The organism is Kitasatospora sp. NPDC058406 (genome assembly GCF_042722765.1).
Classification (GTDB): Bacteria; Actinomycetota; Actinomycetes; order Streptomycetales; family Streptomycetaceae; genus Kitasatospora.
This window is the reverse complement of record NZ_JBHXKE010000054.1, coordinates 1-41,782: the sequence shown is the minus strand read 5'-3', so window position 1 is coordinate 41,782 and position 41,782 is coordinate 1. Positions and strand designations below refer to the sequence as shown.

33 protein-coding genes are annotated in these 41,782 nt (G+C 73.4%); 22 read left to right on the top strand and 11 right to left on the bottom strand.

Annotated elements, in window-relative coordinates; all coding sequences use genetic code 11:
• Positions 1–120 precede the first annotated feature (120 nt).
• Both ACFWOG_RS13400 and ACFWOG_RS13395 read right to left on the bottom strand, forming a co-directional pair.
• Positions 121–732, bottom strand: a complete 612-nt coding sequence (locus tag ACFWOG_RS13400) for a hypothetical protein (RefSeq protein WP_380357872.1) — start codon at positions 730–732, stop codon at positions 121–123.
• 118 nt (positions 733–850) lie between these two features.
• Positions 851–4,447: a hypothetical protein gene (locus ACFWOG_RS13395; RefSeq protein ID WP_380357870.1), complete on the bottom strand. Its 3,597-nt coding sequence runs from the start codon at positions 4,445–4,447 to the stop codon at positions 851–853.
• A 374-nt stretch (positions 4,448–4,821) separates the two neighbouring features.
• On the opposite strand from ACFWOG_RS13395, the gene ACFWOG_RS13390 reads away from it, so the two are divergent.
• The 4 genes from ACFWOG_RS13390 (at position 4,822) to ACFWOG_RS13375 (ending at position 9,319) form a co-directional block, all read left to right on the top strand.
• Complete coding sequence (locus ACFWOG_RS13390; protein WP_380357867.1) at positions 4,822–6,357, top strand: trypsin-like serine protease; 1,536 nt, start codon at positions 4,822–4,824, stop codon at positions 6,355–6,357.
• A gap of 371 nt (positions 6,358–6,728) precedes the next feature.
• The gene (locus ACFWOG_RS13385; RefSeq protein ID WP_380357864.1) at positions 6,729–7,130 is read left to right on the top strand and encodes a hypothetical protein; all 402 of its coding nucleotides are present in this window, start codon (positions 6,729–6,731) and stop codon (positions 7,128–7,130) included.
• 110 nt (positions 7,131–7,240) lie between these two features.
• The gene (locus ACFWOG_RS13380) at positions 7,241–7,492 is read left to right on the top strand and encodes a hypothetical protein (RefSeq protein WP_380357860.1); all 252 of its coding nucleotides are present in this window, start codon (positions 7,241–7,243) and stop codon (positions 7,490–7,492) included.
• Positions 7,493–8,275: 783 nt separating this feature from the next.
• Positions 8,276–9,319, top strand: coding sequence for a hypothetical protein (locus tag ACFWOG_RS13375; RefSeq protein WP_380357857.1), 1,044 nt, complete (start codon positions 8,276–8,278; stop codon positions 9,317–9,319).
• A 159-nt stretch (positions 9,320–9,478) separates the two neighbouring features.
• Here the strand turns inward: ACFWOG_RS13375 and ACFWOG_RS13370 are convergent, their stop codons facing one another.
• Both ACFWOG_RS13370 and ACFWOG_RS13365 read right to left on the bottom strand, forming a co-directional pair.
• Positions 9,479–10,003 (bottom strand): GNAT family N-acetyltransferase, encoded by a 525-nt coding sequence (locus ACFWOG_RS13370; RefSeq protein WP_380357854.1) that lies wholly within the window; start codon positions 10,001–10,003, stop codon positions 9,479–9,481.
• Between the two features lie 86 nt (positions 10,004–10,089).
• The gene (locus ACFWOG_RS13365; protein WP_380357851.1) at positions 10,090–11,028 is read right to left on the bottom strand and encodes a GlxA family transcriptional regulator; all 939 of its coding nucleotides are present in this window, start codon (positions 11,026–11,028) and stop codon (positions 10,090–10,092) included.
• A gap of 114 nt (positions 11,029–11,142) precedes the next feature.
• Between ACFWOG_RS13365 and ACFWOG_RS13360 the strand changes: the two genes are divergently transcribed.
• Complete coding sequence (locus ACFWOG_RS13360; protein ID WP_380357847.1) at positions 11,143–12,072, top strand: NAD-dependent epimerase/dehydratase family protein; 930 nt, start codon at positions 11,143–11,145, stop codon at positions 12,070–12,072.
• Positions 12,073–12,256: 184 nt separating this feature from the next.
• Here ACFWOG_RS13360 and ACFWOG_RS13355 read toward each other — a convergent pair whose 3' ends face one another.
• On the bottom strand, positions 12,257–12,979 hold the full coding sequence (locus ACFWOG_RS13355; protein WP_380357844.1) for an SDR family oxidoreductase: 723 nt from the start codon (positions 12,977–12,979) through the stop codon (positions 12,257–12,259).
• A 96-nt stretch (positions 12,980–13,075) separates the two neighbouring features.
• Between ACFWOG_RS13355 and ACFWOG_RS13350 the strand changes: the two genes are divergently transcribed.
• Complete coding sequence (locus ACFWOG_RS13350) at positions 13,076–14,023, top strand: AraC family transcriptional regulator (protein WP_380357841.1); 948 nt, start codon at positions 13,076–13,078, stop codon at positions 14,021–14,023.
• Positions 14,024–14,071: 48 nt separating this feature from the next.
• On the opposite strand, the gene ACFWOG_RS13345 is transcribed toward ACFWOG_RS13350, so the two are convergent.
• Positions 14,072–14,950, bottom strand: coding sequence for a LysR family transcriptional regulator (locus ACFWOG_RS13345; RefSeq protein ID WP_329949937.1), 879 nt, complete (start codon positions 14,948–14,950; stop codon positions 14,072–14,074).
• Between the two features lie 123 nt (positions 14,951–15,073).
• Here ACFWOG_RS13345 and ACFWOG_RS13340 point away from each other — a divergent pair, with 123 nt between their 5' ends.
• A complete protein-coding gene (locus tag ACFWOG_RS13340; RefSeq protein WP_329949938.1) occupies positions 15,074–15,937 on the top strand; it encodes an oxidoreductase in 864 nt (287 codons plus the stop codon).
• Positions 15,938–16,266: 329 nt separating this feature from the next.
• Positions 16,267–16,800 carry an EF-hand domain-containing protein gene (locus ACFWOG_RS13335; protein WP_380357836.1) on the top strand — a complete coding sequence of 178 codons (534 nt, stop codon included), beginning with the start codon at positions 16,267–16,269 and terminating at the stop codon, positions 16,798–16,800.
• Positions 16,801–17,228: 428 nt separating this feature from the next.
• On the opposite strand, the gene ACFWOG_RS13330 is transcribed toward ACFWOG_RS13335, so the two are convergent.
• Positions 17,229–18,221: a LacI family DNA-binding transcriptional regulator gene (locus ACFWOG_RS13330; protein ID WP_329949939.1), complete on the bottom strand. Its 993-nt coding sequence runs from the start codon at positions 18,219–18,221 to the stop codon at positions 17,229–17,231.
• A gap of 130 nt (positions 18,222–18,351) precedes the next feature.
• Between ACFWOG_RS13330 and ACFWOG_RS13325 the strand changes: the two genes are divergently transcribed.
• The 7 genes from ACFWOG_RS13325 (at position 18,352) to ACFWOG_RS13295 (ending at position 23,317) form a co-directional block, all read left to right on the top strand.
• Positions 18,352–19,263 carry a ribokinase gene (locus ACFWOG_RS13325; RefSeq protein ID WP_380357832.1) on the top strand — a complete coding sequence of 304 codons (912 nt, stop codon included), beginning with the start codon at positions 18,352–18,354 and terminating at the stop codon, positions 19,261–19,263.
• 60 nt (positions 19,264–19,323) lie between these two features.
• A complete protein-coding gene (locus ACFWOG_RS13320) occupies positions 19,324–20,670 on the top strand; it encodes an NtaA/DmoA family FMN-dependent monooxygenase (protein WP_380357830.1) in 1,347 nt (448 codons plus the stop codon).
• A 31-nt stretch (positions 20,671–20,701) separates the two neighbouring features.
• Positions 20,702–21,286, top strand: coding sequence for a flavin reductase family protein (locus ACFWOG_RS13315; RefSeq protein WP_380357827.1), 585 nt, complete (start codon positions 20,702–20,704; stop codon positions 21,284–21,286).
• On the top strand, positions 21,279–21,704 hold the full coding sequence (locus ACFWOG_RS13310; RefSeq protein ID WP_329949940.1) for a riboflavin kinase: 426 nt from the start codon (positions 21,279–21,281) through the stop codon (positions 21,702–21,704). Before ACFWOG_RS13315 ends, ACFWOG_RS13310 begins: the two co-directional genes overlap by 8 nt.
• A gap of 153 nt (positions 21,705–21,857) precedes the next feature.
• Positions 21,858–22,583, top strand: a complete 726-nt coding sequence (locus ACFWOG_RS13305) for a nicotinamide riboside transporter PnuC (RefSeq protein WP_380357823.1) — start codon at positions 21,858–21,860, stop codon at positions 22,581–22,583.
• A gap of 123 nt (positions 22,584–22,706) precedes the next feature.
• Positions 22,707–22,949 (top strand): plasmid mobilization protein, encoded by a 243-nt coding sequence (locus ACFWOG_RS13300; protein ID WP_329875918.1) that lies wholly within the window; start codon positions 22,707–22,709, stop codon positions 22,947–22,949.
• Complete coding sequence (locus ACFWOG_RS13295; protein ID WP_329875919.1) at positions 22,946–23,317, top strand: fic family toxin-antitoxin system, toxin component; 372 nt, start codon at positions 22,946–22,948, stop codon at positions 23,315–23,317. The genes ACFWOG_RS13300 and ACFWOG_RS13295 overlap by 4 nt, the downstream gene beginning before the upstream one ends.
• A 273-nt stretch (positions 23,318–23,590) precedes the next feature.
• Here the strand turns inward: ACFWOG_RS13295 and ACFWOG_RS13290 are convergent, their stop codons facing one another.
• A complete protein-coding gene (locus tag ACFWOG_RS13290; protein WP_329875920.1) occupies positions 23,591–24,172 on the bottom strand; it encodes a TetR/AcrR family transcriptional regulator in 582 nt (193 codons plus the stop codon).
• A 612-nt stretch (positions 24,173–24,784) separates the two neighbouring features.
• On the opposite strand from ACFWOG_RS13290, the gene ACFWOG_RS13285 reads away from it, so the two are divergent.
• Complete coding sequence (locus ACFWOG_RS13285; protein WP_380357817.1) at positions 24,785–27,487, top strand: AAA family ATPase; 2,703 nt, start codon at positions 24,785–24,787, stop codon at positions 27,485–27,487.
• A 68-nt stretch (positions 27,488–27,555) separates the two neighbouring features.
• Here ACFWOG_RS13285 and ACFWOG_RS13280 read toward each other — a convergent pair whose 3' ends face one another.
• The 3 genes from ACFWOG_RS13280 to ACFWOG_RS13270 form a co-directional block, all read right to left on the bottom strand.
• On the bottom strand, positions 27,556–27,921 hold the full coding sequence (locus ACFWOG_RS13280; protein WP_329875923.1) for a hypothetical protein: 366 nt from the start codon (positions 27,919–27,921) through the stop codon (positions 27,556–27,558).
• A gap of 180 nt (positions 27,922–28,101) precedes the next feature.
• On the bottom strand, positions 28,102–29,163 hold the full coding sequence (locus tag ACFWOG_RS13275) for an LLM class flavin-dependent oxidoreductase (protein WP_380357812.1): 1,062 nt from the start codon (positions 29,161–29,163) through the stop codon (positions 28,102–28,104).
• Positions 29,164–29,274: 111 nt separating this feature from the next.
• Positions 29,275–30,012 carry a VOC family protein gene (locus ACFWOG_RS13270; RefSeq protein ID WP_380357809.1) on the bottom strand — a complete coding sequence of 246 codons (738 nt, stop codon included), beginning with the start codon at positions 30,010–30,012 and terminating at the stop codon, positions 29,275–29,277.
• Positions 30,013–30,667: 655 nt separating this feature from the next.
• On the opposite strand from ACFWOG_RS13270, the gene ACFWOG_RS13265 reads away from it, so the two are divergent.
• From ACFWOG_RS13265 to ACFWOG_RS13240, 6 genes are all read left to right on the top strand, one after another.
• Positions 30,668–32,068: an extracellular solute-binding protein gene (locus ACFWOG_RS13265; RefSeq protein WP_380357806.1), complete on the top strand. Its 1,401-nt coding sequence runs from the start codon at positions 30,668–30,670 to the stop codon at positions 32,066–32,068.
• Between the two features lie 176 nt (positions 32,069–32,244).
• Complete coding sequence (locus ACFWOG_RS13260) at positions 32,245–33,219, top strand: carbohydrate ABC transporter permease (RefSeq protein WP_380357798.1); 975 nt, start codon at positions 32,245–32,247, stop codon at positions 33,217–33,219.
• 14 nt (positions 33,220–33,233) lie between these two features.
• Positions 33,234–34,124 (top strand): carbohydrate ABC transporter permease, encoded by an 891-nt coding sequence (locus ACFWOG_RS13255; protein ID WP_355405596.1) that lies wholly within the window; start codon positions 33,234–33,236, stop codon positions 34,122–34,124.
• Positions 34,125–34,188: 64 nt separating this feature from the next.
• Positions 34,189–35,826 (top strand): glycoside hydrolase family 13 protein, encoded by a 1,638-nt coding sequence (locus ACFWOG_RS13250; RefSeq protein WP_329875945.1) that lies wholly within the window; start codon positions 34,189–34,191, stop codon positions 35,824–35,826.
• A 393-nt stretch (positions 35,827–36,219) separates the two neighbouring features.
• Positions 36,220–40,485: a discoidin domain-containing protein gene (locus ACFWOG_RS13245; protein WP_380357793.1), complete on the top strand. Its 4,266-nt coding sequence runs from the start codon at positions 36,220–36,222 to the stop codon at positions 40,483–40,485.
• Between the two features lie 221 nt (positions 40,486–40,706).
• Positions 40,707–41,720: a LacI family DNA-binding transcriptional regulator gene (locus ACFWOG_RS13240; protein ID WP_329875947.1), complete on the top strand. Its 1,014-nt coding sequence runs from the start codon at positions 40,707–40,709 to the stop codon at positions 41,718–41,720.
• Positions 41,721–41,782: the final 62 nt, after the last annotated feature.

The window sequence follows — 41,782 nt, the reverse complement described above, 5'->3', positions numbered from 1 at the left end:
CGGGGTGGGCCGGTCCGGCGGGTGGCGGGGGCGGGGGTGGTTCTCGCGCCCGGCCGCCTGCCCTCGCGGGTCAGGGCCGTGGCGGTCAGGGGTGGGGGCACCTCGCGGGGCGGGCGGTACTCAGACGCTGCCCGCGGTGGCGACGTGCTCCGCGGCGGGTTCCTCGTCGACGGCCACCCGGTGGCCGGTGGCGCGCAGTTCGGCGCTCCGGAAGGGTTCGAGCTGCTCGCGGCCGTCCGGCATCACCTGGTGGTACCAGTGGCGCAGCAGCGGGTCGGGCTGGTCGGTGGCGTAGAAGGAGTTGTGGACGACGCCCCGGGCGCCTACCAGCGACTGCTCTCGGGCGGTGGGGCCGTCGAGGATGGTCACGACGTCGCCGTTGGCGAAGGGGGGCGCGGTGGCGGCCTCCTCCTCACCGACCTCCGCGCCGCGGACCGCAGGGTGGAGGAAGACGTCCCCGCGCGCCGTACGTTCCCAGCGGGGCCAGTCGCCGTGCTCGTCCGGGCGCAGTCCCAGGGCGAGGAGGCAGTGCGTGGTGGAGGCGGAGGGGGTGAGTTCCACGTCGAGGAGGAGCAGGGAGGGGGTGCGCCAGTGGGGTCCGCGCGAGGTGACGGTGACGCGGCCGAGGGGGGCGAGCGCGTCGGCGACGGCGCGGGTCAGCCGCGGGCCTTCCTCGGCGGGGGCCTCCAGCCGCAGGTTCATCCAGACGAGGCGGTGAGGGGCCAGGGGCATCGTTCGGTCGCTTTCCCGAGTCGGTGGTCGAATCGTGCGCGGATTCTACTGGGGTCGGTGGGTGCCGCCACCGGCCCGGCGGGGGTGCCGGGGCCGACGGCGGCGGGCGGGTTTCGTCTCAGTGCGTGACGTAGCCGTAAGGGGAGATGTTGGCGTGTTCGAAATCCTTGCCCTGGTTCTTACCGCTGGAGAAGATGGAGAACTTCGTTCCCTTCTTCACCTGGACATCCCATTCGTCCTTCCCGTCGTCCGCCTTCTTCCAGAGATTTCCGTAGGCGTCCCTGAAGCCGCCGCCCCTTTCGGGCTTTCCCATCCAGCCCTTCGGCGGAACGAAGGGCACGGGCCCTTCGAGGTCGGTGGGCAGGTTGTGCCTGATGGCGGCGGACCGGGAATTCGCGGTGTATCCCTTCTTGGCGTCGCGGGCGAGTGTGTTGAGCGTGGCCACGCCGTCGCCGAGCTTGGCCGGTGAGACGTGTTTGAGGCTCTGTGCGGCCCACTTCACCCATTCCAGGTCGGTGGCCCGCTTCGCGATGTGGCTGTTCTTCCCCAGGAGTTTCGCGATCTTGGCCGGCTTGGAGAGGTCACCGGCGAACGGGATGATCGCGACCGCGGACAGGCCGGCACCCGCGAGGTCGCCGCGGAAGAGGCTGAGGAGGCCCGAGGCGCCGTCACTGATCGGTGTGGGGTCGAAGATGCCGATGATGTCGAGGGCCAGGGTGGCGGCGTCGGCGGCGGACAGCCCGCCTTCGAGGTCCATCGGCTCTTCCGGGTGCGCCGGCTCGAACTCGTCGCCCGGGCCGGTGCCCGGGTCGCCGGGGGTGCCCGGTGAGGTGGGCGCGGTGGCGTTGGCCTTGGCCTCCTGCTGGGCGAGCGTGATGGCGTGGCCGAAGGCCTCGCCGGCCAGGGTCAGGGCCTCGCCGGCGCTCTTGCCCGCGGCCACGGCGGAGGCGTACGCGCGCGACGACGAGTCGTAGGCGGCGCGGGCGGAGGCCGCGGCGGTGGCGGCGGAGTTCGCGGCGCGGTGGGCGGACCGGGTCGCCTGGGCGGCCGAGCTGTTCGCCGACGCGGCCGCGTTCCTGGCCCGGGTGGCCGATTCGGCGGCCTGGCGCGCGGAGGCGTCGGCGGACCTGGCCGCGTCGGAGGCCTGGTCGGCCGCCTGCTGTGCGGTGTGCGCGGAGGCGGCGGCCTGGGCCGCGTAGCCGGTGGCCTCGGCGGCGGCGCCCCTGGCGGTGGCGGCGGCCTCGGCGGCCTGGGCCGCGTTCTGGGTGGCGGTGGCGGCGAGGGCCTTGCCCTCGGCGACCAGGCGCCGGATGCCGGCGACGTGGACGGCGTCGTCCTGGTCGCGGGTGGCGGCCTTGTGCTGGACCTCGGCGACGAAGTCGCGCAGGAGAGGGGCGGGTCCGGCGAGGGCGACCTGGGCCGCGGCCCTGACGCGCGGTCCGGCGGTGGCCGAGAGCCTGAGCGCCTCGACCTTGTCGTCCTCCTCGCGGGCCAGGTGCTGGCCGGTGGCGAGGAAGACGCGGAACGCCTCGGTGGAGTTGGCGTCCAGGGCGGCCGATCCGGCTTCCTTGACGGCCTTTCCGCCGCTGTTCATCAGGGCGAGGATCTGGACGCGGTAGTCGTCGGTCAGGACGGTGTGCCGGCCGGTCTCCAGGAAGGCCGCCTGCTCGCCGGGGCCGGTGTCCAGCGCGGCGAGGGCTGCCGTCTTGAGCGCGGGGGTGCCGCTCGCCGCGAGGGCGGCGATCTTGGTGTAGTCGTCCTGGGCGGCCGCGGTGCTCCGACCGCCGGCGAGCCACTGCCGGACGTCGGTCTCGGTGCCGGCCAGGGCCGCCTCGGCGGCACGCTCGGTCCACGGCGAGCCGGTCTCCAGCAGACGCAGGGCCGCCTTGCGGCCCTTGACGAGGACGGTCTCGGTGGGTGCCGCGGGGGCGGTGGCCTCGGCGAGGAGCTGCTTGGTCTCCTCGTCCTGGCGCAGTGACTCGGCGCGCTCGGTGGCCTGCGCGGACTGCTGCTCGACGTACTGCTGCTTCTGTTCCTCCGCGTACTGGACGGACAGGTCGCGGTCGCTCTCCAGGGCGACGGTCTCGGCCTGGCGGGCCGTCTGTTCGACCTGGTCGGCCTGGTTCGCGGCGGTGGTGGCCTTCTCGGCGGCCTGGACGGCGGCGTTGGCGTGCTCGGTGGCGAGGTTGGCCCAGTTGCCGGCCTGGCCGGCGTGGTCGGCCGCGTCCTGGGCGGCCCGGGCGGCGGCGTTGGCGTGCGCGGCGGACTCGTTGGCGGCGGTGCGGGCCTGCTGGGCGGCGGTCAGGGCCCGGCCGGCCATCGCCTTGGCGGTGTTGGAGGCCGCGGTTGCGGTGGCGGACAGGCGCCGGGCCTTGGCGGCGGCGGCGTTCGCGCGGTTCGCCTGGGCCTGGGCGACCGCGCTGTTGCCGCCGGCGGCGGTGGCGGCGGTGGCGGCGGCGGCAGCGTGGGAGCCGGCGTCGAGTGCTTCGCCGACGGCGGTCAGGGCCTCGTTGAGGGCGCCGATGGCCTGGAAGACGGACTGGGCCGCGTTGCCGGCGCCGACGGCGGCGTCGCGGGCGGTCTGCGCGGCCGCGCGGGCGGCGGCGGCCTGGTTCTGGTCCTGGGCCGCGGCGGACGCGGCCTGGTAGGCACGGGCGGCGGCCCGGCCCGCCGCGGCCGACGCGGCTGCGGCGGCGGAGGCCGCGGAGGCCGCGGTGCGGGCCGCACTGCTGGCCGCGTTGGCTGCGGTGATCGCGGTGCGGGCGGCGGTGGCCGCGCTCTCGGCGGCGTCCGCGGCCCGGCTCGCGGCCGCCGTCGCCTTCTGGGCCGATCCCTGGGCGGCGGCGGTTTCGGCGGCGGCCCGCTGGGCGGCCTCCTTGGCCAGGCGTGCGGAGTCCACGGCGCGGCCCGAGGCCTCCTTGGCCGACGCGGTCTCCTTGGCGGCCTCGGCGCCCGCCTGGCGGGCCGCCTCGACGAGCTGTCCGACCGTCATGGCCTCCTGGTCCTGGGCGCGGGCGGCGTTCTGGCCCTCGCGCAGGAACTCCCGGACCTCTGCGGGGCCGGCGTCCAGGGCGGCGCTGGCGGCCTTCCTCAGCTGGGGGCCGCCGACGTTCAGCAGCCGCAGGACGCGGACCCGGTCGTCCTCCTCCTGCGCCTTCTGCAGGTCGGTGGCGAAGAACCGGGCCGCCGCCTCCGGGGAGCCGTCGTCGAGCGCCAGCTGGCCGGCCTCCTTCACGGCGGTCCCGCCGGTGTTCATGGCCCGCAGGATGCCGACCTTGCGGTCCTCCGTGAACGGCGCCGTCCAGCCGGTCGTCAGGAAGGCACGCAGTTGCTGCGGCGTGCCGGCGAGCGCCGCCTGCGCGGCCTCCCGGACGCCGGGGCCGCTGACGTTGAGCAGGTGGAGGACGGCGAGCCGGTCGTCCTCCTCGGCCGCGATCGCGCGCCCGGTCTCCAGGAACGCGGCGATCTCGCCGTCCGATCCGGTGAGTGCCTGTCCGGCGGCGGCCCGGACCGCCTTTCCGCCCGACTTCCACTCGGCGACCGCCTGGGCCCGGGGGCCGGGGGCGGGTGATGCGGGCGTGTCCGCCGCCGCGGTGGCGGCGGCGGACAGCGATCCCGCCGCGAGGGCGAGCACGGCGATGCCCGCCAGAAGGCGGCGCGCCGGTCCGGCGTGCGGGGACTCCTTCCGACGCCCCCGCGGTATCTGCTGTTGCATAATCCCCTCGATCCCCTCGAAATCAGTCAGTTCGTCACGAAACCGATTGGGGTGAACGACTTCCCCCCGGGGCGAATGATTTCATGACGCGTTCGACGCGCGGCGGGTTTCCGTCGAATTTGTCAGAACAATGGACGCATCCGACCCATAATTTACTATCCATCACATTGCGGACAGTCGGGGTTCGTTCAGCGGCCGAGGTGATATCAATGACCCGTCATCCCGGCAGGTCGGCGGCCGGGACGTGGTGCCGGCGCATCCGCGCGGCACCGCCCGGGCCGCCGCCGGTCGCCGTGCCGATGACGGGGAAGTCGAATTCAAGCCAGAGGGATATGGGGGGTGAGGAGCCCGAAATGAGGGTTTCTTCTCGAATAGTGGCAGCCGGCGCGGCGATCGGGATGTCGCTGCTCTACGGGGCCTTCGGCATCACACCGGCCGGCGCGACGCCCACCGCCGCCGCGCCGTTCGTCGTCGAGGACGGTTCGTATCCGGACGCGGACCGGATCCTCGCCGAGAGGGGCGTGCGGTTGAAAGCCGGCAACGGCAACATCGTGCTGGCGCCCTGTGCGCCGGGGGGCGGCCTGCTGCGGATCATGGCGCGCGGCCGGGACGACCTCTGCTTCCGCATGACGGGCGCGACCGGGTACCTGAGCCTGGAGGTCCCGCGGGTCCACGGCATCCAGAGCGACGGCGTGCGCGACGTGAGCGTCGCCATGTCCGTCGACGGTGCCGGTACCTCCTTCACCGTCGACCGGCACCTGTGGACCGCGGTCGGGGAGGCGGCGGACCCCCAGGGGCGCGCCCACACCCTGCTGGAGATCACCGCCACCGGCCCCGCGTCGCCGGGCACCGGCGCCTCGGACCGGCCGTACCTGGCCAAGCTGGGCGTCGGCAACCGCACCTGCACCGGGACGCTGGTCGACCCGTACTGGGTGCTGACGACCGCGAGCTGCTTCGCCGAGAACCCGGCGCAGTCGCTCGCGGTGCCGGCGGGTGCGCCGCAGAAGAGGACCACGGCGATCGTCGGCCGCGGTGACCTGAACGGGGCGGGCGGGCACACCTCGGAGGTGACCGAGCTGGTCCCGCACGCCGACCGGGACCTCGTGATGGCCCGTCTGGCCTCGCCCGCCACCGCCGTCGTCCCGCTCGCGGTCGCCACCGCGGCGCCGGTCCCGGGCGAGGGACTGAAGGTCGCCGGCTACGGGCGCACCAGGACCGTGTGGGCCCCCACTGCGCCCCACACCGCCACCTTCGGCGTGGGCGCCGTCGAGGCGGCCGGCATCGACCTCGCCGCCACCGCGCCCGCCGACGCCACCGTCTGCCTCGGGGACACCGGCGCGCCCGTGATCCGCGAGACGGGGGGCCAGGGCGAGCTCGTCGCCGTCACCAGCCGCTCCTGGCAGGGTGGCTGCCTCGGCGTCCCGGCCACCGAGACCCGCACCGGCGCCCACGGCACCCGCGCCGACGTCCTCGCCGACTGGGTGCGGAGCGTGCGCTGGCGCACCGCCTCCATCAAGAACGTCCACAACGGCAACTGCCTCTACGTCCCGTGGCAGACGCCGGGCGACGGTGCGAACGCTCGCCAGAGCTTCTGCGACCCCCAGTACACCGACCAGCTCTGGCGGGTGGAGAAGGTCGCGCAGGGCTACCAGGTCCGCAACACCTACAGCAACCGCTGCCTCTACGTCCCGTGGCAGACGCCCGACAACGGAGCGGCCGCTCTTCAGACGTTCTGCGACGCCCAGTTCGCCGACCAGGTCTGGCAGCTCGACAAGGTCGACCAGGGTTACCAGATCCGCAACACCCACAACAACCGCTGCCTCGTCTTCTTCGCCTGGCAGGACAGCTCCGACCCCGCCCGCGTGTACGACTGCGTGCCGTCCTACAACGACCAGGTCTGGAGGCTGTGACCCCGCAGGACCCGGGTGGCCGCCGCTGAAGCACGCCACCCCGGCCGGGCCCGGCGGCGCTCTCGCTGCCGGGCCCGCGCGCGATGCGCCGGCGGGCCCGCGCGCGATGCGCCGGCGGTGCGGAGCCGCGGTCACGAACGGGCGGCCGGCACCCGGTCCGGGTCGTGCTCAGGCGCCGGGCTCCGCGCCGGCGACGAGAAGGCAGGCATGGCCTGAAGCGGGAGTGCTTTTACGGAGAGTGACCGGCAGACGTCCTCGACGTACGCCGTCAGGGTGAATCGGCTCCCCTGATGGGTGAGGCGGGTGCGCTTCGGCGGGTGGTCCAAGGCCCGTCCGGAGTTGGCTGGGAGCGGATTCCTGGAGGATGACCCATGGGGCGTACGACCCGGCTCGGCCATTCCACGGCCCGGTTCGCGGTCGTGGTGCTGATGGGTGTCGCACTCGCGCTCGCGCTGCTCGGCGGGGGAGCCGACAGCGGCTTCCCGGAGCGCGTGGCGAGCGGCCACTGCGCAGTCGGCCAGGAACGGCCCGCAGGTGAGGGTGGCCCTTCGACGCCGCCCGGCGCGCCCGATCCGGAGAACTGCTCCGAGCCCAGCGAACGACGCCGTGACCGGGTGGGTGTCTCGGCGGGCGTCGTCGTCCACCGGGCCGTCCGGACCGGGACGGCGGCGGCCCACGGCGACGGAGCGGAGCGGCGACCCGACGCGGGGGCGGCCCGGCCCAGGACCGGTGAAGGCGTCGGGCCCGTCCGCGAGGTGGTCCTGCGCTGCTGACGGTGCCCGGCCGGGAGGTGCCGGGACGCGTGGGCGGTGTCGCCGCCGATCGCACCGGCCCCGGCCTGCCGCGACCACCGTCCGACTCCGCACACCGCAGGAGATCCGTCATGCCGTTCGATGTCTATGCCGCGATGGGCGCGCTGGTGCGTGCCGAGGCCGTCCGCGTCCACGAACCCGTTCCCGCTCCGCCGTCCGCCGCCCGGCCCTGCGGAGCGCCCGCCGCCGCACCTGCGGGCGGGCCGTCGACCGACCCGGCGCCGGTGCCCGCGACGCCCCGGGCCGCCGAGGCCGGGCGGGCGGGCAGCCCCGACGTCCTGCCGGCCTCCGTGTGGCGCAGGCTCACCGGCCTGTTCGGCTGACCGCCGTGCGGCACGCACCGGAGGCCGGAGCCCGGCCGGGTCAGGCCGGAGGGGCGAGCCGTACCGACGGCAGTGACCCCGGCAGCTCCGCCTCCGGCGTGTCGTACCCCACCACCTGCGCGCCCCGGGGGATCCGGCAGCGGCGGAGCGCGATCCCGTAGCGGCAGTCGCCGCACCAGAAGGAGCCGCTGCCTCCTTCGCCGGGTCGGAGGTCAGGTCCAGCAGGTGCAGGCTCCCGGCCGCGCTCCCGCACCCCGGGCAGGTCGCTCGCACGGACCGCGGCAGCGCGCCGTACACCTCGTCGAACGTCTCCAACCACGCGTCCCACGAAGCCGTCGGCCCTCCCCGGTCGTCGTCGCCCACGCTGTCCGTGCCGTGATCGACCGCATGCCGCGCGGGTGCCCGCTGCTCGTCCCCGCGCTCCTCGGCCCGCGTCGACGGTAGCGCCGGAACGCGTCGTCGGGCAGGGTTCGGCATGACGGACGCGGGGGCGGCCACCGCGCGGGTCGCCCCCGTCCGGGCGGTGCCGTACGCGGACAGGGGACGGCGGCGGCCGGTGCCCCGGGTCCCGTCGGGCCGCCGGTGGCGGGCTGTTTCCCGGGACCCTGTATGTTGATCACCCGCCGGTGCTCCCGGTGTCCCACGACAGCCTCTGACGTGCGGTTCTGCCTACCCGGGTGACGGCCGTGCGGACGCCGGGCCGCTGCCGTCGCCGGATCGGGCCGGGCTTCGGCCCCGGAGCCGACAGGCGCTCCTCGTCTCCCCGTGCGTGAAGGATTTCGCATGACCGTTCCCGCCCCGCCCGACAGCCCGCCGCCCGTGGAGGACACGACCGGCCCGCGGCCCGTCGAGGACACGACCGGCGACGACCCGTGGACTCCGCCGGGTCCGGACCGGGGCGACGCCGCCGACCGCGGTGGGGCCCCGGCGTTCGCGGCGGCGGGTCCGCCGCCCTGGGCCCCGTACCCGATGCCGGTGCCGCCGCCCCGCAACTCTCTGGGGACCGCGGCCATGGTGCTCGGGATCGTCGGTTCCACGCTGAGCCTGGCCGTGATCCTGTTCTGGCTGTCCTGGCTGCCGGCCCTGCTCGCCGTGATCCTCGGGGCCGTCGGCCTGGGGCAGGTGCGCAAGGGCCTCGCGACCAACCGTGCGGCGGCGCTCGCGGGCGTGATCCTGGGCATCACCGGTCTGCTGGTCTCGACGGGTGCCGGCGTGTTCGTCGTGACACAGCTCCGGGCGGTCAACCAGGAGCGGAAGGCGGAGGAGGAGGCCGCGCGGGTCCGGGCCGAAGCCGCGATCGAGGCCGCCGAGACGAGGGCGGCGCAGGAGAAGGAACGGGCCGAGGCCGAGAAGCAGCGGATCGAGGCGGAGCGGCAGCGGATCGCGGCCGAGCGGGAGAAGGCGGCTGCGGACGAGAGGGCCAGGCGTCTGTCGTTCGGCCAGTCCTACACGTACCCGGACGGGCTGAAGGTCACCATGGCCGCGCCGGAGCGCTACGTCCCCAGCACGACCGTCTTCGAGGCCCCCAAGAACGCCAAGATCGTCCAGGTGACGATCACCGTCGTCAACACCGGGTCCCAGGGCGTCTCGCTCGAAGGGGCGGGGCTGCCCTCCGTCAGGGACGCCTACGGCGGTCCCGTCTTCACCCTGATCGACGGGAGCGCACGGATGAAGATCCTCCCCGGCTCCCTCGCGCCCGGCGAGCAGGCCACCGGCGTGTCCGCGTACGCGCTGCCGGCCGGCGCGGCCGACCCGTTCTCCGTCGGGATCGACCACGGCCTCGGGTCGCAGCGCAAGAACGTGATCTGGTCCGGCCCGCCCGCCTGACCGGGGCGGTCGGCTCCGCCCCAGTGAAGCACCCGTGGGCGAACCATAGGGGAAGGCGTCAGTGCCGTTCTGTCGTGACCTCCCGCGCGGTCGGGAGGTCACGGCCGCGCCGGGCCGTCGCCGCCGGGCGCAGCGCCTCACGGGCGAAGCGTCGGAGAGTCAGTCGAGGGCCACCTCGTGCCGCAGGATGCTGTAGTGGGCCATGTCGTGGAACCGCCCGTTCCGGAAGTGGGCGCCTCGCAGGATGCCCTCACGGGTGAAACCCGCCTTCTCCAGCGCACGTTGCTCGGCGGCGTTCGTCACATCGGTGCTGGCGTCGATCCGGTTCACCTGGGTGTGGGCGAAGAGGTACCGGACGAGCAGTCGTTGGGCCGTCGTCCCGACGCCGCGTCCGCGGGCCTCGGGCAGGATCCCGGCGCCGATGTTCCAGCTGTGGTTGAGCGGGCCCTGCTGGGAGCGGTGCCAGGAGACGTGACCGAGCACCTCGTCGCCCTCGGCCACCACGAGGTTCCCGGAGTCGGGCGTCAGCAGCCCGTTCTCCTCCCAGCGGCGCGTCAGACGCGCCGGATCGTTCCATCCGAACCACCCGAAGGCCGAGGCCGTTTCCGGACCGGAGTTGTTCAGGAGGTCCAGGACGGGAAGGTCTTCCCTCGTTGCGGGCCGAAGACGAATCTCAGTGGTCATGCCGGGCAGGGTACGTTCCCGGGCCCGGCCGTGGTACCGGCCGGGGGGAGGAGATCGGTGCCGGGCCGGTCCGTGCAGGCGGCCGGTCACCGCTGCGTGAACGCGGCCCGGTACGCGCTGGGAGCGAGCCCCGTTCGTCGCGCCAGGTGCCGGCGCAGGGAGTCCGTGGTGGCGAGGCCGCTGAGCCGGGCGACCTGGTCCATCGACAGGTCGGTCGTCTCCAGGAGTTCCTGCGCCCGGATCACCCGCTGGTGGAGGAGCCACTGCAGCGGGCTCAGACCCGTTTCGTCGTGGAACCTGCGGGCCAGCGTGCGCACACTGGTCCTCGCGTGAGCGGCGAGGTCGGCGCGGGTGAGCGGCTCGTCCAGGCGGTCGAGCGCCCAGGCCCGGGTCGCGGCCAGCGAGATGCCTGTCTCGGGCGGCAGCGGCGTCGCGATGAACTGCGCCTGCCCACCGGGCCGCACCGGTGCCGCCACCACCAGTCTGGCGACGGCGTTGGCCGCCGCGGCGCCGTAGTCGGAGCGGATCAGGTGCAGGCACAGGTCGATGCCGGCCGACAGTCCTGCGGACGTCAGCACGTTGCCGTCCTCGACGTAGAGCACGTCGGGCCGCAGTCGGACGGCGGGGAAGCGGGCGGAGAACTCCTCGGACTTGGCCCAGTAGGTGGTGGCGCTGCGGCCGTCGAGCAGCCCGGCCCGGGCGAGCACGAACGCCCCGGTGCAGATCGAGGCGATGCGTTTTCCCGCGGCCGACGCGTGGCGCAGCATCGCGAGGACGCGCGGGTCGATGTCGTCGCGGGCACCGGTGCCGGTCACGATGACGGTGTCGGCGTCGTCGACGGCCTCCAGCCCGTGGAGGACGGTGACCTGCATGCTGCCGGTGACGACGGGACCGGGGCGGGCGGTGCAGACGCGCACCCGGTAGCCGGGGCGGCCGTCGATGCTCGTCTCGCCGAGGACGAGTTCCGGGATCGACAGGTCGAAGGTGGTGGCAGGGGGGACGGCGACGACGGCAACGCGGTGCATGGCCCGAACCTCCGGATGTTTGGCATTCGGGCCACTACCTTACGGATCAACCGTGGCGGAGGGTGGGGGCGTTGGGGCGGGCCCGTCCCAACTCTTCGACCAGGGAGTGAACACGTGTCCTTGTACGTCATCGTCGGGGCCGGATCCACGGGATCGGCCGCCGCACGGCTGCTGGCGGACGCGGGCGAGCAGGTCCGGCTCGTCACCCGCCGGGGCGGCGGGCCGGTGGACGACCGGATCGAGCGGGTGGCCGCCGACGCCACCGACACCGCGCGGCTGAGCGGGCTGGCCCGCGGGGCGGCGGCCCTGTTCAACTGCGCGATGCCGGCCTACGACCGGTGGCCGGCCGAGTTCCCACCGCTGGCGACCTCGTTGCTGACCGCAGCGGAACGCGGCGGAGCGGACTACGTCATGCTCGGGAACACCTACGGCTACGGACCCGTCGACGGGCCGGTCACCGAGGACCTTCCCATGGCGCCCACCAGTGTCAAGGGCCGTGTCCGGGCCCGGATGTGGCAGGACGCGCTCTCGGCCCACGAGGCGGGCCGGGTGCGGGTGACCGAGGTCCGGGCCGGCGACTTCCTCGGCGCGGGCGCGTACTCGCCGTTCACGCTCATGGTGGGGGAGCGGGTGCTGAGCGGCGCGTCCGTCTCGTACCCGGGTGATCTCGACGCCCCGCACAGCTGGACCTACACCGGTGACGCGGCCCGGACGCTGATCGCCGCCGCCCGGAACGAGAGGTCCTGGGGCCGGGCCTGGCACGTGCCGTCCACCTCCCACGCCCCGGTCCGTGAGCTGGCCGCCCACCTGGCCCGGACGGCCGCCGTACCCGGCCCCGACCTGACCCACATGACGACGGCCGAGTTGGAGGAGATCGGACGGACCGATTCGGTCATGGCGGAGTTCCCGGAGACGCTGTACCTGTACGACCGCCCCAGCATCCTCGACGCGTCCTTCACCGCGGAGGTGCTGAACGTCGCGCCGGCCCCGCTCGACGCCGTCCTCGCGGAGATGGCGCAGGAGCACGGCCGACGCGACGTCTGACGTCCGACGTCCGCGGTGCGTCGGTGGGTGGCGGCCGGGCGGGTGGATCGTCCGGGGGGCCCTGTGGATTCCGCGCCCTGCCCCTGTCCGGGTGGCTCCCGTTTCTCCGGCGGACGACGTGCCGGGGGTGGCGCCCGAGGCTGTCGGACCGGGCTTGCCGGTCCGGTCCGACAGCAGCCCGGTGTCAGGCCAGGGCGGCGCCGCCGTCGAGGGTGAGGACCGTGCCGGTCGCGTAGCCGTTGCCCAGGAGGTAGAGGTAGGCCGCCGCAGCCTCCTCGGGGCTGCCGACGCGCTGCACCGGAAGGCCGCTGCCCTGCGCCCGGAGGAAGGCCTCCGGCTCGGGCACGGTGCTGTCCCAGAGCTCGGTGCGGATCGCGCCGAGGCGGACCGCGTTGACCCGCAGCGGGGCGAGTTCCAGGGCGAGGGCTCGCGTCAGGCCCTCGACGGCGGCGGTGATGCCGGCGCCGAGCGAGGCTCCGGGGACGGGCCGGGTGGCGAAGGCGCCGGAGGTGAGGGTGATCGAGCCGCCGGAACGGAGCTTCGGTGTGGCGTACTTCGCGGCGAGCACGGCGCCCCAGAAGCGGCGCTCGAAGAACGCTCGGGACTCCTCGGCGGTGAGGTCGGCGAGCGGCTTCAGCAGCAGGGGCTCGCCCGCCGTGTAGACGAGGTGGTCGAACTCGCCGATCCGGTCGAAGAAGGCGACGAGGGCGGCCTCGTCGGCGACGTCCAGCAGGACGCCCTCGGCCGGGTCGCCGAGCTTCCTCACCGCCAGGTCGACCCGGTCCCGGCTGCTGGAGGCGACGACCACGTTCGAGCCCTCAGCCGCCGCGGCCTGCGCGACGGCGAATCCGATGCCGGAGGTACCACCTATGACGACGACACGCCGGGTTTCTGATGTGTTGTTCATGGCGAGGACGCTACGTGTGGCGATCGAGACAGTGAATGACACGAAGTCTCGATTCTCTGTCCGATCGTCTCGATCGCAGCGCCTTAGGGTGAGCGCATGGACATACTCAGCGACACGCTCGCGGCCCTGCGCACCGGGCGTCCGTCCGTGGTCCGGACCGACGCGCAGGCGCCGTGGGGTGTGCGCTTCCAGCCCGTCGCGGGAGCCGGATTTCACGTCGTCGTCGAAGGGCGCTGCTACCTCCTGCCGGTCGGCGGCGATCCGACACCCCTGGGCCCCGGCGACGTCGTGTTCCTGCGGCGCGGCACCGGTCACGCCATCTGCGACGCGGTCACCAGCGAGCCGGTCGCCTTCGAACCCGAGCGCGTCGACACCTCCTCGCCGATCGGGCGTTTCACCGTCGAGGGCGACGGCGCTCGCAGCGTGCTGGTGTGCGGGGCCTACCACCTGGACATCGACCGGCCGCATCCGCTGCTCGGCGACCTCCCGGAGGTCGTCCACCTCCCGGCCGGCCCCGGTCGCCATCCGGCGCTGCGCTCGGCGGTCGACCAGCTCTGCGCCGAGATCCACCGGCCGCGGCCGGGTTCGGACGCGGTGGTCACGGCGCTCGTCGACCTGCTGCTCCTCTACATCCTGCGGTCCTGGTACGCCGAGTTGCCCGGGGAGCGGACGCGGGGCTGGGCCGCGGCACTGGACGACCCGTTGATCGCCCCGGCGCTGAGGGCGATTCACGACGACCCGGCGCATCCGTGGACCGTCGAATCGCTGGGGAGCCGGGCCGGGCTGTCGCGCGCCGCGTTCGCCCGGCGGTTCACCACGGTGGTCGGCGAGCCACCGCTCAGCTACCTGACGACGTGGCGGATGGCCGTCGCGGCACGCACGCTGCGCGAGACGGCCGACTCGCTGAGCGCCGTGGCCGGGAACGCCGGCTACACCTCGGAATTCGCGTTCGCGAAGGCCTTCAAGCGGCACTTCGGCGCCCCGCCCGGGGCCTACCGGCGCGAGCGGCGGACGGCGTCGGCCTCGCGGGCGGCGCCGGGCTGATCCTCCCGGGCGAGGGTCCGGGCTCTCGGCCCCGGGCGGTCGGCCGTTTCAGCCGGCCAGTTCGCGGACCACGGCGGCAAAGCCGTGGACGAGCGGGTTGTCCTCGCCCGCCGGCCAGGCGAGGGCGACCCGCAGCGGCTCGACGTCGGTCAGCGGGACCCAGGCGAGGTCCGGGCGGGTGTAGTAGCGGGCCAGGCTCGCCGGGGCGAAGCAGACGGCCGCGCCCTCCGCGACCTGCTCCAGCATCTCCTCGACGTTGTCGTTGGTCGGCCCCCAGCGCGGCGTCGAACCGTCCGGGCGGGGGTTGACCGCCCACCAGTCGACCCAGGCGCGGGGTGCGCGCTCGGTCCACATCAGCGGTTCGTCGTTGACCTCCAGGACGGATATGCCCGCGCGCCCGGCCAGCCGGTGGCCGGTGGGCAGCCCGACGATCCGCGGCTCGGTGTGGACGGTCTCGTGGTGAAGCCCCGTGAGGTCGGCGGGCAGCCAGACGAAGGCGACGTCCACTCGGCCGTCGCGCAGCGCGTCGGCCTCCTGGCCCCAGTCGAAGCGCTTCGGCTCGACCCGGACGCCCAGGTGCCGGCGGGCGAACTCGGCGCGTGCCCGGGTGGTCAACTCGCCTGCACCGCTGGCCTCGAAGCCGACCCGCAGCACCCCGCTCGCCGCCCGCCGGTGCCGCTCGGCGGCGGCGTTGATCCGCTCCGCCTGGGTGACGGTGCGGCGGGCCTCGGTGAGCACGTCGAGCCCGGCCGCGGTGGCGGTGACTCCGCCGGAGTGGCGGTCGAAGAGACGGACCCCCAGCTCGGTCTCCAGCCTGCGCAGGGCGTAGGAGAGGGCGGGCTGGCTCACGAACAGGCGGGCGGCGGCCCGGCCGAGGTTGCCCTCGTCGGCGATCGCGATCAGGTACCGCAGCTGGCGTAACTCCACTCGGTGATCATAAAGCGTCTTTATCGATCGACCAGGGTTCTGTCTTGGACGTCCTCGATCCCTGGCTGACATAAAAGAGTCCGTCAACTACCGAGTTCTGTCACGCCTTACGGAGGCACCCCCATGACCGGAACCACCCCCGAGACGACCGCGGCCGGTCGGGTCTGGCTGATCACCGGCGCCAACTCCGGCTTCGGCCAGGCGATCGCGGAGGCCGCGCTGGCCGCCGGCGACACCGTGGTGGCGGCCGCCCGCCGGCCCGAGACGCTGGACGCGCTGGTCGCCGCCCACCCCGACCGGGTCGTCCCGGTCCGGCTGGACGTCACCGACCCGGCCCGCATCGCCGCCGTGGTGGCGGACACCCTGCTCTGGTACGGGCGGATCGACGTCCTGGTCAACAACGCCGGGCGCGGGCTGATCGGCGCCGTGGAGGAGTACACCGACCGCGAGTTGCGCGACCTGATGGAGCTTCACTTCTTCGGACCGGCCGCGCTGACCCGTGCCGTCCTGCCGCACATGCGGGCCCAGGGCTCGGGCGCGGTCGTCCAGTTGAGCAGCATGGGCGGCCGGTTCACCTTCGCCGGGGTGGGTGCCTACTCGGCCACCAAGTTCGCGCTGGAGGGCCTCTCGGAGGCGCTGGCGCAGGAGGTCGCGCCGTTCGGCATCAAGGTGCTGATCGTGGAGCCCGGCTCCTTCCGCACCTCCTTCGCCGGAGCGGGCGCGCTGGCCCAGGCGGCCGCCATCCCCGCGTACGAGTCGGTGGTCGGCCCGCTGCGCACCGCACTGCCGGAGAGCGACGGCAAGCAGCCGGGCGACCCGGCCAAGGCCGCCGCCGCGATCCTGGCCGCCCTGGACGACGAGCGGACCCCGCTGCGGCTCGCCCTCGGGAACGACGCCGTCGACGCGATCCTCGGTCACCTGGACGCCGCGGAGAAGGAGGTCCGGGACTGGGAGGCGGTCGGCCGGGGGACCGACTTCGACGCCTGACGGGCACGGGCCTCGCCGGATCGTCGGGACACGGCGTCGCAGCGGCCGTGGCCGCCGGTCGGCGAGCACGCACCGACCCCGGAGCCCACCGCGGCTCCGGGGTCGGACCGCGCCCCTGCCGGTGGACGGCCTGCCGCTGCTCACCGTCGAGCGGCCCGTTCCTGCCGGCGCCCGATCGGTGGGAGCGGGTGCACTGCCGAAGACGTCGGCGCAGCCGCCGCGCGTTCACTCCTTCGCGTGAACGGTCCGTATCCGCAGGAGCCCGCCGGGCCCGCCCTGATGGAATCGCGAGGAAGACTTCCTTCGCGACTCCGGAAAGTGGGACATCGATGCGGGCAGAAGCGGTCGATCGAGTTCGGTGTGTTTTCACCCTGTTCGACGCAGACGGCAACGGATTCATCGAAGCCGACGACTTCGAGCTGATGGCCGGGCGGGTCATCGAGGCGGTGCCCGGGGCCGCCGACGCGAAGCACGGCGCGATGCTCAGTGCGTTCCGGGCCTTCTGGGGGAGCCTGGAGACGGAGCTCGACGCCAATCGCGACGGCAGGATCGACTTCGAGGAGTTCCAGGCCGTCGTGCTCGCGCCGGAGCGGTTCGACGAGGCGATCGGGGAGTTCTCCGAGGCACTCTCGACCCTGGCGGATCCGGACGGCGACGGGCTGATCGAGCGACCGGTCTTCGTGGGGGTCATGACGGCCATCGGCTTCGCCCTGCCGAACATCCACTCGCTGTTCGACGGCCTGGAACCCACGAGCACGGACCAGGTGGCGGTGTCGGACTGGGCCGAGTCGATCAGGGACTACTACCGCCCGGACCTGGCCGGCATCCTGGGCGACCGCCTGGTCGGGACTCCCACGGGCTGAGGGCCGCCGGGCGGTCGTCCGGGCGGCCGGGGGCGAGGTTCTGCCGCCCGGACGAGGACTGATCCCGCCCAGGCCCTCGGTGATCCGCGGGCCTGGGCTCCCGAGCGGCGCCCGCAGGCGGCTTCCGGGAGCCGCTGCCGCCGCGTTCGGTGACGAGCCGCGCCCCGGCCACGGCGTTCGGCCCGCGCGGGAGCGACCGGCTGCGCTCCTTGACCGTGGCGCGCCCGCGCCTCCCGGGCACCTGGACGGGCTGCCCTCCGCGGCCGAGGCCGCCGACGCGGCGCCCGTCCCCCCGACCCCGGCGTGTGCATCGGTGCCGACGGGGTCGGGACACCCGCCCCCGCCCCCACCGCGGTGGGGGCGGGCCCTGCCGCGCCGTGCCGCCGGCGCCCTGGTGCCCGCCGCCTCCGCCGTTTCCGCCTCCGCCGTCAGGCGTCCGCGTCCGTGGAGGCCCGCACCACCAGCTGCGGGGCGAAGCGTTCCACGCTCTCCTCCCTTTCGCCGGCCGGAGCCTGAAGGAGCGTCAGGGCGCGCTCGGCCATCGCGGTGAGCGGGTGGCGGATGGAGGTGATGGGCGGGTCGAGGAGTTCGAGGAGCTCGGTGTCGTCGAAGCCGGTGACGGCGATCTGCCCGGGCACGGAGACCGCCGAGCGCTGCAGCGTGCTGACGAGTCCGACCGCGAGGACGTCCGCGCCGCAGACGACGGCGTCGATCCGGTCGCGCTGTTCGGCGATGCGGCGGCCCGCGGTGCGGCCGGCGTCGGTGGTGAAGCTGGGCAGCAGCACGGTGGTGGCGTCGGTGCCGCGGGCCTCGGTGAAGGCGGCGAGGCGTTCCGCGCCGGAGGAGGACGCCTGGTCGGCGGCGACCAGGGCGATCCGGCGGCGGCCGAGGCTTTCGAGGTGGTCGAGGAGCAGGCGCATCGCGGCGGCGTTGTCGAGGGTGACGGCGACGGTGCCGGAGCCCGTGGCCCAGCGGTCGAAGAGGACGACCGGCGCGCGTTCGGCGGCGGCCCGGACGGCGGGCCCGGACGCGCCGGCGGAGACGGGGACGACGAGCAGGCCGTCGACCCGGCCGCCGAGCAGGGTCTCGATCTGCTCGGCCTCGATGGCGGTGTCGTTGGCGGCGTCGGAGACCACCAACTGGCCTCCGGCGGCGCGGACCTGCTGGGCGAGGGCGTCGGCGAGCTGGACGAAGTACGGGTTGGCGAGCGAGGGGACGACCACGCCGACGGTGCCCGTGGTGCCGGTCCGCAGCGCCCGGGCGGAGTGGTTGGTGCGGTAGCCGAGGCGCCGGGCGGCCTCCTCGACGCGGCGGACGAGGTCCGCGTCGACGTTGCGCGGGGTGCCGGCCAGGACGCGTGAGGCGGTCGCGCGGGAGACGCCGGCGGCCGCTGCCACGTCGAGGAGTCGGGGCGCTGTCACGTGGGTGGTCCTTCGCGGTCGGAGACGTGCTCAGTGGGTCTGAGCCGGCGGAAATGCGCAGCACGAGGGTACTTGACGGTTTTCTGGGGCTGGTCCACAGTGTGGGAGATCGATCTCCCAAGGAGTGTGGATGCCGCCCATCACCGTCGTAGGTTCGGTCAACCGCGACCTCGTCCTGACCGTCGAGGACCTGCCGCGCCCCGGCGAGACCGTGCTCGCACGGGGATTCGTCGAGGGCGTCGGCGGCAAGGGTGCCAACCAGGCCGTCGCGGCGGCCCGGCTCGGGTCACGGGTGCGTCTGGTCGCCCGGGTCGGCGCGGACGCCGGTCCCATCCTGCGGGCGCTCGCCGCCGAGGGCGTGGACGTCGAGGCGGTGCGCCCGGCGCCGGAGAGCATCACCGGGATCGCCTCCGTCGTGGTCGACCGGGCCGGTGAGAACACCATCGTGGTCAACCCGGGCGCGAACGCCGAACTGTCGGTCGCGGACCTTCCGCAGCGGCTGGCCCGGTCCGCGGGGGAGGTGGTCCTGGTCCAGCACGAGATCACCGCCGAGGTGGCCGCCGCCGCCGTACTGCGGGCCCGGGAGCAGGGCGGCACGGTCGTCCTCAATCCGGCCCCGGCCCGGCCGGTCGCCCCGGAGGTGCTGGCCGCCGTCGACGTCCTCGTCCCCAACCTCGGCGAACTCGCCACCCTGCTCGGAGCCGAGCGGCCCAGCGGGCCGGACGGCGCACGCGAACTGCTGGAGCGGGCCGCGCTGCCCTGCGGGGCCGTCGTCGTGACGCTCGGCGCGGACGGAGCGCTGGTCAAACAGCCGGGCCGCCCCGCCGTGCACCTGCCGGCCCCCGTCGTGGACGCCGTCGACACCGTCGGCGCCGGCGACACCTTCTGCGGAGCCCTCGCGGACTCCCTAGCCCGCGGCGCCGACCTGCTCGCCGCAGCCGAACGCGCCGTCCGTGCGGCCTCGCTGGCCGTCACCGGGCTCGGCGCCCAGTCCTCCATGCCGTACGCGGCGCAGCTCGACGCCCCCGCCGCCGTGTCCTGACGGAACGCACCTCCGTCGCCCCTCCCTCGGTACCACCCCCAGTTCAACGGAGAACCACCCATGCGCAACCTCAAGCTCGGACTGTTCGAGAACGCCCAGACCAACGCGAGCGGCACCGCCACCTGGCGCCACCCGGACAGCCGCCGGCACCTGTTCGACACCTTCGGGTACTGGCGCGAGATCGCGGCGATCTGCGAGGACGCCAAGCTGGACTTCCTGTTCCTGGCCGACGCCTGGGGCTGGTCGGAGATCGACGGGGTGCGCCCGCCGATCGCCACCGAGGAGACCTTGGACCTGCCGCGCCTGGACCCGTTCGTGATCGCCTCGGCCCTGCTCGCGAGCACCACCGACCTGGGCCTGGTGGTGACCGGATCGGTGCTGGTCGAACCGCCCTACGCGTTCGCCCGCAGACTGGCCACCCTGGACCAGCTGTCCGGCGGCCGGCTCGGCTGGAACGTCGTGACCACCGGCACCGCCGACACGGCGGTCAAGGCCTTCGGCATGGACATGGTGGCGCACGACGACCGGTACAGGATGGCCGAGGACTTCCTCGCCCTGGTCTACAAGTACTGGGAGGGCGCCTGGGAGCCGGACGCCCTGGAGAAGGACAAGGACGGCCGGTTCGCCGACCCGGCGAAGGTCCACCTGGTCGAGCACGACGGCCCGTACTTCCGCTCGCGCGGCTACGGCAACACCGCCCGCTCCCCGCAGGGCACCCCGGTGCTGTTCCAGGCCGGAGCGTCCCCGGCCGGGCGACGGGTCGGCGGGCGGCACGGCGAGTGCATGTTCGTCGGCAGCGGCTCGGTGGCGCAGCTCGCCGGGCACACCACGGCGATCCGCGAGGAGGCCGTGAAGGCGGGCCGACGCGCCGACGAGGTCAAGGTGATGTCGGCGTTCTCCTGTGTGGTCGGAGCCACCACCTCCGACGCCGAGCGCCGCTGGCAGCGCGTCCTGGACGCCCAGCGTCCGGAGGTCACCGTCGCCAGCTACGCCATGTTCACCGGCCTCGACCTCTCCTCGTACGCGCCCGGCACCCCGATGTCGGAGCTGTCCACCGAGATGTCGCAGACCCAGGTCGCCCGCTTCGCGGGCAGGACCGTCGGCGACGTGCTCGCCGACTGGCATACCCACGGTGTCGGCGCCCGCCCGGTGGTCGGCACCGCCGAGGAGATCGCCGACGAGATCTGCGCCCTGGCGGAGGGCGCCGACCTGGACGGCTTCCTGCTCTCGCCGACCGTGCAGCCGGCCTCCACCACGGAGTTCGTGGAGTCGGTGCTCCCGATCCTGCGCGCCCGCGGTGTCTTCCGCGGCGAGTACACGGCCGGTGAGTCGCTGCGCGAGCGGCTGACCGGCGCCTCCGACCGCGCCCTGCCGGCCAGCCACCCGGCCGCGCAGCACCGTCCCTGACCACCCCACGCGCGACGAGAGGACGACGACCATGGTCACTCCCGCCCACCATCCGACCCCGCCCGCCGCGTCCGCGGAGCTGACCGCTGCGGAGCCGACCGCTGCGGAGCCGAACGGTGCGGAGCCCGACGCCGCGGAGCTGAACGCGGCGGTGCTGCGCCAGGCGTTCGGCGCCTACCCCACCGGTGTGGTCGCGATCGGTGCGCTGCGCGGCGGCGGACCGATCGGGCTCGCGGTGAGCTCCTTCGTGTCGATCTCGCTGGAGCCGCCGATGGTCGCGGTCAGCGTGGCCCGCTCCTCGACCACCTGGCCGAGGCTGGCAGGGGCGCCCGTGCTGGGGCTGAGCGTGCTCAGCCGTGACCAGGGCGCGCTCTGCCGGCGGCTCGCCTCCCGCGCGGGCGACCGCTTCGAGGGCACCGCGTGGCGGGCGACGCCGGACGGCGCGGTGCTGATCCACGACACGGCCCTGTGGCTGACCGCCCGGGTGAGCGCGGTGTACGACGGCGGCGACCACGAGATCGTCCTGATGGAGCTGCTCACCGCCGAGCTCTTCCCCGGGGTGGAGCCGCTGGTCTTCCACACCAGCCAGTTCCGCGAGCTCACCCCGCATGGCTGACACACCGACGACCCCCCTGGCCGGCACCGTGGTGCACGGCGCCGGCCGGGGGACGGGCCTGGGATTCCCCACCGCCAACGTCGCTCCCGACCCCGGCACTCCCGTCCCACCGCCCGCGATCTACAGCGGCTGGCTGGCCCGCCGCGCGACCGGCACCGTGCACCGCGCGACGATCAGTGTCGGCACCAACCCCACCTTCTGCGACGCCTCCGAGATCCACACCGAGGTGTACTGCCACGACGCCCCGGGCGATCTGTACGGCGAGCGCGTCGACCTCTGGTTCGTCGCCCGCATCCGGGACACCGAGAGGTTCGCCTCGGCGGACGAGCTGGTGCTCGCCGCACGGGAGGACGTCCGCCGCTCGGAGGCCCTGCTGGACTCCGCGTACGGACGGCACGTCCGCAACGTCCTCTCCTGACCCCGTCACCACGCCCCACCTGCTCGGCGCGCGTTCCCGCCCCCTCGGTGACCGCGCCCTGCGCCCACGCGCCCGGTCGGCCCCGCTTCCCCCGCTTCGGCGGGGCCGACCGTCGATCCCCCTCCTCGCTCCGAACGAACAAAGGTGTGAGTCATGAGCGCATTCCACTGGCTGAACGAGCAGTTCAGCTTCTTCGGTCTCCCCGTCTACTGGTCCGACTTCCTGGGCAACCTCCTGGCGCTCGCCACCGTCTGGCTGGCCCTGCGGCGCTCGCTGGTGGCCTGGCCGGTGCAGATCCTCGGCTCGGTGCTGCTGCTGATCGCCAGCCTGAACGTGCATCTCGGCGGCAACGCCGCCCGGCAGATCGTGATCATCGTCTCGGCCTCCTGGGGCTGGGCGACCTGGAAGCGCAGCCGCGAGCAGGAAGGCACCATCAACGTCCGCTGGGCGTCGAGCCGTGAACGCGCCGCGCTGATCGCCGCGATGGTGCTGGGGACGGCCGTGTTCGGCGCGGTGCTGAGATGGACGGACGCCTCGTTCTACCCCGGCGCGCCGTTGTGGATGGTCCTCGCGGACGCGTGGATCTTCATCGGCTCGATCCTCGCCATGTACAGCCAGGCCCGCCGCTACGTCGAGTTCTGGTTCGTCTGGCTGGCCGTCGACCTGGTGGGCGTGCCGCTCGCGGTCCACTCCGAGCTGTACTTCTCCGGCATCGTCTACGGGATCTTCTTCGTGATGGTGCTGCTCGGCATCCGCGACTGGGCCTCCCGCAGCAAGCCGCAGGAGATCGCCTCGCCGCTGGAGCCCGCCGTCCTGGTCGAAGGCCGGGACGACGCCCGCCCGGCCGGCGGCCCGTCCCGAGCCGGGGTCCCCGACTGAGCGCGGCTCACGTCCGCCACCCCCTCGTGCGTCGGCCGCCCGCCCCCTCAAGGGTGGGCGGCCCGCGTCGGATCCGGCCCGGGGGTGTTGTAGCGCACGATACGCACGGCTACGCTGACGGGCGTGAAGCAACTGAACGTCCGCCTGGACGAGACGACCCACGAAGCCCTGGAGCAGCGCGCCGAGGCGGCCGGGATGAGCCTGCCCGACTACGCGCGCAAGGTCCTGGTCGAGGAGGCCGACGAGAGGCGCGAGCGCTTCCTGACCGCCGCCGCGCACTTCTCGCAGGCGTGGGCGCCGGCCTTCGAGGCCGGGTTCGGCCCCTACCCGCAGAGCGCCCGGTCCGGCACGGCGGACGCGGCGTGATCCTGCGCGTCGACCGGGCCTGGCTCCTGGACGTCACCCACCAGTTCCTGGCCGCAGACCCCGACGTCACGGACTACGGCACGCTCGCCGCCGCGGTCGCCCGCCACGTCGACGAGGTCATGGAGGTGCCCGTGTACGGGGCCGTGCACCAGCGTGCCGCCGCGCTCATGCACCAGCTCATCCGCGTCCCGGCCCTGGAGTACGCCAACGAGCACTTCGCCGCCGTCGTCGCCGCCTCCTACCTCAGCGCCTCCGGTGTCATCGTCACCGCCGAACCGAAGGCCGCCGTCGCCCTGGCCGCCCGTGTCCGCGACGGACAGGCCGACGTGCGCGAGACCGCCACCGCCATCCGCACCTGGTACCGCTGAGCCGCGGCCGGGGGCGGCGCCGCAGGACGTGCCACCACCCCCGGCCGCGGATCGCTGATGCTCACACTGACGGAACCCGGCCCGTGTCCGTCGTCGTAGTGGAGGAATCCCGAGGCCGTGCCGGACTCGTCGAGCGTGAGCCGCCCGTCCTCGAACGACCCGCGGCCGGAGATCCGGGTGACCGTCCCCGGGGGCATGAACGTCGCCAGCTGGGCCGAGATCGGGCCCGAGCGCGGGCCCCCGGTGGGCGGGGCCGTGGCCGGTGGCGGCCGGTCAGGTGTCGGTGCCGACCGCGGGCCGGCGTGTGTAGTGGGCGAAGAGGGCGTCGGCGACGACGGCCCACTGGGTGCGCAGGTCGAAGCCTTCGGGGTCCATGAGCCAGTGCAGCTGGAGGCCGTCGAGGACGGCCGGCACGACCTGGAGGAGTTCCGGCGCGGCGTCGGTGTCGACGCGGCTGCGGGCCTCCCGGATCAGGAGTTCGGTGCGGCCGTCGAAGTAGGCGCGAGCGGGGTGGGCGGGGTCGAGGGCCTCGGCCTGGACCATGGCGTACAGCTGGGCCCGGCGCGGGTGGCAGGCGTTGTAGTCGACGATCGCGTCGAGCGCGGAGCGCAGGTCGGGGCTGCCCGCGACGACGGCGTAGAGGTGCGGGCCGTCGATCCCGTCACGGTGCTCCAGGAGGGCGAGGAGCAGGGTGGGCATGTCCGGGAAGTAGTGCATCACGCCCGGGGCGGACATGCCGCAGCGGCGGGCGAGTTCGCGCAGCGACAGGCCCTTGTAGCCCTCCTCGGAGACCACGTCCATCGCGGTGTCGAGGATGGACAGCCGCCGCTCCTGCGGGGTCATACGGGTCGCCACTACGCCTCCTGATCAGGGCCCCTTCGGCGGGCCTTGCCGGGGCCGCGGGGCTGGCCTAGAGTACCCCCGCCAGCTTATCTAACGGATGTTAGATAGTTCTGACGCCGGGGAGGGACGTCGTGACCGCCACCTCGTGCGAGGCCGTCGCCGTCGCCTCCGTCGTGCCGGTCGCCGGCGTGACGCTGCCCATCCGGCTGCCCGCCGCGACCGGCACGGCCGTCACCGGCCTCGGCTCCGGCCTCGGCGCCGGCACGGACCGGGCCGTCGGCCCGGCCCGGATGCCCGAAGGGCTGCCCGGAGAGCCTGCTCCTGCGCGGAGGTTCTCGGCGTCCTTGGTACCGTCACCGCTCTGCCGCCGACCGTCGGTCCCTTCGCCGTCGGTCCCTTCGACGGCGGTGCTGTCATCACCCTCGCCATCCTCCCGATCCGATCCGTGAGGCAGGTACCCCCGTGAACCGCACCGCTGCCCCCGCACCTCCGCGTCCCGGCGCCCGCGACGGCGTCCCGCTCACCATCACCACCGGTACCCCGGTGAGGGGAGGTCCCGGGCCCGACGGCCGGGGCGGCCACCTCCGGATCGGGGCCACCCGCAGGGAAGGGGGTGGGGAACGAATGCTCCTGGAACGCGACGAGGTGCTGGGCACGGCCGCGGCAGCCGCGGCAGCCACGCGTGCGGGCAGCGGCCGGTGGATCCTCCTCTCCGCGCCGGTCGCCGGCATGGGGCGGACCGCGGTGCTGGAGACGATCGTCCGCCGCGAGTCCGGCCGCGGCGCGATGCGCGTCGGCCGGGCGCGCGGCGTGGCGGAGGAGACGGCGTTCCCGTTCGGAATCGTTCGGCAGCTCTTCACGGACGACGAAGCCGTGCCCTTCTCGGTGCCGACCGGGATGGACGAACAGTGGCTGTTCCACCGCCTGGTGACGCGACTGACCCGGTCCGCCGCCGAGCGGCCGGTCCTGCTCGTGGTGGACGACCTCCACCATGCCGACGAGCCGTCCCTGCGCTGGATCGGCTACCTCGCCCGCCGGATCGCCGAGATCCCCGTCCTGCTGGTGGTCACCGAGTGCGCGGACCAGCCCGGTCCGGTGCCCTTCCCACCCTCCACGGGCGGGGCCGTCGCCCTCCGCCCCCTCAGCGAGTCCACCGTCGTCCGCCTCGCCCGGGCAGCCGACCTGGACCGGGACGACACCGCGACCTGCGTCGAAGCGGGTGCCGGCAACCCGGCCCTGGTACGGGCGCTCATCGCCGACCTCGGCGGCGGACCGCCGTCCGGCCCGAAGTCCGCCAGGCCCCACGGCCGTTACCGCGACACGATCGCCGACTGGCTGAGGAAGGCCGATCCGTGCTTACGCCACGCCTGTCTCGCCCTCGCCGTCGCGGCGGAGGGCGACCCGCCTGCCGGCCCCGGTCCCGATCACCCGCTCTGCGACCTCTGCACGTCCGCGCGAGCCCCGGGCGAGCGGCCGGCGCACCACCTGGACGCACTGCTGAGTCACCCCCTCGCCCGCGGGGCCGTGCTCGCCGCCGCCGATCCGGAGGAGGTCGCCGCACTGCACGCCCGTGTCGCGGAACTGCTCGACGAGAGCGGTGCCCCTGCGACGGCCGTGGCCTCCCGGCTCCTGCACGTGGAGCGGCCCGACGCGACGTGGATGGCCCGCGCGCTCTCCGAGGCCGCCGAGGAAGCCGCGCGCAACGGTCACGTCGCGCAGTCCGCCGCGTACCTGCGCCACGCCCTGAGCGGCACGCTCGACCCGGACCGGCGCGCCGCCCTCACCGTGCGCCTCGGCGCCCTGGAGCTTGCGAACAACCCGACGGCCGGTATCCGTCGACTCCACACCGGACTGGAACTGCACACCGACGTCCGGGAACGGGCCGCCGCGGCGACCGCCCTCAGCGCGGCCCTCGTCGCGGTCCGGGACCCCGACACCGCCATGCGGGTCCTGCGCCAGGCCGGTCGCGCCGCCGCCGACGACGAACTGGTCCAGGTGTTGCAGACCCTCGGCGCGCTCGTCGCCTCGCACGACAACGACGAGTGGCGCGGGGCCGTCGCCGGCCTGCGCGCGCTCGCCCCGACGGCGCCCCCCGCCATCGAGCCGCTGGTGTGCGGGCTGATCACCGAGTACGAGGCCGGCGCCGGTCTCTGCTCGGCGGCCGAGGCACTCGCCCGGATCCGACCGCGCCTGGCGACGCGGGTCGACCCGCGTCTGCGGACGGCCTGGTTCGGCAGCGCGGCCACCCTGTTGCAGTGGGCCGACTGTCTGGACGAGGCCCGCGAGCTGACCGGCCTGTGCCTGCCCGGCCTTTCCGTCCCCCCGGCCCTGACGGACGTCGGTGTGCAGTGCCTGCTGAGTGTCCGGGCCGAGACGGCGCTCTGGGAGGGCGCGTTCGACCGCGTCGTCGCCGAGAACGCGCCGCTGGTGGAGGCGGCCGGCGAGCGGGGCGTCCGGTTGCCGCACCTGTCGGCGATGGTGGCGTCCGCCCGGTACGAGAAGGGCGATCGCGCCGGGGCGTGGGAGGCCGTGGCCCTCGCCGGACAGCGCGGCAGCGAGAGTTCCTGGGAGTGGAACGAGCTCAGCTACACGCGGGCCGTGCTGCATGCGGCGGACGGCGACTGGCACGCGGCTCTCGACGACTACCTGGCCTGCGGAGCCGGCCAGAGCGCCCACGACTTCGTCAGCCCGGTCGCCACGCCGTGGCGCTCGGGAGCGGCGTTCGCCCTGGTCCGGCTCGGGCGGCGGCAGGAAGCCCGCGAACTCGCCGAGGAGGAGCTGCGCCACGCCCGGACCTGGGGCACCGCGCGTACCGTCGGCCGGGCGCTGCGGGCGTACGCCGCGGCCGTGGGCGGCAGGCTGGCGCTGTGTTCGCTGACCGAGGGCGCCGAACTGCTCAGGCCGAGTGCCGCGCCCGTGGAACTCGCGGAGGTCCTGGTCGACCTCGGCCGGGCCCAGATCGAGGCGGGAAGCGCCCGCAAGGGCCGCGACACGCTGCGGGAGGCGCACGCCGTGGCCCTGCGGCCGGCCCCCGCGCCCGCTTCGGGGGCCGCTCCGGGGGCCGGGGGGCCGGCCGCCGTCGGCCGTCTCCTCGCCCTGACCCAGGACGCCTTGCGCGAGGGCGGGGTACGGAGCAGGAACGGCGGGCACGCCCTGACCCCGGCCGAACGGCGCGTGGCCGAACTGGCGGCGGTGGGGAACACCAACGCCCAGATCTCCTCCGCGCTGTGCCTCACCCTCCGCACCGTGGAAACGCACCTCACCAACTCGTACCGGAAGCTGCGGATCGCCCGGCGTTCCCAACTGGTGGCGGTACTGCAGCAGTAGGCGTCGCGGGCCCACCCCGGCCTCGCCGTGCGCAGACGGTGTTCCGGCGCGTGGCCCGGGGGCGTGGCTCAGAGGCGGGAGACCCGCAGGGCCCAGGCGATCAGAGGAGCCTGAAGCGGTACCCGGGCCAGGGCGGCGACGCGCAGCGGTGCGGGACGGTGGCGCCAGTCCCGGGCCATCTTGACGTTGGCGGGCAGGACCGCGACGAACAGGCCGGCTGCGGCCAGCGCTCCGGCCCGGCGGGTGGGCGGGCAGGCGATCGCCGCGCCGACGGCGAGCTCCGCCACCCCGCTGAGCCGGGTCCAGGTGCGCGGATCACCGGGGAGGCCGCGGGGCACCATGGCGTCGAACGGGCGGGGGACGGCGAAGTGTGCCACCCCGGCGCCGAGCAGCAGGCCGCTCAGGAGAGCGGCGGATCGGGGCAGGGTCGGCATGGTGCTCCTCCAGGTACGGGCCCGCGCCCGGGCTCGATTACCGAAGAGTAACCATGTGGCGCCCGGAGCGGAAGCCGTCGTGCCGTCCGTGACCGACCCGGGCCGCCGCGACGGAGGGGGACGCAGGGTCGGCGACCCGGTCGGCGGAACAGTCGCGCCCGGCCCGCGCCGTCCCCGCCGTCAGTCCTGGGTCCCCGCGGGGAGCGGCCTCAGACCGGCGACCTGTGCGAGGAGGCGGTAGGAGGTGAACAGCGCGTCGCGGTCGTAGGTGCTGGTGGCGAGGAGGAACTCGTCCGCCGCGGCGCGCTCCATCAGCTCGGTGAGGCGGGCCCACGCCTGCTGAGGGGTGCCCGCGATGTGGCCGGTGAGCGACTGCTGGAACGCCGCACGTTCGCGCGGGGTCATCGTCCGGGACAGGATCTCCCCGGTGGGGGCCAGCGGCGGGAACTCGCCGTGGGTCCGGGAGTGGGCGGCGGCCCAGGCCTCGGGGACGAGGAGGTCGCGGGCCTCGGACTCCGACCCGGCGACGGCGACCGTACCCGAGAGCACGACGTACGGCCGGGAGGCGCGGGCCGAGGGGCGGAAGCGCTCCCGGTAGCGGTCGATCGCCTCGAACATCCGCTCCTGCCCTCGCGCGGCCGCGATCACCAGGGGGAGCCCGGCCTCGGCCGCGACGTCCGCGCCGGCGCCGGTGGCCAGCACGAACGCCGGTACGTCCAGACCCTCGGCCGGCCGGGCGTGAACGCCGTGAGGGGCGCTCGACGGCGCATCGAAGTAGGCCAGCAGTTCGGCGAGTTGCTCGGGAAATCGGTCGGCGGAGTCCTTCTCCCGGCCCAGCGCCCGCCGTACCCCGTCGGTGAACCCCACCGAACGGCCGAGACCCATGTCGATCCGGCCCGGGGACAGGGCGGCGAGCACACCGAACTGCTCGGCCACGACCAGCGGTTGGTGGTTGGGGAGCATCACCCCGCCCGTCCCCACTCTGATCCGCTCCGTTGCCGAGGCCACCGCTGCGGCCAGCACGGTCGGGGCCGAACCGGCCACGCCCGGGACGCCGTGGTGCTCGGACACCCAGAACCGGTGGTAGCCGAGCCGCTCGGCCTCGACGGCGAAGGCCACGGTGTCCCGCAGCGCCCGGGCCGGTTCCTCCCCCCTGCGGGTCCGGGAACGGTCCAGCACCGACAGTCGGAAGGGCGGTGTCGTGGTCACTCCCGCCACAACGGGCGCTGCCGCCCGGCTCATTCCCGTACGACGGAAAAGGCCACCTGCCCGGCCGGTCTCCGGCGCCGACCGCCGGGGACCGGCCGTGGGGGAGCGGCCGTGCCTACGGGCCGGGTGTCGTCGGGCTCCGCGTCAGCGCGGGGCGAGGACGCAGAACTCGTTGCCCTCGGGATCGGCCAGGACCGTCCACGGCACGTCGCCCTGGCCCACGTCGGCGGGCGTCGCGCCGAGAGCCCGCAGCCGCGCCGCCTCCTCGACCCGGTCGCCCCCGGGGTACGGGCGGAGGTCGAGGTGGAGACGGTTCTTCACGGTCTTCTCGTCGGGGGTGCGGATGAATTCGAGGTACGGGCCGACGCTCCTGGCGGAGCGCAGCACGGCCTGGTCGTCCGTCACCTCGTGGACGGTCCAGTCCATCGCCTCGCCCCAGAACCCCGCCATGGCCCTCGGGTCCGCACAGTCGACCACCACCGCGGCCATCGGCCCGGTGTCCAGGTAGCGCTCGCGGGGCTCCAGTACGCAGAATTCGTTGCCCTCGGGGTCGGCCAGGACCGTCCACGGCACGTCGCCCTGGCCCACGTCGGCGGGCGTCGCGCCGAGGGCCTTCAGCCGTGCGACCAGCTCCGCCTGATGGGCTGCCGAGGTGGTGGCGAGGTCGATGTGCAGACGGTTCTTCACCGTCTTGGGGTCGGTGGCGCGAACGACGTCGATGCAGACGGCGACGGGGTCGGGATAGACGAAGCCCACGGGTTCGAGGTTGGTCACACCGGGGCCCTCGCTGTCGATGCCCCAGCCGAGTACCTCCGCCCAGAACCGGCCGACCGCGGAGTCGTCCCGGGCATTCATCGAAATCTGAACAAGCCGTGTCGTCATGCCGCCGACCCTATGCATGCCGTCCCGCGTCGACAAACACATATCCCGGCCTGGGAGGGATCCGTGGTGCTCCGTGGCATCCGGTGCTCGATTCTCCGGGGAGGAGGTGGTCGTGACAGTAGAGCGCGCTCGCCGAGCACCTCACAAGATGCATGCAAGGTTCTTTCTAAGATTTGCCGACTTCATGCAGTATCGGAGAGTGGATCTTGCGGACGTGGAGCCGGGCCTTCCGCTGGTGGGCGGCCCCGGCGGTGATCCGGCAGTGTTCGGGCGGCGAAGTGCGGGAGGTGTGACCCGCCGGCAGATCCCAGGGAGGGGTGCGCGTGTAGCCGGCTGAGGCCGCAGCCGGCCAGGCCGTTGGGGCATCGCGGCGGGCTATCTTGTTTTTGCGAAATTCTGTCGACATCTTGTGGTCATCTGGACGGGATGGTTAAGTGAGCGGCGCGCCGAGGGGTGGTCGCCGACAGGTCCCGAGAGGGTCCGCGACGTGCCCCCGGGGCGTCCGAGCCGCGCAGTCCAGGAGTGCGCGGGCCTCGCTTCCGCACGTCCCCGCCCCCGTCACCAGGACCGGGGCGATCCCCACCGGAACACCGGGGCTCCCCCGCGCCCCGACACCGGCCCTGCCCGCCGTGCCTGTAGAAGGGTCCTCTCTCCCATGAAGACGAATCGGCTTCTCCGCAGATCCCTCGCCGCCGTGGCCGTCGGCGCCCTGGTCCTCCCGGCCGCCGCGTGCAGCAGCTCCGCCGACAGCGGCTCCTCGGGCGACCCCGGCGCGCCGAACGGAGCGGAGGCCCCGCTGGACCCGTCCGCCAAGGTCACCATCAGCGCCGACTGCCAGCCGCCGACCACGAAGCCGGGGGAGCGCAGGCAGTGGGAGGAGGACATCGCGGAGTTCAACAAGACCTACCCGAACGTCACCATCAGGGCCACCGACGCCTCACCGTGCAACGAGCCCGCCAAGTTCACCGCGCAGCTCGCCGGCAAGACCCAACCCGACCTCTTCTACGCCTACTTCACGGACCTGGGCCAGGCGCTCGACGCCGGCGCGGTCGAGGACATCAGCGCGTACGTCAACGAGACGACCGTCCCGGCCCTGAAGGACATCGACCCCTCGGTGCTCGACACCCTCAGGAGCGAGGGCAAGCTCTACGGCCTCCCGGTCACCAACTACAAGATGGGCCTCATCTACAACCGCAAGCTCTTCACCCAGGCCGGTCTCGACCCCGACAAGCCGCCGACGACCTGGGCGGAGATCCGGACGGCCGCCCAGAAGATCTCCGCGCTCGGCAACGGCGTCAACGGCTACGGCGAGTACAGCGCGACCAACCAGGGCGGCTGGCACTTCACCGCCGAGCTGTACGGCCTCGGCGGCAGGATGACCGGTGACGACGGCAGGAAGGCCGCCTTCAACACCCCCGAGGGCAAGCAGGTCCTGCAGAACCTCCACGACATGCGCTGGACCGACGGCACGATGGGCGCCGCCCAGGGGCTCAAGTGGCCCGACCTGATGACCCAGACCTCCACCGACAAGCTCGGCATGTACATCGGGGCGCCGGACGACATCACGTACATGGTCCAGACCCTCAAGGGCAACTACGCCGACTACGGCATGGGTCCGATGCCAGGAGGCAGGGCCACCCTGCTCGGCGGCGACACCCGGCTCTTCAAGAAGGGGTCCACGCCCGACCAGATCAAGGCCGGCATCGCCTGGGTCACCTTCAAGTACCTGACCATGGGCAAGGGCCAGTTCGACTACGCCCGCAACAGGTCGGACAACCTGCCCGTCGGCATCCCTCAGCCCAACTTCTTCACCGGTTCGACCCTCGCGGCGGACAACGCGGCCAAGGCCGCCAGCGCAACCGTCCCGGTCCGGAACTACGCGCCCTACATCTCCGAGCAGGTCCCGGGAAAGACCGAGCCGGCCAACGCCCAGCAGCTCTACAAGGTCCTCGACAACGCGGTCTCCGCCGTGCTCACCGACCGGGGCGCCGACATCGACAAGCTGCTCGCCGACGCCGAGTCCCAGGCCAACAAGGTCCTGGCGAGCCTCGGTTAGCCGACGCGGGGGACAACCCGCCCCGGGCCTCAGCCGCCCACGGCCACGGCCACCCCGACGGACACACACGGATACGAAGACCGACCGACAAGCAGACCGACGGACATGCAGACCGGCGGACCGGGCACCGCCGACCCGCCCGACCCGCCGGTCCAGCCGGCACACCAGGAGCACCGATGGCCGGGACCATCTCCCCCTACAAGACCACCCGCCGGGCCAGTCGCATCCCGGCCGACCGCACGGGTGGCTCCGGAGGCCGCTCGTCCAAGCGTCCGGAACTCGGCCGGACCGTCCGCCGCAACGTCTCCGCCCACGGGTTCCTCTTCGGCGCCCTGGTGTGCTTCGGGTTCTTCACCTGGTACCCGATGGTCCGCGAAGTCGTCATGAGCTTCCAGAAGACCAGACGCGGAAAGACCACGTGGGTCGGGCTGGAGAACCTCGAACGGATCTTCGGCGACCCCGACTTCTGGACCGCCTGGCGCAACACCTTCCTCTTCACCGCGCTCGCGCTGCTCCTGGGCTTCGCGGTGCCGTTCTTCGTGGCCGTGCTCCTCAACGAGCTCCGGCACGCCAGGGCCTACCTGCGGATCCTGGTGTACATCCCGGTGATGATGCCGCCCGTCGCCGCGGTGCTGCTGTTCAAGTACTTCTACGACCCGGAGTACGGCCTCTTCAACTCGATCCTGACGACCCTCCACCTCCCCACCTCCGCCTGGCTCAACTCGCCGGACACCGCGATGGTCTCGGTGGTCGTCGCGGCCACCTGGATGAACATGGGCGGCGCCACCCTCATCTACCTGGCCGCCCTGCAGGGCATCCCCGGCGAGCTCTACGAGGCGGCCGACCTGGACGGCGCCGGCCTGTTCCGCAAGATCTGGCACGTCACCGTCCCGCAGACCAGGCTCATCCTCTCGCTCCTCCTGCTGCTGCAGATCGTCTCCACCATGCAGGTCTTCGTGGAGCCGTTCCTGCTCACCGGTGGGAACGGCCCGCAGAACTCCACGATGTCGGTCGTCTACCTGGTCTACGAGTACGCCTTCGACATGGGAGGCAACAACTACGGCGTCGCCTCCGCGATGGGCCTGGTCATGCTCGTGGTCCTCGCCGGCTTCTCGGCCCTGTACACGCGGCTCAGCCGCACCGACGACTAGGAAGGGCTCCGGCCATGGCAGCGAACGAACCCCGGACCCGGACGCTCGTCGCACAGACCCAGCTCGACCGACCGCTCGGGAAGGCCGTCTACCGGACGGTGCTCGTCCTCGTGGTCCTCGTCTTCACCGCCGTCTTCGTCGGCCCGCTCTACTGGCTGGTGACCGGCGGCCTCAAGAGCACCCAGGAGGTGATCCAGAGCCCGCCGACCCTCTTCCCGTCCGAGATCCACTGGGGCACCTACGCGGAGGCCTGGCGCCAGCTCAGGATGGGCCGCCTGCTGACCAACACCCTCTACTACGCGCTCGGGGCGCTCGCCTTCCAGCTGGTGTTCGACGTCGCCGCGGCCTACGCGCTCTCCAAGCTGCGGCCGATCCTCGGCAACGTGATCCTCGGCATGATGCTCGCGACCCTGATGGTCCCCTCCGCGGTCCTGATCGTGCCGCAGTACCTCACCGTGCTGGACCTCCCGCTGCTCCACCTCAACCTGGTCGGCACCCCGTGGGCGATCTGGCTGCCCACCGTCGCCAACGCCTTCAACATCTTCCTGTTGAAACGGTTCTTCGACTCCGTCCCGGAGGACCTGCTGGCCGCAGCCGCGATCGACGGCGCCTCACCGACCCGGGCCCTGTGGTCGATCGTGCTGCCGATGTCCCGACCGATCCTCGGCGTGGTCTCCATCTTCGCCGTGGTCGCGGTCTGGAAGGACTTCCTCTGGCCGATGCTGGTCCTGCCGGACCCGGCCGACCACACGCTCAACATCGGCATCCGCTCCCTCGCCACCGGCCTGCCGCAGAACGTCGTGATCGCCGCCCTGGCCATCGCCTCCGCACCGACGATCGTCTTCTTCCTGATCTTCCAGCGCAGCATCGTGTCCGGCCTGACCTCCGGCGGCCTCAAGGGCTGAGCGCCCCGCCCGGAAGCGGTCGACCACCACGCCCCTCCCGTCCGGTCGAAAGGACCCCCCCACCGTGGGACAGAACTCCAGCCGCCAGCCCGAGCACCCGGCCTGGTGGCGCGACGCGGCGATCTACCAGGTCTACCCGCGCAGCTTCGCCGACGGCAACGGCGACGGCACCGGGGATCTCGCCGGGGTCCGGTCCCGCCTCCCGTACCTCGCCGAACTCGGCGTCGACGCCATCTGGGTCAACCCCTGGTACCCGTCCCCGATGGCGGACGGCGGCTACGACGTCGCCGACTACCGCGACGTGGACCCGCTGTTCGGCACCCTGGAGGACGCCGAGAACCTGATCACCGAGGCGCTCGCTCACGGCATCCGCACCATCGTCGACATCGTCCCCAACCATGTCTCCGCCGAGCACCCGTGGTTCAGGCGGGCCCTCGCCGCCGTCCCCGGCAGCCCCGAGCGCGAGCTGTTCCACTTCCGCCCCGGCCGCGGCCCGGACGGCGAACTGCCGCCCAACGACTGGGAGTCCGAGTTCGGCGGCTGCCCCTGGACCAGGACCACCGACCCGGACGGAACGCCCGGCGAGTGGTACCTGCACCTCTTCGCCAGCCAGCAGCCCGACCTCAACTGGGCCCACCCGCAGGTCCGCAGCGAGCACGTGTCGATTCTGCGCTTCTGGTTCGACCGCGGAGCCGCCGGCGTCCGCATCGACTCCGCGGCCCTCCTCGTCAAGGACCCCGAACTGCCCGACTTCCGCAAGGGGGTGGACCCCCATCCCTTCACCGACCGCGAGGAGCTGCACGAGATCTACCGGTCCTGGCGCAGGATCGCCGACTCCTACCCGGGCGAGCGCATCCTCGTCGGGGAGGTGTGGCTGCCCGACGCCGAGAGGTTCACCCGCTACCTGCGCCGCGACGAGCTGCACACCGCGTTCAACTTCGACTTCCTGGCCCGCCCGTGGGAGCCGGAGGCGCTGCGCGAGTCCATCGACTCCACCCTCGCCCTGCACGCCCCGGCCGGGGCCCCCGCGACCTGGGTCCTCTGCAACCACGACGTCACCCGCACGGTGACCCGCTACGGTCGCAGGGACACCCGTTTCGACTTCGCGGCCAAGGCCTTCGGAACCCCCACCGACGTCGCCCTCGGCCTGCGCCGGGCCCGCGCCGCCGCGCTGCTCTCCCTCGCCCTGCCGGGTGCCGTCTACCTCTTCCAGGGCGAGGAGCTCGGCCTGCCCGAGGTGGAGGACCTCCCGATCGATCGTCTCCAGGACCCGATGCACCTGCGCTCCGGCGGCACCGACCCCGGCCGGGACGGCTGCCGCGTCCCGCTCCCGTGGTCCGGCCCCCTCCCGCCGTACGGCTTCTCGCCGGCGGGCACCGAACCGTGGCTGCCGCAGCCGGAGGGCTGGGCCGCGCTGACGGTGGAGGCGCAGAGCGCCGACCCGGACTCCGTGCTGTCGCTGTACCGCGCCGCGCTCCGGATCCGCCGGGGATCGCCCGGTCTGCGCGGCGACAAGTTCGAGTGGCTGCCCGGCGACCGCGGCGTCCTCGCCTTCCGCCGAGGCGCCGAGTTCGCCTGCGTCGTCAACCTCTCCCCGGCGCCCGTCGTCCTGCCCGCGCACGACACCGTCCTGCTCACCAGTCGGCCGCTCGACGGAAACCTCCTTCCCGTGGACGCCGCGGCCTGGCTGCGGTCGCGGTGACGGCCCGCCATCACCGGGCCCTCCCTCGCGGATCCTGCCGGGCGCAGGATCCGACCGAAAAGGGCTGAAGCGGTCGGCCGGCCACGGCCGCCCCTGCGCTCCCCTGCGCTCCCTGCCCTCCCCGGCGGCGCCGGCCGGTCCGGTGCCGTCGCCCGTCCTGAGCTCGTCGGCCCTCCCCGGAGGATCCAGATGATGTCGGCTCGGTCACCGCCCCCTCTCGCCAGGCCCCTCCGCGACGCCCGCCCGGACCGCCCCGCCGGTCGGGGCCGCGGCACGCACGCGCCCACTCCCTCCCGGAGAGGCTCCGCTTTCCGGGCCTGTCCGCCCCCCACCTGTCATCCTGATGAGATCCAGAGGACTCCCGTGAGATCGACAGCTCCGATTTCCCGACTCGTGGCAGGGCTGGCCTCGGCCTGCCTGCTGCTCGTCGCCGGCCCGTTACTGCCCGCCCGGGCCGTCGGCGGCCCCGACCTGGCCGCCGGCAAGCCGGCCGCCGCCGGCAGCGCCACCGCCGGCCGAGGCGCCGCCTTCGTCAACGACGGCGACCAGAACACCTACTGGGAGAGCGCCGGCACCGCCCTCCCGCAGTGGGTCCAGGTCGACCTCGGCAGCACCACCGCCGTCGACGAGGTGGTGCTCAAGCTCCCCGCGAGCTGGGGTGCCCGCACCGAGACGCTCGCCGTTCAGGGCAGCACCGACGGCACCGCCTTCTCCACCCTCACCGCCTCGGCCCCGTACTCCTTCGAACCGGGCGCCGGCAACACGGTGAGGATCGGCTTCCCGTCGACCGGTACCCGCTTCGTCCGGGTGGACATATCCGCCAACACCGGCTGGCCGGCCGCGCAGATCTCCGAGCTGGAGGTGCACGGCACCACCGGCTCCAGCGCCAACCTGGCCCGCGGCCGGGCCTTCACGGCCGGCAGCAGTTCGGGCGGCTACGGCGCGGGCAACGTCGACGACGGCAACCAGGGAAGCTACTGGGAGAGCGCGAGCAACGCGCTCCCGCAGTGGATCCAGGTCGACCTCGGGACGGCGGTCGCCGTCAGCCGGCTGGTCCTGAAGCTGCCGACGGGCTGGGAGCGGCGGACCCAGACCCTCGTCGTGCAGACCAGTACCGACGGCAGCACCTTCACCGACCGGGTCGCGTCCGCCGACTACGTCTTCGACCCGGCCACCGGCAACACGGTGACGGTGGACACCGGCACCACCACGGCCCGGTACGTCCGGCTGAAGGTCACCGCCAACACCGGCTGGCCGGCCGCCCAGCTCGCGGAGTTCGAGGTGTACGGCCCGGTGACCGGGGACACCCGGGCGCCGTCCGCGCCCGCGAACCTGACGTACACCCAGCCGTCCTCCGGGCAGGTCCGGCTGGCCTGGAGCGCGGCGAGCGACAACACCGGGGTCACCGGCTACGACGTCTACGCCGACAACGCCCTGGTCAGCAGTGTCGCGGGAAACGTGCTGACGTACACCGACAGCCGGGCCGACGGCGCCACCGTCTCGTACTACGTGAAGGCCAGGGACGCGGCCGGCAACCAGTCGGCCGCCAGCAACACCGTGACCCGCACGGGCGCCCCCGGGGACACCCAGGCGCCGTCCGCGCCGACGAACCTGACGTACACCCGGCCGACCTCCGGGCAGGTCCGACTGGCCTGGGGCGCGGGCGCCGACAACGTCGCGGTCACCGGGTACGAGGTCTTCGCCGACGGCGCGTTGCAGGCCGAGGTGGCCGGCAACGTGCTGACGTACACCGACAGCCGGGCCGACGGCGCCACGGTGTCGTACTACGTGAAGGCCAGGGACGCGGCCGGCAACCGCTCCGAGGCGAGCAACACCGTCGTCCGGACCGGCAACGACGGTGGCGGTGGCACCAACCTGGCCGGGGGCAAGCCGATCACGGCCGACTCCAGCATCTACACCTTCGTCGCGGCGAACGCCAACGACGACGACGTGACCACCTACTGGGAGGGCGCGGGCGGCAGCTACCCCAATGAGCTGACCACGCGGCTGGGTTCCAACGCGACCGTCGGTTCGGTGGTGCTGAAGCTCGACCCGGCCGCGGCCTGGGCCACCCGCACCCAGACCGTGGAGGTACTCGGCCGGGAGCAGAACGCGACTGGATTCACCAGCCTGGTGGCCGCGAAGCCCTACACGTTCTCCCCGGCCTCGGGCAACACGGTGACGATCCCGCTGACGGCCACCGCGGCCGACGTCCGGCTGCGGATCACCGCCAACTCCGGTGCCGGAGCCGGGCAGATCGCGGAGTTCCAGGTGATCGGCACCCCGGCGCCCAACCCCGACCTCACGGTCACCGCGGTCTCGGCCTCTCCGGCCGCTCCGGTGGAGACCGACCCGCTCACGCTCTCGGCGACGGTCAGGAACGCCGGCACGGCCGCCTCCGCCGCCACCGCCGTCGACCTCTACCTGGGCGGTGCCAAGGCCGGCACCGCCCAGCTCGGCCCGCTGGCCGCCGGTGCCTCCGCGACCGTCTCGGTCCCGACGGGCCCGCAGAACGCGGGCAGCTACCAGCTGCGAGCCGAGGCCGACCCGGCCGGCGCCGTCGTCGAACGGGACGAGACCAACAACGCCCACACCGCGCCGGCCCCGCTGGTGGTGAGTCAGGTCGCCGGTTCCGACCTGGTCGCCGCGCCCGTCAGCTGGACCCCGGGCAACCCGGCGAGCGGCAACGAGGTCACGTTCTCGGTGGCGGTCAAGAACCAGGGCACGACCGCCTCGGCGGGCGGCGCCCACGGCATCGGCCTGACGGTGACCGACGCCACCGGTGCGGTCGTCAGGACCCTGACCGGCAGCCACACCGGCGTCATCGCGCCCGGTGCCACCGGCGCCCCGGTGAACCTGGGCAGTTGGACGGCGGGCAACGGCCGGTACACCGTGAGGACGGTCATCGCCACCGACGCCAACGAACTGCCGGTCAAGCAGGCGAACAACACCTCCACCCAGTCGCTGTTCGTCGGCCGCGGCGCCAACCTGCCGTTCGACACCTACGAGGCCGAGGACGGCGTGCTGGCCGGCGGCGCCGCGGTGGTCGGGCCCAACCGGACCGTCGGCGACCTCGCGGGCGAGGCCTCCGGCCGCAAGGCCGTCACCCTGAACACGACCGGCGCCTCGGTCGAGTTCACCACCAAGGCGCCGACCAACACCCTGGTGACCCGCTTCTCAATCCCGGACGCGCCGGGCGGCGACGGCATCGACGCGAAACTCGACGTCTACGTCGACGGGGTCTTCCTCAAGGCCCTCGACCTCACCTCCAAGTACTCCTGGCTGTACGGCAGCGAGACCGGTCCGGGCAACTCGCCCGGCGCCGGCGGCCCCCGGCACGTCTACGACGAGGCGAACCTGCTGCTCGGCACCACCCTCCCGGCCGGCAGCAGGATCAAGCTGCAGAAGGACGCCGGCAACAGCACCACGTACGCCATCGACTTCGTCAGCCTGGAGCAGGCGACCCAGCTCCCCAACCCCGACCCGGCCCGGTACGCGGTGCCGACCGGCTTCACCCACGGCGATGTGCAGGCGGCTCTGGACCGGGTCCGGATGGACACCACCGGCGCCCTGGTGGGCGTCTACCTCCCGAGGGGGGACTACCAGACCGCCAGCAAGTTCCAGGTCTACGGCAAGGCGGTGAGGGTGGTCGGCGCGGGCCCCTGGTTCACCCGGTTCCACGCCCCGTCCTCGCAGTCCAACACCGACGTCGGCTTCCGGGCCGACGCCTCGGCCAACGGCTCGACCTTCACCGGCTTCGCCTACTTCGGCAACTACACCTCCCGCATCGACGGCCCCGGCAAGGTCTTCGACTTCGCCAACGTCGCCGACATCACCATCGACGACATCTGGACCGAGCACGTGGTCTGCCTGTACTGGGGCGCCAACACGGACCGGATGAAGATCACCAACTCCCGGATCCGCAACACCTTCGCCGACGGCGTCAACATGACCAACGGCTCGACCGACAACCTGGTCTCCAACAACGAGGCCCGAGCCACCGGGGACGACTCCTTCGCGCTGTTCTCGGCGATCGACGCGGGCGGGGCGGACGAGAAGAACAACGTCTTCGAGAACCTGACCTCGATCCTGACCTGGCGGGCCGCCGGCGTCGCGGTCTACGGCGGGTACGCCAACACCTTCCGCAACATCTACATCGCGGACACCCTGGTCTACTCGGGGATCACCATCTCCTCGCTGGACTTCGGGTACCCGATGAACGGCTTCGGCGCCTCGCCGACGACCGATCTGAAGAACATCTCCGTCGTCCGGGCCGGCGGCCGCTTCTGGGGGGCGCAGGTCTTCCCGGCGATCTGGGTGTTCTCGGCCTCGAAGGTGTTCCAGGGCATCAGGGTCACCGACGTGGACATCGTGGACCCGACGTACAGCGGCATCATGTTCCAGACCAACTACGTGGGCGGTCAGCCGCAGTTCCCGGTCGCCGACACGGTGTTCAGCAACATCTCGATCTCCGGTGCGCGGCGCAGCGGTGACGCCTCCGACGCCAGGTCCGGTATCGGCGTCTGGGCCAACGAGCTGCCCGAACCGGGGCAGGGCCCGGCGGTCGGTTCGGTGACCTTCGACCACCTGCGGTTCAGCGACAACCACCAGAACATCCGCAACACCACCTCGACGTTCACCATCAAGGTCAACCCGTAGGGAGGGGAACCTCCCGGTGACGGGTGGTTCCGTACCGCCGGGAGGTCTCCGACCTCCCGGCGGTCGTTGCGTTCCGGCGCGGCGTCCCACCTGGCATACCGGGCTCAGGGCTTGCGGGGTTCGGCAAGCGACGTGCGGTTCCTGTCCGATCGACCGTTGGAATTTGCGTCTTCGTCGCAAGACCATGCAACTTCCTTGCGTGGCGGAGCTAGAATGGCCGCATGACACGACGACTGGCCCAGGTGGCGAAGAAGGTCGGGGTCAGCGAGGCCACGGTCAGCCGGGTGCTGAACGAGAAGCCCGGCGTCTCGGAGACGACCAGGGCGGCGGTGCTGACGGCGCTGGACGTGCTGGGATACGAGCGCCCCACCCAACTGCGTGGTGAGCGGGCGCGGTTGGTGGGCATGGTGATGCCGGAGCTGCAGAACCCGATCTTCCCGGCCTTCGCCGAGGCGGTGGGCGGCGCGCTGGCCGGGCAGGGATTCACCCCGGTGCTGTGCACGCAGTCCGCGGGCGGGATCTCGGAGGCGGATTACGTGGACCTGCTGCTGGCCCAGCAGGTGTCGGGGGTGGTGTTCTTCGGTGGTCTGTACGCGCAGGCCGACGCCGCCCACGACCACTACGAGCGGTTGGCGGAGCGCAGTCTGCCGACGGTGCTGCTGAACGCGGCGATCGAGGGCCTGGACTTCGCGCGGGTCTCCTGTGACGACGCGGTGGCCGTGGAGCAGGCGATGGGGCACCTGCGGCAGCTCGGTCACCGCAGGATCGGCCTGGTACTGGGGCCGGCGGACCACGTGCCGTCCCAGCGGAAGTTGGACGCGGCGCGGCGGGCCGCGGCCTCGGCGGGCCTGGAGCTGCCGGACAGCCACGTCAAGCGCGCGCTGTTCACCCTGGAGGGGGGCCAGGCGGCCACCACGCGGCTGCTGGGCGAGGGGGTGACCGGGATCGTCTGTGCCAGTGACCCGCTGGCGTTGGGCGCGGTGCGGGCGGTGCGCCGGGCGGGCCTGTCGGTGCCCGGCGACGTGTCGGTGATCGGCTACGACGACTCCTCGTTCATGACCTGCACCGATCCGCCGCTGACCACGGTGCGCCAGCCGATCGAGGCGATGGGCCGGGCGGCCGTGGACCTCCTGGCGGGGGAGATCGCGGGCGCGAGGATCACCCACGACGAGCTGCTGTTCGAGCCGGAGCTGGTCGTGCGCAGCTCCACCGGGCCGGCCCCCGCCGCCGGCTGACCGCACGCGGCCCTACACAGCCCCACGCGGCCGCAGGCCCCGCCGTTCCGGTCCATCGGAAC

Excerpts from the sequence above, each read along its gene's own strand:
- ACFWOG_RS13400 (WP_380357872.1), bottom strand. The coding sequence starts at position 732 with ATGCCCCTGGCCCCTCACCGCCTCGTCTGGATGAACCTGCGGCTGGAG.
- ACFWOG_RS13395 (WP_380357870.1), bottom strand. The coding sequence starts at position 4,447 with ATGCAACAGCAGATACCGCGGGGGCGTCGGAAGGAGTCCCCGCACGCC.
- ACFWOG_RS13385 (WP_380357864.1), top strand. The coding sequence starts at position 6,729 with ATGGGGCGTACGACCCGGCTCGGCCATTCCACGGCCCGGTTCGCGGTC.
- ACFWOG_RS13380 (WP_380357860.1), top strand. The coding sequence starts at position 7,241 with ATGCCGTTCGATGTCTATGCCGCGATGGGCGCGCTGGTGCGTGCCGAG.
- ACFWOG_RS13375 (WP_380357857.1), top strand. The coding sequence starts at position 8,276 with ATGACCGTTCCCGCCCCGCCCGACAGCCCGCCGCCCGTGGAGGACACG.
- ACFWOG_RS13370 (WP_380357854.1), bottom strand. The coding sequence starts at position 10,003 with ATGACCACTGAGATTCGTCTTCGGCCCGCAACGAGGGAAGACCTTCCC.
- ACFWOG_RS13365 (WP_380357851.1), bottom strand. The coding sequence starts at position 11,028 with ATGCACCGCGTTGCCGTCGTCGCCGTCCCCCCTGCCACCACCTTCGAC.
- ACFWOG_RS13355 (WP_380357844.1), bottom strand. The coding sequence starts at position 12,979 with ATGAACAACACATCAGAAACCCGGCGTGTCGTCGTCATAGGTGGTACC.
- ACFWOG_RS13350 (WP_380357841.1), top strand. The coding sequence starts at position 13,076 with ATGGACATACTCAGCGACACGCTCGCGGCCCTGCGCACCGGGCGTCCG.
- ACFWOG_RS13340 (WP_329949938.1), top strand. The coding sequence starts at position 15,074 with ATGACCGGAACCACCCCCGAGACGACCGCGGCCGGTCGGGTCTGGCTG.
- ACFWOG_RS13335 (WP_380357836.1), top strand. The coding sequence starts at position 16,267 with ATGCGGGCAGAAGCGGTCGATCGAGTTCGGTGTGTTTTCACCCTGTTC.
- ACFWOG_RS13325 (WP_380357832.1), top strand. The coding sequence starts at position 18,352 with ATGCCGCCCATCACCGTCGTAGGTTCGGTCAACCGCGACCTCGTCCTG.
- ACFWOG_RS13320 (WP_380357830.1), top strand. The coding sequence starts at position 19,324 with ATGCGCAACCTCAAGCTCGGACTGTTCGAGAACGCCCAGACCAACGCG.
- ACFWOG_RS13315 (WP_380357827.1), top strand. The coding sequence starts at position 20,702 with ATGGTCACTCCCGCCCACCATCCGACCCCGCCCGCCGCGTCCGCGGAG.
- ACFWOG_RS13310 (WP_329949940.1), top strand. The coding sequence starts at position 21,279 with ATGGCTGACACACCGACGACCCCCCTGGCCGGCACCGTGGTGCACGGC.
- ACFWOG_RS13305 (WP_380357823.1), top strand. The coding sequence starts at position 21,858 with ATGAGCGCATTCCACTGGCTGAACGAGCAGTTCAGCTTCTTCGGTCTC.
- ACFWOG_RS13285 (WP_380357817.1), top strand. The coding sequence starts at position 24,785 with ATGCTCCTGGAACGCGACGAGGTGCTGGGCACGGCCGCGGCAGCCGCG.
- ACFWOG_RS13280 (WP_329875923.1), bottom strand. The coding sequence starts at position 27,921 with ATGCCGACCCTGCCCCGATCCGCCGCTCTCCTGAGCGGCCTGCTGCTC.
- ACFWOG_RS13275 (WP_380357812.1), bottom strand. The coding sequence starts at position 29,163 with ATGAGCCGGGCGGCAGCGCCCGTTGTGGCGGGAGTGACCACGACACCG.
- ACFWOG_RS13270 (WP_380357809.1), bottom strand. The coding sequence starts at position 30,012 with ATGACGACACGGCTTGTTCAGATTTCGATGAATGCCCGGGACGACTCC.
- ACFWOG_RS13265 (WP_380357806.1), top strand. The coding sequence starts at position 30,668 with ATGAAGACGAATCGGCTTCTCCGCAGATCCCTCGCCGCCGTGGCCGTC.
- ACFWOG_RS13260 (WP_380357798.1), top strand. The coding sequence starts at position 32,245 with ATGGCCGGGACCATCTCCCCCTACAAGACCACCCGCCGGGCCAGTCGC.
- ACFWOG_RS13255 (WP_355405596.1), top strand. The coding sequence starts at position 33,234 with ATGGCAGCGAACGAACCCCGGACCCGGACGCTCGTCGCACAGACCCAG.
- ACFWOG_RS13240 (WP_329875947.1), top strand. The coding sequence starts at position 40,707 with ATGACACGACGACTGGCCCAGGTGGCGAAGAAGGTCGGGGTCAGCGAG.